The sequence below is a fragment of the Clostridium sp. genome, assembly GCF_034179595.1.
Classification (GTDB): Bacteria; Bacillota; Clostridia; order Clostridiales; family Clostridiaceae; genus Clostridium.
The window spans coordinates 1-54,831 of the sequence record NZ_JAXFPT010000068.1; the positions used below are offsets into that span (position 1 = coordinate 1).

At 28.6% G+C, this 54,831-nt stretch carries 46 protein-coding genes, 3 tRNA genes, 2 rRNA genes and 2 pseudogenes; 4 read left to right on the plus strand and 49 right to left on the minus strand.

Going from position 1 to position 54,831, the window contains the following annotated elements; genetic code table 11:
* From SPJ33_RS08575 to SPJ33_RS08760, 38 genes and pseudogenes are all read right to left on the minus strand, one after another.
* Positions 1 to 216 (minus strand): C-GCAxxG-C-C family protein (locus SPJ33_RS08575; RefSeq protein WP_321117554.1); only part of this gene is annotated, 216 nt, incomplete at its 3' end.
* The gene (locus SPJ33_RS08580; RefSeq protein WP_321117555.1) at positions 216 to 803 is read right to left on the minus strand and encodes a 4Fe-4S binding protein; all 588 of its coding nucleotides are present in this window, start codon (positions 801 to 803) and stop codon (positions 216 to 218) included. The genes SPJ33_RS08575 and SPJ33_RS08580, both read right to left, overlap by 1 nt.
* Positions 781 to 999: an ATP-binding protein gene (locus SPJ33_RS08585; protein ID WP_321117556.1), complete on the minus strand. Its 219-nt coding sequence runs from the start codon at positions 997 to 999 to the stop codon at positions 781 to 783. The genes SPJ33_RS08580 and SPJ33_RS08585 overlap by 23 nt, the downstream gene beginning before the upstream one ends.
* A 97-nt stretch (positions 1,000 to 1,096) precedes the next feature.
* Complete coding sequence (locus tag SPJ33_RS08590) at positions 1,097 to 1,753, minus strand: Crp/Fnr family transcriptional regulator (protein WP_321117557.1); 657 nt, start codon at positions 1,751 to 1,753, stop codon at positions 1,097 to 1,099.
* Positions 1,754 to 1,915: 162 nt separating this feature from the next.
* On the minus strand, positions 1,916 to 3,283 hold the full coding sequence (gene rlmD, locus SPJ33_RS08595; RefSeq protein ID WP_321117558.1) for a 23S rRNA (uracil(1939)-C(5))-methyltransferase RlmD: 1,368 nt from the start codon (positions 3,281 to 3,283) through the stop codon (positions 1,916 to 1,918).
* A gap of 149 nt (positions 3,284 to 3,432) precedes the next feature.
* Positions 3,433 to 3,561, minus strand: a complete 129-nt coding sequence (locus SPJ33_RS08600) for a hypothetical protein (RefSeq protein ID WP_321117559.1) — start codon at positions 3,559 to 3,561, stop codon at positions 3,433 to 3,435.
* Positions 3,562 to 3,658: 97 nt separating this feature from the next.
* The gene (locus SPJ33_RS08605) at positions 3,659 to 4,024 is read right to left on the minus strand and encodes a DUF1540 domain-containing protein (protein ID WP_321117594.1); all 366 of its coding nucleotides are present in this window, start codon (positions 4,022 to 4,024) and stop codon (positions 3,659 to 3,661) included.
* A gap of 330 nt (positions 4,025 to 4,354) precedes the next feature.
* Positions 4,355 to 5,773, minus strand: coding sequence for a pyruvate kinase (gene pyk, locus SPJ33_RS08610; RefSeq protein ID WP_321117560.1), 1,419 nt, complete (start codon positions 5,771 to 5,773; stop codon positions 4,355 to 4,357).
* A gap of 70 nt (positions 5,774 to 5,843) precedes the next feature.
* Positions 5,844 to 6,803 carry a 6-phosphofructokinase gene (pfkA, locus tag SPJ33_RS08615; protein WP_321117561.1) on the minus strand — a complete coding sequence of 320 codons (960 nt, stop codon included), beginning with the start codon at positions 6,801 to 6,803 and terminating at the stop codon, positions 5,844 to 5,846.
* 413 nt (positions 6,804 to 7,216) lie between these two features.
* A pseudogene (locus SPJ33_RS08620) lies at positions 7,217 to 8,710 on the minus strand (OB-fold nucleic acid binding domain-containing protein); the annotation flags it as partial.
* A 223-nt stretch (positions 8,711 to 8,933) separates the two neighbouring features.
* Positions 8,934 to 10,805, minus strand: coding sequence for a group II intron reverse transcriptase/maturase (ltrA, locus tag SPJ33_RS08625; protein WP_321117562.1), 1,872 nt, complete (start codon positions 10,803 to 10,805; stop codon positions 8,934 to 8,936).
* A gap of 738 nt (positions 10,806 to 11,543) precedes the next feature.
* A pseudogene (locus tag SPJ33_RS08630) lies at positions 11,544 to 13,652 on the minus strand (DNA polymerase III subunit alpha); the annotation flags it as partial.
* Positions 13,653 to 13,687: 35 nt separating this feature from the next.
* Positions 13,688 to 14,638: a DNA-binding protein WhiA gene (gene whiA, locus SPJ33_RS08635; RefSeq protein WP_321117563.1), complete on the minus strand. Its 951-nt coding sequence runs from the start codon at positions 14,636 to 14,638 to the stop codon at positions 13,688 to 13,690.
* Between the two features lie 213 nt (positions 14,639 to 14,851).
* Positions 14,852 to 16,228 carry a gluconeogenesis factor YvcK family protein gene (locus SPJ33_RS08640; protein WP_321117564.1) on the minus strand — a complete coding sequence of 459 codons (1,377 nt, stop codon included), beginning with the start codon at positions 16,226 to 16,228 and terminating at the stop codon, positions 14,852 to 14,854.
* A complete protein-coding gene (gene rapZ, locus SPJ33_RS08645) occupies positions 16,225 to 17,103 on the minus strand; it encodes an RNase adapter RapZ (RefSeq protein WP_321117565.1) in 879 nt (292 codons plus the stop codon). Before rapZ ends, SPJ33_RS08640 begins: the two co-directional genes overlap by 4 nt.
* 128 nt (positions 17,104 to 17,231) lie before the next feature.
* Positions 17,232 to 18,335, minus strand: a complete 1,104-nt coding sequence (gene hisC / locus SPJ33_RS08650) for a histidinol-phosphate transaminase (protein ID WP_321117566.1) — start codon at positions 18,333 to 18,335, stop codon at positions 17,232 to 17,234.
* 168 nt (positions 18,336 to 18,503) lie between these two features.
* The gene (gene murB / locus SPJ33_RS08655; RefSeq protein WP_321117567.1) at positions 18,504 to 19,412 is read right to left on the minus strand and encodes a UDP-N-acetylmuramate dehydrogenase; all 909 of its coding nucleotides are present in this window, start codon (positions 19,410 to 19,412) and stop codon (positions 18,504 to 18,506) included.
* 100 nt (positions 19,413 to 19,512) lie between these two features.
* Positions 19,513 to 21,381, minus strand: coding sequence for an excinuclease ABC subunit UvrC (uvrC, locus tag SPJ33_RS08660; RefSeq protein ID WP_321117596.1), 1,869 nt, complete (start codon positions 21,379 to 21,381; stop codon positions 19,513 to 19,515).
* A 108-nt stretch (positions 21,382 to 21,489) separates the two neighbouring features.
* Positions 21,490 to 22,968: a peptidoglycan D,D-transpeptidase FtsI family protein gene (locus SPJ33_RS08665; protein WP_321117568.1), complete on the minus strand. Its 1,479-nt coding sequence runs from the start codon at positions 22,966 to 22,968 to the stop codon at positions 21,490 to 21,492.
* Positions 22,969 to 22,970: 2 nt separating this feature from the next.
* A complete protein-coding gene (locus SPJ33_RS08670; protein ID WP_321117569.1) occupies positions 22,971 to 24,191 on the minus strand; it encodes an FtsW/RodA/SpoVE family cell cycle protein in 1,221 nt (406 codons plus the stop codon).
* A gap of 18 nt (positions 24,192 to 24,209) precedes the next feature.
* Positions 24,210 to 24,689, minus strand: coding sequence for an FHA domain-containing protein (locus tag SPJ33_RS08675; protein WP_321117570.1), 480 nt, complete (start codon positions 24,687 to 24,689; stop codon positions 24,210 to 24,212).
* 167 nt (positions 24,690 to 24,856) lie between these two features.
* Entirely contained in the window at positions 24,857 to 27,682 is a 2,826-nt protein-coding gene (gene uvrA, locus SPJ33_RS08680; RefSeq protein ID WP_321117571.1) for an excinuclease ABC subunit UvrA, read from the minus strand.
* Between the two features lie 291 nt (positions 27,683 to 27,973).
* A complete protein-coding gene (gene aspT / locus SPJ33_RS08685; RefSeq protein ID WP_321117572.1) occupies positions 27,974 to 29,635 on the minus strand; it encodes an aspartate-alanine antiporter in 1,662 nt (553 codons plus the stop codon).
* A 31-nt stretch (positions 29,636 to 29,666) separates the two neighbouring features.
* Positions 29,667 to 31,259, minus strand: coding sequence for a bifunctional aspartate transaminase/aspartate 4-decarboxylase (locus tag SPJ33_RS08690; protein WP_321117573.1), 1,593 nt, complete (start codon positions 31,257 to 31,259; stop codon positions 29,667 to 29,669).
* 325 nt (positions 31,260 to 31,584) lie between these two features.
* On the minus strand, positions 31,585 to 33,558 hold the full coding sequence (gene uvrB / locus SPJ33_RS08695; RefSeq protein ID WP_321117574.1) for an excinuclease ABC subunit UvrB: 1,974 nt from the start codon (positions 33,556 to 33,558) through the stop codon (positions 31,585 to 31,587).
* 144 nt (positions 33,559 to 33,702) lie between these two features.
* Positions 33,703 to 34,944 carry a S41 family peptidase gene (locus tag SPJ33_RS08700; protein ID WP_414627221.1) on the minus strand — a complete coding sequence of 414 codons (1,242 nt, stop codon included), beginning with the start codon at positions 34,942 to 34,944 and terminating at the stop codon, positions 33,703 to 33,705.
* Positions 34,945 to 35,090: 146 nt separating this feature from the next.
* Complete coding sequence (gene ftsX / locus SPJ33_RS08705) at positions 35,091 to 35,981, minus strand: permease-like cell division protein FtsX (protein ID WP_321117598.1); 891 nt, start codon at positions 35,979 to 35,981, stop codon at positions 35,091 to 35,093.
* On the minus strand, positions 35,971 to 36,657 hold the full coding sequence (gene ftsE / locus SPJ33_RS08710; protein WP_321117575.1) for a cell division ATP-binding protein FtsE: 687 nt from the start codon (positions 36,655 to 36,657) through the stop codon (positions 35,971 to 35,973). The genes ftsX and ftsE overlap by 11 nt, the downstream gene beginning before the upstream one ends.
* A gap of 156 nt (positions 36,658 to 36,813) precedes the next feature.
* Positions 36,814 to 37,668, minus strand: coding sequence for a YitT family protein (locus SPJ33_RS08715; protein WP_321117576.1), 855 nt, complete (start codon positions 37,666 to 37,668; stop codon positions 36,814 to 36,816).
* 169 nt (positions 37,669 to 37,837) lie between these two features.
* Positions 37,838 to 38,782, minus strand: coding sequence for a transketolase family protein (locus SPJ33_RS08720; protein ID WP_321117577.1), 945 nt, complete (start codon positions 38,780 to 38,782; stop codon positions 37,838 to 37,840).
* 1 nt (position 38,783) lies between these two features.
* Positions 38,784 to 39,608: a transketolase gene (locus tag SPJ33_RS08725; protein ID WP_321117578.1), complete on the minus strand. Its 825-nt coding sequence runs from the start codon at positions 39,606 to 39,608 to the stop codon at positions 38,784 to 38,786.
* Positions 39,609 to 39,852: 244 nt separating this feature from the next.
* Complete coding sequence (locus SPJ33_RS08730; RefSeq protein WP_321117599.1) at positions 39,853 to 40,206, minus strand: type II toxin-antitoxin system PemK/MazF family toxin; 354 nt, start codon at positions 40,204 to 40,206, stop codon at positions 39,853 to 39,855.
* An 8-nt stretch (positions 40,207 to 40,214) separates the two neighbouring features.
* Positions 40,215 to 40,442: a hypothetical protein gene (locus SPJ33_RS08735; RefSeq protein ID WP_321117579.1), complete on the minus strand. Its 228-nt coding sequence runs from the start codon at positions 40,440 to 40,442 to the stop codon at positions 40,215 to 40,217.
* 485 nt (positions 40,443 to 40,927) lie between these two features.
* Positions 40,928 to 41,611: a germination lipoprotein GerS-related protein gene (locus SPJ33_RS08740; protein WP_321117580.1), complete on the minus strand. Its 684-nt coding sequence runs from the start codon at positions 41,609 to 41,611 to the stop codon at positions 40,928 to 40,930.
* 59 nt (positions 41,612 to 41,670) lie between these two features.
* Entirely contained in the window at positions 41,671 to 43,167 is a 1,497-nt protein-coding gene (locus tag SPJ33_RS08745) for an NAD(P)H-hydrate dehydratase (protein WP_321117581.1), read from the minus strand.
* A gap of 5 nt (positions 43,168 to 43,172) precedes the next feature.
* The gene (acpS, locus tag SPJ33_RS08750; RefSeq protein WP_321117582.1) at positions 43,173 to 43,544 is read right to left on the minus strand and encodes a holo-ACP synthase; all 372 of its coding nucleotides are present in this window, start codon (positions 43,542 to 43,544) and stop codon (positions 43,173 to 43,175) included.
* A gap of 69 nt (positions 43,545 to 43,613) precedes the next feature.
* Complete coding sequence (locus SPJ33_RS08755) at positions 43,614 to 43,949, minus strand: DUF6514 family protein (protein ID WP_321117583.1); 336 nt, start codon at positions 43,947 to 43,949, stop codon at positions 43,614 to 43,616.
* A 426-nt stretch (positions 43,950 to 44,375) separates the two neighbouring features.
* A complete protein-coding gene (locus tag SPJ33_RS08760; protein ID WP_321117584.1) occupies positions 44,376 to 44,726 on the minus strand; it encodes a single-stranded DNA-binding protein in 351 nt (116 codons plus the stop codon).
* Positions 44,727 to 44,946: 220 nt separating this feature from the next.
* Between SPJ33_RS08760 and galE the strand changes: the two genes are divergently transcribed.
* Entirely contained in the window at positions 44,947 to 45,933 is a 987-nt protein-coding gene (gene galE, locus SPJ33_RS08765; protein WP_321117585.1) for a UDP-glucose 4-epimerase GalE, read from the plus strand.
* Between the two features lie 35 nt (positions 45,934 to 45,968).
* On the opposite strand, the gene SPJ33_RS08770 is transcribed toward galE, so the two are convergent.
* Both SPJ33_RS08770 and SPJ33_RS08775 read right to left on the minus strand, forming a co-directional pair.
* Positions 45,969 to 46,814 carry a YihY/virulence factor BrkB family protein gene (locus SPJ33_RS08770; RefSeq protein ID WP_321117600.1) on the minus strand — a complete coding sequence of 282 codons (846 nt, stop codon included), beginning with the start codon at positions 46,812 to 46,814 and terminating at the stop codon, positions 45,969 to 45,971.
* Positions 46,815 to 47,024: 210 nt separating this feature from the next.
* Positions 47,025 to 47,615, minus strand: coding sequence for a DUF1836 domain-containing protein (locus tag SPJ33_RS08775; protein ID WP_321117586.1), 591 nt, complete (start codon positions 47,613 to 47,615; stop codon positions 47,025 to 47,027).
* A 526-nt stretch (positions 47,616 to 48,141) separates the two neighbouring features.
* On the opposite strand from SPJ33_RS08775, the gene SPJ33_RS08780 reads away from it, so the two are divergent.
* A complete protein-coding gene (locus tag SPJ33_RS08780) occupies positions 48,142 to 48,381 on the plus strand; it encodes an AbrB/MazE/SpoVT family DNA-binding domain-containing protein (RefSeq protein ID WP_039311870.1) in 240 nt (79 codons plus the stop codon).
* Between the two features lie 85 nt (positions 48,382 to 48,466).
* Here the strand turns inward: SPJ33_RS08780 and rsmI are convergent, their stop codons facing one another.
* From rsmI to SPJ33_RS08795, 3 genes are all read right to left on the minus strand, one after another.
* Positions 48,467 to 49,312 (minus strand): 16S rRNA (cytidine(1402)-2'-O)-methyltransferase, encoded by an 846-nt coding sequence (rsmI, locus tag SPJ33_RS08785; protein WP_321117587.1) that lies wholly within the window; start codon positions 49,310 to 49,312, stop codon positions 48,467 to 48,469.
* Positions 49,312 to 50,073, minus strand: a complete 762-nt coding sequence (locus SPJ33_RS08790) for a tRNA1(Val) (adenine(37)-N6)-methyltransferase (RefSeq protein WP_321117589.1) — start codon at positions 50,071 to 50,073, stop codon at positions 49,312 to 49,314. The genes rsmI and SPJ33_RS08790 overlap by 1 nt, the downstream gene beginning before the upstream one ends.
* A gap of 145 nt (positions 50,074 to 50,218) precedes the next feature.
* Positions 50,219 to 51,673 (minus strand): NlpC/P60 family protein, encoded by a 1,455-nt coding sequence (locus SPJ33_RS08795; protein WP_321117590.1) that lies wholly within the window; start codon positions 51,671 to 51,673, stop codon positions 50,219 to 50,221.
* A 424-nt stretch (positions 51,674 to 52,097) separates the two neighbouring features.
* On the opposite strand from SPJ33_RS08795, the gene SPJ33_RS08800 reads away from it, so the two are divergent.
* Positions 52,098 to 52,173: transfer RNA gene (locus SPJ33_RS08800), tRNA-Pro, on the plus strand.
* A gap of 40 nt (positions 52,174 to 52,213) precedes the next feature.
* Here the strand turns inward: SPJ33_RS08800 and SPJ33_RS08805 are convergent.
* Complete coding sequence (locus SPJ33_RS08805) at positions 52,214 to 52,366, minus strand: hypothetical protein (RefSeq protein WP_321117591.1); 153 nt, start codon at positions 52,364 to 52,366, stop codon at positions 52,214 to 52,216.
* A gap of 255 nt (positions 52,367 to 52,621) precedes the next feature.
* Here SPJ33_RS08805 and SPJ33_RS08810 point away from each other — a divergent pair, with 255 nt between their 5' ends.
* Complete coding sequence (locus SPJ33_RS08810) at positions 52,622 to 53,284, plus strand: HAD family phosphatase (RefSeq protein ID WP_321117592.1); 663 nt, start codon at positions 52,622 to 52,624, stop codon at positions 53,282 to 53,284.
* A 101-nt stretch (positions 53,285 to 53,385) separates the two neighbouring features.
* Here the strand turns inward: SPJ33_RS08810 and SPJ33_RS08815 are convergent, their stop codons facing one another.
* The 5 genes from SPJ33_RS08815 to SPJ33_RS08835 all read right to left on the minus strand — a co-directional run.
* The gene (locus SPJ33_RS08815) at positions 53,386 to 54,129 is read right to left on the minus strand and encodes a peptidyl-prolyl cis-trans isomerase (protein ID WP_321117593.1); all 744 of its coding nucleotides are present in this window, start codon (positions 54,127 to 54,129) and stop codon (positions 53,386 to 53,388) included.
* Between the two features lie 182 nt (positions 54,130 to 54,311).
* Positions 54,312 to 54,387 (minus strand) — tRNA-Ala (locus tag SPJ33_RS08820).
* Between the two features lie 5 nt (positions 54,388 to 54,392).
* Positions 54,393 to 54,468 (minus strand) — tRNA-Phe (locus SPJ33_RS08825).
* 6 nt (positions 54,469 to 54,474) lie between these two features.
* Positions 54,475 to 54,591 (minus strand): 5S ribosomal RNA (rrf, locus tag SPJ33_RS08830).
* Between the two features lie 57 nt (positions 54,592 to 54,648).
* Positions 54,649 to 54,831: ribosomal RNA gene (locus tag SPJ33_RS08835) — 23S ribosomal RNA — on the minus strand; the annotation flags it as partial.

The following is a 54,831-nucleotide window of genomic DNA, read 5'->3' on the forward strand; positions in this document are numbered from 1 at the left end:
ATTTTTGCTATTTACCATACCAATAACTGCACATGCTCCAGAAATAGCACCACAAGTACCTTCCATAGTTGCCATTCCAGCACCAAAAGCTTGTGTTATATTTGCCATAGTTTCTTCATCTATACCTGCATAATCACAATAAGTACAAGCTACTGCCTGTGCACAATTAAGCCCACTTCTCTTTTTTCTTGCTGCTTCTTCTTTTCTAGTTTCCATTATAATTCCTCACTTTTTCTACTTTTTATTTTACAAATACTCTGTGTTAAAGTTCCCATAGGACAAAATACACACCAAGTCCTTGGTTTATATAAAATCATAACAATAAGTCCAATTAGTGTTGATGTAAGCATTAAACTATATAACCCAAAGCTATATTGTGCAATCCAATCACTTACAATTCCATTTGAATATGCCCAACCCCATGGAAGTTTAAATGTCCAAAATAGTTTAACCACTTCTCTTAAAGATTCTGCACCCGAAAATACTAGGTAAGTTTGAAAAATCATATTACCAAACATACCAAAAAAGAATACTAAAAATGCATAGCGAAACCACTTTGATGAAATCCATCTAGGTGATTGTTTTTTTCTAGATAATCCACATTTATTTCCAAGTTGCAAAAATAATTGTCCTCTTCCACACATATTATTACAAAACCATTTATCTCCACGAAATATTGCTATAATAATTGGGATAAGGAAATCTATCATACCTAACCATGCAAAAAGGATATTGAAAAATCCTAATATAAAATAAATTATTGACCATATCCATAAATAATTATACCATTTTTTCTTTTTCATCTTGTCTCCTTTTTACAATTGTAATAGATCCTGCAGGACAATTTTTTGCACATAACCCACATCCTACACATAATTCACTATCTATTATTGCATAACTTCCTTTGTAAATATTAACTGCATTACGAGGACACCAGTTAGTACATTCTCCACATGCAACACATCTACTTTTATCTGCTTCTGCTTTATTTTTTAGCATTACATACACTCCTCAAATTATGATTTATAAAAGAAACTACCCTCTTTCTGATAGTAGTCTATCAAAAAAATAGTATCCTGTATGTAATTAAATCACATTACAAATATTTTTTTAGCTTTTCTTTATCCTTTACCGTTATTTTTCCCCTACCAAGTACAACAAGTCCTTCATCTGAAAAATACTTTAATACCTTTGTTACTACTTCTCTAGCACTGCCAATTAAGCGTGCTATTTCATCATGTGTAAAATAGATGCTATTACTTTTTATCATTTGTGTTTCATCAAATATAAAACGTGCTACTCGTTTATCAACTCCAAGAAATAAAATTTGTTGCACCATCCATATTATATCTGAAAAATGTTCTGTTGAAGTTTTATAAAGATATAATTCAATCTCCATATGTTTCTCAATAACTTTAGCTAAAATTTCTGAAGGAATCATTAGAACACTAGTATCTTCTATAGCATCAATCATTACATTAAAAACAAGAGATTCCATAAGACATGATGCTGATAATACACATACATCATTTGTCCTAACTCTAAATAATGTAACTTCTCTGCCTTCTTCAGAAACAATAAATGTGCGAAGTTGCCCCTTTTTGATGAACATAAGCCCTTTACAAGCTTGCTCATTATTATAGATAATACTTCCTTTTTTATATTCCATATTCACAATATTTTCTGCAAGAAATATTTTTTCTTCTTCTTTTAAGTTATCCCAAAAAGGAAAAAACTTTTGTAAATATTCCATATTTTCATTATTCAACATGATTATCTTCACTTTCTTTCATATTTAACTTTTATTCCATATATATTTCACTTAATTCTAAAAATAATACACCTTAGTTTTTTTGTAAATACATAAAACAAAAAGGAATACTATAAATTTAGTATTCCTTTAAAGTATAATTTATTATTTTCTAACAAGTTTCGCTACATTTTCTATATGAGCTGTTTGAGGGAACATATCTACTGGTTGAACTTTTTCAGTTTTATATCCAAGTTCATCTAATATTTTTAAATCTCTAGCTAAAGTACTTGGATCACAAGATACATATACAACTCTTTCTGGCTTAGTTTCTCCTATAGCTTTTAATAATTTAATATCACAGCCTTTTCTTGGAGGGTCAACAACTATTACGTCAGCCTTAACCCCTTCTTTTATAAGCTTTGGAATAACTTCTTCTGACTTACCTACAAAAAATTCTGTATTAGATACATTATTCATTTTTGCATTTTCTCTTGCATTAATTATTGCAGGCTCTACAATTTCTACTCCATAAACCTTTTTAGCTTTTTGTGATAAAAATAATGTTATTGAACCTGTTCCACAATAAGCATCAAATACAGTTTCTTTACCTGTAAGTTTTGCATATTCTAAAGCCTTATTATATAAAACTTCAGTCTGCATAGGATTTACTTGGAAAAATGAAAGTGGTGATATATTAAATTTAAAGTCACCAATATAATCTTGTATATAATCTTCTCCCCATAATGTATAACATTCTGGTGTAAGTATTACATTAGTATCTTTAGCATTAACACATAAAACTACGCTCTTTAAACCCTCTACATGAAATTCTAATTTTTTTATAAGCTCATCTATGTGTTTTAAATCTTTTCTAGTTGCAACTATAACAACCATAACTTCGCCAGTTTTAAAGCCTTTTCTTATCATTACATGTCTAAGAAAGCCTTTTTTATTAAATTTCCCATCAACAAAAGCTGGCATTATGTTAAATTCCTCAATCCACTCTCTTGTTATCTTACTTATCTTATTTGCATCTTCTTCTTGAATTAAGCATTCTTCTATATCTATAATATCATGACTTCTTGGTGCATAAAAACCTAATACTGGTTTGCTTTTATCCATTCCAATAGGTAATTGAACCTTATTTCTATATTTATAAGGATTTTCTTCCATTCCAATTGGATATTCAACTAAATCTTCAGAAAGTCCACCTATTTTTTTAATACAATCTTTTACTCTTTCCCACTTAAAGTCTAATTGAGTTTCATAATTCATGTGTTGTAACTTACAACCACCACACTTTTTAAAATACTTACATTTCGGCTCAACTCTACCTTCTGATTTTTCTATAACTTCTAAAAGTTTTCCATAGGCAAAATTCTTATTTACTTTAACTATTTTAACCTTTACTTTTTCTCCTTTTAAAGCACCTTCTATAAATATTGGATAACTATCTATTTTTGCTACGCCTTCTCCTTCATAACCTTGCGATACTATATCTAAAATATATTCTTCATTCTTTATAACCATTAAAATTCACCTTTTTCTTACGAACTAATATTGATTAATTATATCATAATTTCAATTAATATTGTAAATTGCATTTACTATTACTTCCTTTTTAATTGATTATAAAAAACTACTGAAATAAATTCAGTAGTTAGAATATAATATAAATATTATTTTTTAACCTTTGTAGAGAGGAATATTAATCCTCCAATACTCATAAGTACTGCTGCTGTGCCAGCCCCTAATATTGTTGCAGTTTTTTTCTTATCAGAACATATCAAAGTTTTTATGTCTTTCATACTTTACACCTCATATCATAAACTTATTTATAAGCATTTTTAATATATACTATGCTTTTTTATCTTTTATTGTTTTTCTAATTTGATATTTTATGTGCTAATATGATTCTATAAAAGTTTCGCATTGAGTTTCAGAACTCTTTGTTGGCAAGTTTCCAACTATTATTAAGTTTCTAGCTTCGCATTTTCCATCACCATTATAAAAGCATTTTTTAGCACTACATGATACAGTTGGTGTAAATTTAATCTCATCTGGACCGCTCATCATTTGCATTATTTCTCCCAAAAAATTTGTATTAGAAACTACTTTTATTTCATTAACTAAATTATCTTCTTTAAAATTACTACAATATGTTTGAGATGATGTATAAGCATCTTCACCTTCTATTAAAATATATCCTGCCCCACATAATCCACCTTCATTATTAACACAATTATGTGCTGTACATCCTAATGTAGTCATCAATAATCACGCTCCCTTTTATAATATATTATTGACAGTATATACGTGATTATTCATTTATATGATATTTTAGACTTAATATCCAAAATTTATAATTAACTTATTTTATTAAAAAAGCATAAAAAAATAGCACCACAAAGGGTGCAATAGAATCAGTTGCCAATACTAATCTTTTTTAAAATGTATTAAACATATATCTTATAATTTTAACATATACAACAAATAATATACAATATTTTTTTTACTTTTTAAAGATATTTTTGACAATTAATTATAAAAAATAACTCTTAGAGAAAATCTCTAAGAGTTATTTATAGTTGAGTGTTTAAACTATTTTACAACACTTACTTTCATTAAGTTAGTTGCTCCAACTTCTGCAACTGGTACTCCAGCAGCTATAACTACAGTGTCTCCGCTCTTAACGAATCCATTTTCTTTAGCTATTTCTACTGAGTTGTTCATCATTTCATCAGTTGATTCTACTCTTTCTGCAACTATTGGATATACACCCCATGAGAATGCTAATTGTCTAGCAACTGTTTGATCTGGAGTTACAGCTATAATTGGGCATTCTGGTCTGCATTGTGATAATCTCTTAGCAGTTGCTCCACTTTGAGTTGATGAAACTATAGCTGATGCGTGTAATTCGCTAGCAGCGTTACAAGCAGCTCTGCTTATTACTCCTGAGATTGCAGGAATGTGGTTTGTTGCTTTTGATACAGCAACTTCATATTTTAATTGCTTTTCAGCTTCTTCAGCGATTTTAGCCATTGTTCTAACAGCTTCTACTGGGTAGCTTCCGTTAGCACTTTCACCTGATAACATGATTGCATCTGTTCCGTCTAAAATAGCGTTAGCTACGTCTGAAACTTCTGCTCTTGTTGGTCTTGGGTTTCTGATCATTGAATCTAACATTTGAGTTGCAGTGATAACTGGGATTCCAGCTTCATTACACTTCTTGATTATCATCTTTTGAACAGCAGGTACGTTTTCTATTGGAATTTCAACACCAAGGTCTCCTCTAGCTACCATTATAGCATCTGATTCAGCTATGATTGCATCTATGTTATCAACACCTTCTTGGTTTTCTATCTTAGGACAGATAAGGATGTTTTCTCCACCATTTTCGTTTAGAACTTTTCTGATAGCTCTTACGTCTTCAACTTTTCTTACGAATGATGCAGCTATCATGTTTACTTTCATTTCACAACCGAACTTTAAGTCTGCTTCATCTTTTTCAGTTAAAGCTGGTAAGTTTATTGATACACCTGGAACGTTAACTCCCTTGTGGCTTCCAACTAATCCTGTGTTCATAACTTCACAGATTACTTTATTTCCTTCTACTGATTTAACTTCTAATCCAACTAAACCATCATCTATTAAGATAGTGTTTCCTGGTTTAACATCATTAGCTAATCCATCGTAGCTAACTGAACATTTAGTTGCATCTCCAACTATTTCTTCACCAACATAGATAGTGAATTCTGAACCTTTTTGTAATTCAAGCTTGCTTGGTTCAAAGTTTCCAGTTCTTATTTCTGGTCCTTTTGTATCTAAAACTATAGCAACTTCTTTATTAAGTTCCTTTGCTAGCTTTCTAACTTTTTCGATTCTTCCTCTATGTTCTTCATGGTCACCATGTGAAAAATTGTGTCTTGATGCATTCATTCCTGCTTCTATAATTTTTGATAAAATTTCTTCATTTTCACTTGCTGGTCCAATTGTGCAAACCATTTTAGTCTTCTTCATATGAAATAACACTCCTTTATTTTGTTTTGGAATTAATCCAAATCTATATATAAAAAATTATTTATAGCTATTATTTTGATAAGATTTCTGCTATTTTATAAGTTTCTTCATCGAATTTTCTTTCGATTGATAAAGCTTCATCTATATCCATATCAACTATTTTGTTGTCTACTATACCTATAACTCTTGAAGTTTTTCCTTCTTGTAAAACTTCTACAGCCTTAGCTCCCATTTTTGAAGCTAATATTGTATCAAATGCACTTGGGCTTCCACCTCTTTGAATATGACCTAATACAGTAGCTCTAGTTTCTATACCAGTAGTTTCTTCTACTTCTTTAGCAAGTTCAAATGCTCCACCTACACCTTCAGCTAAAAGCACTAAGTTATGCATTTTTCCAGCTTGCTTACCTTCTAATATAGTCTTGCATAATTCGTCTTTATCAAAGCCTTTTTCTGGTATTATTATTGCTTCTGCTCCACCTGCTAAACCTGCATATAAAGCTATATCTCCACAATTTCTTCCCATAACTTCAACAATTGATACTCTTTCGTGTGATGTTGAAGTATCTCTTATCTTGTTGATTGCATCTAATACTGTATTTAATGCTGTATCAAATCCTATAGTGTAATCTGTATAAGCTAAGTCGTTATCGATAGTTCCTGGTAATCCTACAGTCTTAACTCCTAATTTTGAAAGAAGTTTAGCTCCTGTAAATGATCCATCTCCTCCGATTACTACTAAAGCATCTACACCATAAGCTTTTAATATTTTAACAGCCTTTTTTCTTACTTCTTCTTGTTTAAACTCTGGACATCTAGCTGTTCTTAAAATTGTTCCACCTCTTTGAATTATATCTGAAACAGAACTTCTATCCATTGAGAATAATTCTCCATTTATTAAACCACTATATCCTCTTTGAACTCCCATTACTTCTATTCCAGCTGCTATAGCAGTTCTAGTTACTGCTCTAAGTGCAGCATTCATTCCTGGTGCATCTCCACCACTAGTTAAAATAGCTATCTTTTTCATGCTTACTCCTCCTTCTACCACTAGGACACAACTAGTCCCACTGGTAACAAAACTTCCCATGTTTATATAACCGTTTATATTGTACATAAATTGATTAAATTTATCAATGTAATTCGCTTAACTTTTTAAATATATACAAATTTTCTGTATCTATATAAATATTTTTAAATTAGTAATAAGATAACATTACAATTATTATTATAACCTATAAGAAGCAAAATTATATAAAAAATAAAATGCTTTTTTTATCAGTTTTATTTTTACAATATTTATATAGTTCTCATTAATTATTCTAATACAATTATCTAACTATTTTAATAAAATATCAATACTTAAATCATAAATTTTCAGTATTTTTAGATTATTTGTAAAAAATAAGTATGATGTATCAAATACACCATACTTTTAACCTATTAAGAATTAACTACTTTAACGTTATCTTCACCATATTTTTCCTTAAGAATTGTAGTTATATCAGTATTAAGATTTAACCATGCTTCTCTTGCTAATCTATAACTTTTATTATTAGAAGCATTAAATACATAAACAGCTGATTCTCCTCTATATTCACTTAAGTTTCTTCTTAATTCATAATTGACTTTTCTAGCTGATTCTTCATCATTTACTCTTATATAAACTTTATTAGAATCAACCTTTTCTAAGCCTTCAATTTTTTCACATATAAGTTTTGGTGGTTCATCTTCTTTTAAGCTAATCCTTCCCTTTATAGTAACTAATGCATCTTCTGAAATACTTTCTCTTACCCTATCTAATGTTCTTGGGAATACTATAACTTCTATTTCGCCACTTAAATCTTCAAGCTTTAAAAATGCCATAATAGTATTGTTTCTAGTAACTTTTTGCTTTACTTCTGTAAGTATTCCTCCAAGTATTACTGTTTGATTATCTTTAATAGGCATTTCATCTGACATCTCTTCTATATTTATTCCTTTTGAAATATTTTCTTCCATAGCCTTATAAACTTCAAAAATATTGTTTATAGATGTCGTTGTTTGCATTTTTAAGCTTTTTTCATACTCATCTAATGGATGCCCTGACAAATACATACCTGTCATTTCTTTTTCCATAGACAAAAGATGTTTTTTATTAAATTCTTTTATATCCGGATAATTAACTTCTGGTATATCTATATCTTCCTCTATTGAAAATAGGCTTATTTGTCCGTCAATATTTCTCTTTTTATCACCTGCAACTCCATCCATTAACTTTTCATATACAGCAAGAAGCTTAGATCTAAATACCCCAAATGAGTTAAATGCTCCTGCTTTTATTAAGCTTTCAACAGCTCTCTTATTTATTGTTGCAAAATCTAGTTTATTTATAAAGTCAATTATTGAAGTAAATTGTCCCTTCTCTTCTCTTGCCTTAACTATGCCTTCAACTACATTTACTCCAACATTTCTTATTGCAGCTAATCCAAAGATTATCTTATCACCTTCAACAGTAAATTTTGAAAAACTTCTATTTATATCAGGCGGAATTACTTGTATACCAAGACTTTCTGCAAATTTTATGTATCCTGCAACTTTTTCATTTATTCCCATAACAGAATTAAGCATGGCTGCAATCATTTCAACTGGATAGTATCTCATTAAATATGCTGTTTGGTATCCAACTACAGCATAAGCTGCAGCATGTGATTTATTAAATGCATAAGATGCAAAATCCATCATCATATCGTATATTTTATTAGCCACATCTTCTGATATACCATTTCTTAAACATCCTGGAACCTCAATATTTCCATCACTATCTTCTATTCCATATATGAAATTCTTTCTTTCTTCTTCCATAACCTTGTGCTTTTTCTTAGACATCGCCCTTCTAACAAGGTCACTTCTTCCCATCGAATATCCTGCTAGTTTTCTAACTATTTCCATAACCTGTTATATAGTGCAACCTCTATCTTCAGCATTACCTGTTAAGAGTTGAGATTTGCACTTGCCCGTTTCGGGTGTGATAGGTAACTCCACCTTCAACATTACTTGGTAAGGCTTTGTTTTCCCCCACTTCATACCGTACATGAAGCTTTCACTTCATACGGCATTCCATCGACTTTTAAATATTCTCGAACTACTTAATTTCTCCAGCTTTTAATTACTTTAATTCTTAGCTATTTATAATTTTCCAGTATTTATTAATCTTAATAGCCGTTTTATCGGATTTATTTATTATTACTATAGGTGTTTTCATATGAATTTTCTTATGACAATCGTAGCAAAGTGTAGCAAGGTTATTAACCTTATTTATTTTGTTTATAGGAAGAGTTTTATCAATGTGGTGTGTATTTGCTTGTGTATATAGGTCTAATCCACAACACTTGCATTTTCCTTTATCTCTGTTATAGGCATATGCTCTATTTAGTTGATATTCCACATTATATACAGGGTTGTTAAGTCCTAACTCATTGTATTGCAGTATACTGTTGTTAAACAATTCATCTGCTCTGACCTTTACAGGTTTCTTTTTGAGTTTTTTATTTCTTATCTCTCTTCCTTCTGGTGTATATGGAGTTTCTTTTGGGTCTTTTTGAGTTGCTTTTTCAAATTGACAAAAGCATAAGCTCGTCATACCTATTAGTTTATCTTGATATTTGATTGCATTTATTTTCTGTTCATAATTTTCATGTACTGATTTCAAATTATCAACTTGTTTAGCAGGTACAAATACACCTCCATATTTCTTTGCTACATTTCCCCAAGCGAATAATATTTTCCTATCATATTCCTTGAGATATTTACTTACATCAGTTGCTACTTGATAGTAGTTAATAATTCCTCTGATTTGACTATTTACTTTATTAATCTCATATATGACCTCTTGTTTATTTCTTGCAAATTTCTTTATTTGCTTGATATTCTGATTGATTTCTTTGACTTGTTTCTCAAGATTTTCAATATTGGGTTTAGTTTTTACACTTAGTCTCCCTTTATTGTTTTTATGAGCCTTATAGTCAATTCCTAAATAGCTTACTTTTCTTTTTGTGATATCTGTTATTAATGTCTTTTCTTCGGAAAGTTCTAATTTAAGATTTTCTTTCAGATATCTTTTAGCCATTAGTTTTAGCTTTATAGCATTTGCTTTGCTATTAGTTATTATTATCCAGTCGTCTGCATATCTGGTATAGTATATTGGGATTAAGTTAGATGAATTTTTCAATGCATGGATTTTAACATCTTCTCTTGAATATTCATTCTTTGTTTTCTTATTTCTCCATTGATTGTATAGCCATAAGTCGAAATCATGTAGATATATATTTGCCAATAGTGGACTTAATATGCCACCCTGTGGAGTTCCTAATTCATTTCTACTAATCTCGTTCATTATCCCTGCTTTAAGAGTGGATTTGATTATCATTAGTAGCTTTCTATCTTTAATACCCATTTTCTTAATCTTTTTAATTAATATACTATGGTCGATATTATCAAAGTATCCTTTTATATCTCCTTCGACAACGTATTTATATTGAGTAGTTAGCATTATTTGTCTTGCATAACTTATTGAGTTATGAGTTGTTCTTTGAGGTCTGAACCCGAAGCTATATCGGTAGAATTGTGCTTCCATTATTGGTTCTATTATTGACCTTATAATTTCCTGCATAATTCTATCTTGAAGAGTTGGTATTCCCAATGGTCTTAATTTACCATTTTTCTTAGGAATATATTTTCTTTTTATTTCTATTGGCTCATAATGGCTTATTAAATCTTGAAATGTTTTGATTGCCATTTCTGGCTTCATATTCAGATAATAATTTATATCCTTATTATCTATTCCAACTGTATAAGCTCCTCTATTTTTACTAACTTTCCTAATAGCACTAAGTATAACAGCTTCTTGTGTCATATATTTAATTAGATTATTATATTTAACTGGTTGATTGTTTTCGATACATTTTATTGTATCTTTGTATAACTTATCTTGTAACTTTCTAAATTGTTTTTCCGTTTTAAGTTGTTGAACCATTTTATTATCACTTCCCAACTATGAGAATGGTTTACTCATTTACGCCTACGGCTACCTTAATATCGGTAAGTTGGTTAAGTATCCTTAAATATTTATTTCTAAGCCGACTATGGACCTTCGCTCCGATTAGTTTGTATCCTCCTTCGTATGTTACCATACATAGTGACTAACGGCTAATCATCAACACTACTACGTCCTGCTGTCCTCATTCTTCATAGGTCATTTCCTACCTATTAGCAACATCTGGACTCTAATCCATTAACATTTACTGAATGAGTTCTTACGTTCCTATTATTCTATCTTTAACATATTCAACTTAGGCTTCCTCTATAAGCCGATAAGCACTTTTTCACCCGTCTGGAAGGATGGACTTAAAGCAAATATCCTTTATTGGATAAATGTAGTTTCAGCAACCAAGAATACTGTCACTACGCTTATAATGTGTTGCCACACCTATATAAGTATCTATCACCCTTATATATATCGTTCACGACTCGTACCCAACCGAGGATTCCTTTCGTAGCCATATTGAATTTATAGACCCCCGATTACTTCTCCAATCATTGTGATAGGATTGAATTTTTACCGACTTCTACGAGCTTAGTACAGTAGTAATTAGAGTTACTAAAGCACTTCGTAGTCTTAGGGAAGAATTACCTTCCTTTAATTCTTAGTGAGAATTTCACTCACCTACTCGAATAATAAGTTAGATAAATTTTTAAATTTATCCCTTCGGTTTTAGCCCACATTTCTGTGTTTTTTAGCCGAAGAACGCAACGCACCTTGGTAGACCATAACCCCATAAGTAACATTTAATATATCTTCAAGCTCAGGAGTTAAATATTCAACTTTTTCAGGATTTCTCTTTCTTTCAATATATCTTGGTATTTCTGCCATTGGACCTGGTCTATATAATGAAATACCGGCAATAATATCTTCTAATGAATCTGGCTTAAGTTCTTTCATGAAAGATACCATACCAGCTGATTCTAATTGAAAGACACCAGCTGTTTTTCCTTCACCAATCATCTTATAAACTTCTTTATCATCAAAGTCTATTTTATCTAAATCAATATCTACGCCTCTATTATATTTAATCATCTTAATAGCATCATTCATAACTGTAAGAGTACGAAGACCTAAAAAGTCCATCTTTAATAAGCCAAGTTCTTCTAAAGTATTCATGCCAAATTGAGTTACTATCATTTCTTCATTTTTCTGAAGTGGTACATACTCAACTAATGGCTTTGATGCAATAACTACACCAGCTGCGTGAGTTGATGAATGTCTTGGTAAACCCTCTAAATCTTTACTAACATCTATAAGATTTTTCACTCTAACATCTGTATCATAAGCTAGTTTAAGTTCCGGATTTAACTCAAGTGCTTTTTCTATAGTTATTCCAAGCATTGTAGGTATCATCTTGGCTATTCTATCAAACTCAGCATATGAATAATTCATAGCTCTACCAACATCTCTTATACAAGCTCTTGCAGCCATTGTACCAAAAGTTATGATTTGAGATACATTCTTTTCTCCATACTTTTCAACAACATAATCTATTACTTCTTGTCTTCTTTCATAACAAAAATCCGAATCTATATCCGGCATGCTTACTCTCTCTGGATTTAAGAATCTTTCAAAAAGCAGGCTATATTTTATAGGATCTATCTTTGTTATTCCAAGAGTAAATGCAACTATTGAACCTGCAGCTGATCCTCTTCCAGGGCCCGTTGGGATACCATGTTCATTTGAATATCTTATAAAATCCCAAACTATAAGAAAGTAATCAACATATCCCATTTGATTTATTACACCAAGCTCATAATCTAATCTATCAATAAGTTTTTTAGCTTCCTCATTTTCTTCTCTCATTTTGAATATCTTGTCGTAATCATATTCTTCATTCTTTATTTCATCAAATACACTATATCTTTCTAAAAGCCCTTTAAAGCATGTATCTCTTAAATAAATATATGGGTCATATTCCCCTTCTGGAAGTGGAAATTTTGGAAGCTTAGATACATGAAACTCGTAATCAAAATTACATTGATCTGCAATCTCTATTGTATTTTCTAAAGCCTCTTCAACGTATGAAAACATATCATACATTTCATCTGCTGATTTTAAGTAAAATTGGTCTGATGGATATCTTCTTCTATCTTGATCCTCAACCGTTTTACCTGTTTGAATACACATTAATATATCATGAGATTTTGAATCTTTCTGCTCTATATAATGCACATCATTTGTAGCAACTAGAGGAATTCCTGTTTCCTTAGATAATCTTATGTTAAGTTCATTTACCTTTCTTTGCTCCTCCATACCATGATTTTGAAGCTCTAAATAAAAACCTTCTTTAAATATATCTTTATATAATAATGCAACTTCCTTTGCCTTTTCATAATTATCATTAAGAAGTGCCTTTTGTACTTCTCCTCCAAGGCATGCACTTAATGCTATAATTCCTTCGCTATGTTCTCTTAAAAAATCATGATCAACTCTAGGCTTATAATAAAAACCTTCAATAGATGCTGTTGATACTATTTTCATAAGATTATCGTATCCAGTTTCATTCTTAACTAAGAGAACTAAGTGATTTGTAGCATTATCCTTATCCACATTTTTTATATGCATAGATTTACTAGCAACATAAATTTCACATCCAAGAATAGGCTTTATTCCTGCTTCTTTAGCCTCTTTATAAAAATCTACACAACCATACATAACTCCATGGTCAGTAATAGCCATGCTTTCCATACCTAACTCTTTTGCTTTTTTTACAAGCTTTTTAATCTTACCTGATGCGTCTAAAAGACTATATTCTGTATGAAGATGTAAATGGCAAAATTTCTTATCTCCCACTCAATCACACTCCTTTATATATAAGAGAAAGGCCATTAGTATGAACCTGACCTTATCTCTTCTGCTATTTTTTCAATTTTTCTTAATCTATGATTAACTCCTGACTTTCCAACTGGTGGTTCTAACATTTCACCTAATTCTTTTAATGATTCTTCTTGATATTTAAGTCTAAGCTCAGCGATTTCTTGAAGATTTTTAGGAAGTCTTTGAAGTCCTATACTATTTTGAATAAGTTTAATGCTTTCAACTTGTCTAACTGCTGCATTAACTGTTTTTGAAAGATTTGCTGTCTCGCAGTTAACTAGTCTATTTACATTATTTCTCATTTCTTTTTTTATTCTTATATTTTCTAATTCAAGTAAACAAGTATGAGCTCCAAGTATATTAAGTAAATCTACTATTTGCTCTCCTTCTTTTATATAGATAATAAAGCTATTTTTTCTTTGAATAACTTTAGAATTAAGTCCACAACTATTTATAAGTGCACATAAATCATTTGCATATTCTTCACTATGAGTAACAAATTCTAAATGATAAGTTTTTTCTGGATTACTTATACTTCCCCCACCTAAGAAAGCCCCTCTTATATATGCCCTCTTAGTTTCATCAGTGTTTACCATATTAGGATCTATAGTATAATCTAAACTCATTACACCATCCACTTCTTTAAGTATTCCAGTTTGTTCTAATAAACCTCTAACCCCCATCTCTTCATCTATAACAACCATATATATGTTATTCTTCTTAAGAGAATTGCTTTTCTTAACCATTAATTTAGAGTGAATATTAAAATGTTCTTTTAATAAAGTAAATATAAGTCTTGCACTTGCAGGGTTCTCAGTAGTAATCCTAAATGACAATCCTTTTCCAGTAAATGCAATCGTTCCACTTACTTTCATTATTGCTGAAATTTCTGCTAGAGTTTCCTCTCTATTTATATCACTATATCTACAGATTTCTCCTTTAACTTTTGATGAAAACGACATTTATTGCTCTCCTTCTATATATATTAATTAAAATATATCTAACTATACACAGTAGTTAATTATAACACAAAATCTCACAAATAATTATTGTATTATATTTATATAATATATATTAATATTATAAATTTAGGAAATATATTCTTTATTGTTTTATATATCCTTAAAGCTATTATATTTAGTAAAATAAAAACCAACAAAATACTTTGTTGGCTTCTATTTAAGCTTTTCTTTTTTTGAACTAATTCTTTTGAATTTCTTTTCGTTTTTGTCCCTCTCTTTTATACGTTGAGAAAGATACATATATTCAATTATTTTCTTTCTATCATAAAGAAGTTTTTTCTCCATAATAGTTTCAACTAAAACTTGTGCTAAATAATCAGAGTCATGCTTAATAGTTCCTTTATTAATCTTTACAAGATTTTTTTCAACTATATCTATATCAAGATCTTTAAGCTCTTCTCTATCAATACTAACGATTTCTGATCCTTTAGATTTATATTTTTCTTTCATGTCATCACTTATATTTCCAACATTTGCGATAACACAATTAACTATATCTTTCCCGCCATATTTTCTCAATACTTTTATATGGTCAGATACATTAAAATCATCCGTTTCTCCAGGTTGAGTCATAACATTTGATATATATATTTTAAATGCATCACTCTTTCTTATCTCACTCGCAATTCCCTTAACTAAAAGATTTGGAAGTACGCTAGTATATAGGCTACCTGGTCCCATTACTATCGCATCTGCATCTCTTATAGCTTGTAGTGCTTCTTCTAATGGCTTTGCATTGCTAGGTTTAATTGATAATCTTTTTATCCTAGACTTCTGATTTAATGCTTCCTTTGGAATATCAGATTCACCCTCGATAATACTACCATTTTCTAATTCAGCAACTAACTTCATATCATCTAAAGTAACTGGAAGTACTTTCCCTGTAACTGCAAGAACAGAGCTCATATACTTTACAGCATCAACAAAGTTATCAGAAACTCCATCCATAGCTGCTAAAAATAAATTCCCAAAACTTTGTCCTTTAAGCCTTCCATCTGTAAATCTATATTGAAGCAAATCTTCCATTAAAGGCTCTGTATCAGCTAATGCTAAAATACAGTTTCTTATATCACCAGGTGGAAGGATCCCAAGATCTTCTCTTAAATCTCCAGAACCTCCCCCATCATCTCCAACTGTAACTATGGCAGTTATATTTGATGTATAATACTTAAGCCCTCTAAGCATAGTAGATAATCCTGTTCCACCACCTATAACAACTATTTTAGGCCCCTTAACAAGAAGTCTCTTCTCTGTTATAAGTGTTTCGATTTTTTTACTATCTAAAGACATTCTTATATAACCTTTATTCATAAGTGCTATTACTGATTTAATTCCCTCTGTAATTGATATATATAATACGAATACACCTGTTACATTAAGACATATATAAAATAATTTATAATAAATATCATAAACTCTATGAATAACAAGCTCATTAAACCCAAAAGCAATTAACAAAATCCCAAAAAGTCCAAATGCAATCCATCTCTTAATTTTAACACCTGGTTTAAGCCACTCAGAAAGCCTCATAGCTTCTTTTCTCCCTTATTAACATCTTCAGATATATCTCTGTGTTCTATGCCTGTCTTATATCCTTCTGATTCTAAAATTTCATGTATTCTATTTGCTATAGCAACTGATCTATGTCTACCGCCTGTACATCCTATTGATATTATAAGTTGTCTTTTTCCTTCCTTAATATAATTTGGAATTAAAAACTTAAGCATATCTTTAAGCTTATCTACAAACTCTACTGTTTCTTTTTGCTCTAGAACATATTTTTTAACAGGTTCATCATTTCCTGAGAACTTTTTAAGTTCTGGAATATAGAATGGATTTGGAATAAATCTTACGTCAAATACTAAATCTGAATCAACTGGTATTCCATATTTAAATCCAAAACTTAATACAGTTACTGATAATTCCTTATCAGGTTCTTCACTTGAACCATAATAACTATTCATCTTTTCTCTTAAATCTCTAATTGTATATTTTGATGTATCTATTATTAAATCCGCTCTATCTTTAACTTCTCTTAATTTATTTCTCTCTTCTATTATACCTGTAAGAACACGAGATTTTGGTGAAAGAGGATGCGTTCTTCTAGCTTCTTTAAATCTCTTAACTAATACTTCATTTGATGCTTCTAAGAATAGTATTTCATACTTAAAATCATTGTTTTTTAAGTAAACTAAACTTTCAAATAAATCATCAAAGAATACCCCACCTCTTATATCTGTGACAATTGCCACTTTTTCAATACTTCCGTTATTACATGCTTCAGCAAACTTAGGTATTAATTGTGGTGGTAAATTATCTACACAAAAGTAACCTAAATCCTCTAAACTTCTAGTTGCTTGTGTCTTACCAGCCCCTGATAATCCTGTTACTATTACAAATCTCATAACGAATCCTCCTTTTTAAATAATTTATCTAAATTATATCATATATATATGCTTCATTATACAATCTAAAATTTATAAATACATAATTTTTATAACAAAAAGAGTTATGAATAACATAACTCTTAATATTAACTATTAACTTTATTCTTTATCGCTTCTCCTAAAAGCTTTATAAACTCCTTATTATCATCCTCTAATCCTATAGATACTCTAATCCATCCTGGCATCCCAAGTAAAAAACCTGGTCTTATTATGAAGCCTTTTTTCAATAAATACTCATATATCTTTTTGTCATTGCCTTTTATGTTTATCATAATAAAATTAGCATGTGTATCTAAATACTCAAGTCCTAATTTTTTAAGCTCTTTTTTTAGATATTCTCTTTGCAGACTATTATTTTTAGTTGCATATTCTAAAAAGTCCTTATCCTTTAATGCCTCTACCGCAGCCTTTTGTCCATATAAAGTTAAATCAAATGCATTTATAACTCTATTTATATATTGAACAAACTCAATATCTCCTATACCATATCCAACTCTTAATGATGCTAATCCATAAGCCTTAGAAAAAGTTTTAAGTAAAATTATATTTTTATGAGATTTTATAAGATTTAAAGTATCTGGGAATTGATTAGTTTCTACAAACTCTCCATAAGCTTCATCCATAACAATCAATACATATTTAGGTATTTTATTTACTATGCTAATAAATTCTTTTTCTGTAAATATTGTGCCTGTAGGATTATTAGGATTACAAAACCAAATCACTTTTGTTTTATCAGTTATAGCCTCCACCATTTTCTCTATATCTAATTTATTATTTTTCATAGGTATTTTAACTGGAATTGCTCCAACAAGTAATGTATTTGATTCATATCTTGGAAATGTAACTTCCCCCATTATACTTTCATCATATTTATTTAATACAGTCAAACATATATCTTTAATCAATGAATCAGATCCAGCTCCACAAAAAATCATATTTTTATCTATATTAAATGTCTTTGCAATCTCAGCTTTAAGATCACATGAAGCTGAATCTGGATAAAGATTAGAGCTATTAATTAATTTGGAAATTATATTTTTAACTTTATTAGAACATCCATATGGATTTTCATTAGATGCAAGCTTAACCACTCTATTAATCTTATATTTATTTTTAACCTCATCTATGGGTTTTCCAGCTATATAAGGTGCAAGACTTTTTATTTCATCTTTTATTAAATCTTTCATATATTTCTTCCCAATTAGGAAGCCCCCTCCTTTATATGATTTAATATATATTTCTATTATTTTATTATTTAAACTCAAAGTTAATTAATAAATATATTAATTTTCTTATATATAAAAAAAGAAACCTAATATATTAGGTTTCTTTTTTAGTTCAAAAAATTTTAATATTTATTTTTCTTCTCCGATTATTCTAACTTCTGTATAAAGGTCAACACCGAATTGCTTTTTAACTTCTTTTTGTATGTGTGCTATAAGATCAAGTACATCTTTTGCAGTTGCATTACCTTTATTTATAACAAAACCTGAATGCTTTTCTGAAACTGCAGCATCACCTATTGAGTAACCTTTAAGTCCAGCATCTTGAATAAGTTTTCCAGCAAAGTAACCTTCTGGTCTTTTAAATGTACTTCCTGCTGAAGGATATTCAAGAGGTTGTTTTGATTCTCTCTTTTCCGTTAAATCATCAACTCTAGCTTTTATATCTTCATGATTTCCATTTTCAAGTGCAAATACTGCTTCTAATACTATTGCATTTTCTTGCATTACTCTTGATGTTCTATATCCTAAATTTAATTCTTCTTTATTATAAGTTACAATCTCTCCATCTTGTGTTAAGACTTCAGCACTTTCAATTACATCTTTTATTTCTCCATTGTAAGCCCCAGCATTCATAAATACAGCTCCTCCAATAGATCCAGGAATACCACAAGCAAACTCTAATCCAGTAAGATTGTTATCTAGTGCTTCTTTAGAAACATCTTTTAATAATGCTCCTGTTTCAGCTGTTATTTTACCATTTGCTGAACTTATCTTATTAATTTCAGTAAGCTTTATAACAACGCCTCTCATACCACCATCTTTAACAAGTAAGTTTGAACCATTTCCTATAACATAGTAAGGTATGTTATTTTCTTTACAAACTTTTATAGTTTTAACAACTTGTTCTTTTGTGTTTGGTACAAGTAATACGTCAGCTGGGCCCCCAACCTTAAAATATATATGTTCGCTCATATTAGCGTCAAATTCTATTTGATTTTCTGAATATATGTCTTTGAATAATTCTCTGTATTTATTCATTCATAAAAACTCCTTGAAATATATTTTTTACAATTATTTAGTATATTCTAAATTGGAAATTAAAACAAGTCCCCAAAGTTTACAATTAATTCACTTTCTTTCATTTTTTATAACCTTTAAAATATTCTATTATACTTTCAGCAGCTTTATTGTTAATACTTGGGACTTCTAATAATTCTTCTATAGTTGCATCCTTCACTCTTTCTACACTTCCAAATTTCATAAGAAGTTCCTTTCTTCTTTTTGCTCCAATATTAGGTATATCATCTAATATTGAATGAAGTGTCCTCTTATCTCTAAGAGATCTGTGATATGTGATTGCAAATCTATGAACTTCATCCTGAATTCGTCTTATAAGTTGCATAAGGTTTGAACTTCTATTTATTATTAACTCTTCATTGTTATATATGATTCCTCTAGTTTGATGTTTATCATCTTTTACAAGACCACAGACTGGAATATCTATATCAAGCTTTTTTAACACCTCTAAAGCAATATTAACCTGTCCTTTTCCTCCATCCATCATTATAAGGTCTGGGAAATTCGAAAATTTACCATTTGAAAATACTAATTCTCTCTCTTGTATTTCTTTTATTTCTTTTAATCCATGAGTAAATCTTCTTTCTAATATTTCTCTCATACTATCATAATCATTAGCACCTTTTACGGTTTTTATTCTAAACCTTCTATAGTCGCTATTTTTTGCTTTCCCATTTTCAAAAACTATCATACTTCCAACAGAATCTACACCTTGTATATTAGATATATCATACGCTTCTATTCTATGTGGCATTTCATCTAATGAAAGCATTGTAGCAAGTTCACCTAAAGATACTCTATTTATTTCCTTTTCTTTTAATATTTTATCTTTGAATTGATCTAAAGTTATCTTAGCATTTTCTTTAACCATCTCTAGCATGCTCTTTTTATCTCCCTTTTGAGGAGTTTTAATTAAGACTTTAGAACCTCTCTTTACACTTAGTAATTCTTCTAATATATCTTTGTCTGAAACTTCTGGACAATATATATTTTTTGCAACGGTAGATGAACCACTATAAAAATTAACTATAAACTTAGATAATACGTCTTTTGAATCTTCACCTACAGTATTTTCTATCATATAATGTTCTCTTCCTGTAACTTTACCATCTCTTGAGAAAAATACCTGTATGCAACTATCTTTTTCATCACTATATATATTTATGAAATCTTCATCCTCATCTGTTACTTTAAACATTTTTTGTTTTTGAACTAATTCATTTATAGCTGCAATTTTATCTCTATAAGAAGCTGCCTTTTCAAACTCAAAATTTTCTGCACACTTTTCCATATTCTTTTTAAGTTCACCTATTATTTCTTTATCCTTGCCATTTAATATATCTATAACAGAATTAATCATCTTTCCATACTCTTCTTTTGATACATGCCCACCACAAGGTCCATTGCATTTATTAATATGAAAATTTAAACATGTCCTTGTAGGTTCTTCCCCTTCTTTTATAGACTTTTTGCAAGTTCTAATAGGAAATACCTTTCTTATTAGATTTATTGTTTCATAAACAGCCGCGCCATTTGTATATGGTCCAAAATATTTATTCCCATCCTTTGCAAAATTTCTAGTTACAAAAACTCTAGGAAAATCCTCATTTGTAGTAACTTTAATAAAAGGATAAAACTTATCATCTTTTAATGAGATATTATATTTAGGACTATATTTTTTTATTAAATTACATTCTAAGATTAGAGCTTCCATCTCAGAATCTGTTACTATATATTCAAATTCAGCAATATTTTTAACCATTGCTTTTACTTTTTCAGAATGATTTTTAGAAGTTCTAAAATATTGTCTAACCCTATTTTTTAAAATTTTTGCTTTACCAACATATATAACTTCTCCCAATGAATTTTTCATCAAATAAACTCCAGGTTTATCTGGTAAAATTTTTAATTGATATTCAAAATCAAAAATTTTAATCCCCTCCTATTCCTTTGTTTAAATTTATATAACAATTATAGCACTTATAAAAAATAGGATACCCTGTAAGATATCCTATTTCTTTATAATTTATTTTATATTTTAATTATTTCCTAATTTTGCGTTTATAACCGCTCCTCCAACTTGAGCTGCTTTTATTGCTCCAAATCCTCCATTTTCAACAATTACGGCAACTGCTATTTTAGGATTATCAGCTGGCGCAAAACTTACAAACCATGAATGTGGTGTTGCTGGGGTACCATCACTATTATTATAGTCTGCTGTACCTGTTTTTGCAGCGGCATCAGTTCCAGCTAGATAGCTCCAAGTTCCACTATCTATATTTTTTTGAACTAAGCCTTTCATATATCCTTTTATAGTTTCAGCATCGCTTTTATCCATAACTTTGCTAAACTCTTTAGTCTTAATTGTTTCTACAACATTTCCTTCTTGGTCTAAAACTTTACCTACAAGATTTGGCTCCATTATAACACCATTATTAGCAACTGCACTAGCTACTAATGCCATTTGCATTGGAGTTGCAAGTATTGAACTTTGACCTATACCTGTTTGAGCCAATTGTCCTGGATTAGATTCTTCTGGGAATGAGCTTTTTGTTATAGTAAAGCCATTAGCTGGTATATCTTTATTAAATCCAAACTTCTCTGCAGTCTTCATAAGTTTTTGATTTCCAAGTTCCATTCCAAGTGTTCCAAATACAACGTTACTTGATGCAATAAATGCACTTCTTAAGTTTATGCTACCATTTGCTATACCTTTTACATTACTTAAGCTTCTTCCATCTCCAAATGTAATACTTCCATTATCATTAAATATTCTATTTTGAATTCCTGGTATATTTTGAAGAGCACTTGTAGTTGTAACAATCTTAAATGTTGATCCTGGTGGATATAATCCATTTATAGCTCTATTTATTAAAGGACTGTTTTCAGCTGTTCCTTTATTAGCTTTTTTCATTTCCTCTTCTAAATTATTAGGATTAAAACTTGGTTTAGATACCATTGCTAAAACTGCTCCTGTTTTAGGATCAAGTGCAACTACTGCTCCTTTATTACTTCCTAAAGCTTCAGATGCTGTCTTTTGAAGCTTAGTATCTAGAGTTGTAACAACAGTATTTCCAATCTTATTTTTATGATTTCTAGTAAAAAATGCATCTTTTAAGTTTTCTAAACTTGGATTACTTAAAAGCTTCTTAAATCTTACTGATGCATTATCACTTGTAGTTAATTCTTTATCATAAGCTGCTTCAAGCCCTGATTCTCCATATATACTACTAATATATCCTATAGGATGAGCATATAAAGCACCATATTCATATTCTCTTTTTTGAGTATTATTTTTTTCTCTAATACTTTTTGCAATTACTTTTCCAGAACTATCTAGAATTTCACCTCTTAAAACTTGGTTCTTTCTAGCCCAAGCTCTTTGATTTCCAGGCATCTCTGCAATTTTTGGTGCTTTGAAAACCTGAAAATAAGCTATATAAGAAATAAGAGCTACAAGGAAAAATAAAAATACAATCATTACTTTTTTTACACTATCTTTAATATCACCTTTCATTGTTAGCCCTCCTCTGAAATCTTCTGCAATATACCTAGTGCAAAGAACATTGTAAGCATTGATGAACCACCATAGCTTAAAAGTGGTAACGCTATACCTGTTAAAGGAATTATTGCAAATATTCCTCCTATTATAACTAGTATCTGACAAGCTATCATAGCACTAAATCCAACTGCATTAAGTTGAAGGAATTCATCATCTGTAACAAATGCAGTTCTTATACATCTATAGAACAATAAAAAATATACAATCATTATACCTATTCCAAATACCATACCAAACTCTTCACATATTATTGCAAAAATATAGTCTGTTGTATTAACTGGTACAAATCCTGGATATCCTTGACCAAGTCCTGATCCAAACATTCCGCCTGATGAAATTGAGTAAAGCCCTTGAACTATTTGATATCCTTGATCTTGTGCATATGCCCAAGGATTTCTCCATATTTCAACTCTTTGTCTTACATGTCCAAATATATTGTATGATACAAATGAACCTATAGCTGAAAGTATCAAACAAGTAATTATGTATAATTTATTACCCGTTGCAATATATAACATAGTTATTGATATACCAAAGAATATTAAAGCTGATCCTAAATCTCTTTGAAGTACCATACATCCTAAACTAAACATAACTATTAGTGCAGGCTGAATAAGATGCTTTATATTACTTTTTGAATTATTTCCTGCTTTATATTCTTTAAGAGCTGCTGATAAATATAATACTAATGCTATCTTACCAAATTCTGATGGTTGAAAACTTACAGGACCAATTATTACCCAGTTTTTAGCTCCAAATACCTCTGTACCAATTATAAGGGCCATTGGCATAAATATTAGTATAAATATCATATAAACATTTTTATATTTTGAGAATTTTCTAAAGTCTGGAAATAATTTTAAGATTATTATATAAATAACTATACTTAACAAGAACCACATAAGTTGCTTTTCTGCAACTTTTGGATTTATTCTATATAGCATAGCTATTCCTATAACAACTAATAGACATGAAAACGTAAGAATAAATTTGTCTCCATTTGGATAAAATTTTCTTACGATAAAATGTGCAATAAAAATAACAACACATAATATTCCACCAAAATATAGTGCATTTTTATCTATAGGATCTTTTATTATAGCTAAATTTGTAAAAAGTGCTATACACAGTATATATATCAAGCTTAGCATTATGGTTTCTTTTTTATCTTTAAACATTAAATCACCTCACGCTATTTAAGACAGTACTTTAAATACTGATGTTCCTATAGTTATTTGATCTTGTGCAAACAATTTAACTTTTCCCTTTATCTTTTCGCCATTTAAAAAAGTTCCATTTGTACTTCCTAAATCTTCTAATACTAAAGCATTATCTTGCACCATTATCTTGGCATGAGCTCCAGATACATATTGGTCTGATAATACAATTGTATTATTACTTCGTCTTCCTATTGTAGCTACATCTCTAATCGGTATTACCGATCCTACTTTTAGTGTCGCATTATCCCCTATTTCTATTACTTCTATTCCATGATGCCTCTTTGAAGGTGCTGGTTTTTTATTAATTGCACGCTTATTTTTTTTAATGTTTTTTGGTGCGCTTGCCCCACTTTTGACATCTTTAGCCATTATCTTTAAGGCATAAATTATTATAAAGTATAATAGTACGATAAAAATTATTCCAAATACGACTGCAATAAATTTTGAAAAATCCATCTTTTCACCTCGAAAAATTACTTTATCTTTTTGATTATACACCAAAATAATATTAATTTCCTACATTTATATTACAATTATTTGTTATTCCAATAATTAACTAGCTTTTAATAAGTAAACTTTTCTAAAAGCTAGTTAACTATTTTATAATATTTTATTTTCTCTGTTTACTTTAATATCTTATTTAGATAATATCCAGTATATGAATTTTCTATATCACATATTTCTTCTGGTGTTCCAACTCCAACAATCGTACCACCTTTATCTCCACCTTCTGGACCTAAATCTATAATATAATCAGCACATTTTATCATATCTAAATTATGTTCTATTACAACAACTGAATTTCCTGCATTCACTAATCTTTGTAGTATTTGAACAAGTCTATTAACATCATCAATATGAAGCCCTGTTGTTGGTTCATCTAAAATATATAAAGTTTTACCTGTACTTCTCTTTGAAAGCTCATATGCAAGTTTTATTCTTTGTGCTTCTCCACCAGATAATTGAGTTGAAGGTTGACCTAATCTTATATATCCAAGACCTACATCATAAAGTGTTTGAAGTTTATTTTTTATTCTTGGTATATTTTCAAAGAATTCTAAAGCTTCTTCTACAGTCATGTTTAATACATCATCTATATTCTTACCCTTATACTTAACTTCTAATGTTTCTCTATTATATCTTTTACCCTTACAAACTTCACATGGAACATATACATCTGATAAAAATTGCATTTCTATTTTTATTATTCCATCACCAGAACATGCTTCGCATCTTCCACCTTTAACATTAAAGCTAAATCTTCCTGGCTTATATCCTCTCATCTTAGCTTCTTGAGTTTGAGAGAATAATTCTCTTATTATATCAAATGTTCCTGTATATGTTGCTGGATTTGATCTTGGAGTTCTTCCTATTGGACTTTGATCTATATCTATTATCTTATCTATATTTTCATATCCTTTTATTTCTTTATGAGCTCCAACTGGATTTTTGCTTTTATTTATAAGCTTATTTAAGCCTTTATAAAGAATTTCGTTTACTAATGTACTCTTTCCAGAACCTGATACTCCTGTAACCATAGTTAGTACGCCTAATGGAAAATCTACAGTTACATTTTTAAGATTATTTTCTTTAGCTTTTGAGACAGTTATCTTATTACCATTTCCTTTTCTTCGTTCTTTTGGTATTTCTATCTTCTTTTCTCCTGTTAAATATTGAGCTGTTATTGAATCTTTGCATTTTTTAATCTCTTCAACTGAACCTGCTGCAACAATATTTCCACCATGTTCGCCAGCTCCTGGTCCAATATCAACGATATAATCTGCCTCTCTCATTGTATCTTCATCATGTTCAACAACTATAACAGTATTACCTACATCTCTTAAATGCTTTAATGTTTTAATTAATCTATCATTATCTCTTTGATGAAGTCCAATACTTGGTTCATCTAATATGTATAAAACCCCCATAAGTGCAGAACCTATTTGAGTTGCAAGCCTTATTCTTTGAGATTCTCCACCTGATAAAGTTCCTGAACTTCTTGAAAGATTTAGATATTCTAATCCTACATTAACTAAAAACTCTAATCTACTAACTATTTCTTTTACTATTTGCTCACTTATTATTTTATTTTTCTCAGAGAACTCAATGTTTTTTATAAAATCTAATTCATCTTGTATTGAAAGTTCTGTAAATTCATATATATTTTTTTCTCCGACAGTTACAGCAAGAGCCTCTTTATTAAGTCTAGCTCCCTTACACTTAGGGCAGTGTTTATCACTCATATACTGTTCTATTTCGCCTTTTATAATATCTGAATTAGTTTCTCTATATCTTCTTTGAAGACTATTAATTTCTCCTTCCCATGCAGAATTATAAGTAGCCTTTACTCCATCTTTTACATAGTCTACCTTAACTCTTTTCCCTTCTGTTCCATATAAAAGCATATTAACTATTTCTTTTGGCAAATCTTTTATAGGTGTATTTAAATCAAATTTATATTCTTTACTCAATGACTTTAAAAACGCAAATGTCCATGAATCTTCTTTTAATCTACCTTCACCCCAATGAGCAAATGCTCCTTGCATAATGCTTAAATCTTTGTTTGGTATTACTAAATCTTCATCTATTTCAATTAATGTTCCAAGACCATCACAGTAATCACATTTACCAAATGGTGAGTTAAATGAAAACATTCTTGGTGATAATTCCTCTATACTAATTCCACAATTAGGACATGCAAACTTTTCGCTATATAATGTATCACTTCCACCTATTTCATTTATTATAATTAATCCTTCTCCTAATTTTAATCCTGTTTCTATAGAATCTGTAAGTCTTCCTTCTATACCTTCTTTAATAACTAGTCTATCTATTACTGCTTCTATGTTATGTTTTTTATTTTTTTCAAGTTTTATATCTTCTTCTGTAAGGTCATATATTTCACCATCTATTCTTGCTCTAACAAAACCACTCTTTTTTATGTTTTCTAATATTTTTTCATGAGCTCCTTTTCTTCCTCTTACAACTGGAGCTAATATTTGTATTTTTGCTCTCTCTTCAAGTTCCATAACCTTATCTATGATTTGGTCTACTGATTGTTGACTTATAACTCTTCCACATTTAGGACAATGTGGTGTACCTACTCTAGCATAAAGAAGTCTTAAGTAATCATATATTTCTGTTATTGTACCTACAGTTGATCTTGGATTTTTACTTGTTGTTTTTTGATCTATTGAAATTGCAGGTGATAAACCTTCTATGTTTTCAACATCAGGCTTATTCATTTGTCCCAAAAATTGCCTTGCATAAGCTGATAATGATTCGACATATCTTCTTTGCCCTTCAGCATAAAGAGTATCAAAAGCTAATGACGATTTACCTGACCCTGAAAGCCCAGTAAATACTACTAATTTATCTCTTGGTATTTCTAAACTAACATTTTTTAAATTATGTACTTTAGCCCCTTTTATTATAATTTTGTCCTTCATATAATAGTACCTCTCTTCTTCAACTATGATTTTATCCTAAGCATATAGATGTAATATTTAAAAAATAATCGAACAAACGTTCCTATAAAATAATTCTAAAGATATCTAATTATATTGTCAATTATATCACTTGTAATTTCTATAATTAAGTTACAAATGCTCTTACTCATTAAATTTTATTAATTATTAAAATTTTAATAAATTTGCTCATATTTAAATTTTATTATGCCCAATAAATAAAATAAAAAAAAGTGATTGCTAAAACGTTGCAACCACTTTTTTTTAATAACATCAAGATAAGAATGCAATAACAAGAGGTCCTAATACAGTAATCAATATATTACCTACTGCATAAGCAGGTGTATAACTTAAAGCAAATATACTGCTTCCATTTTCTTCAGTAATAGCATTTAATGCAGCTGTTATTGTACCTGCACCACAAAGTGAACCAATTATATCTACTGCTTCTAATTTTAATACATACTTTCCAAAGTATACTGAAAGTATATGTGGAATTAAAGATACTAATGCACCTATTAATACAATTGAAAATCCCATTGATTTTAATGCTGGAATAAATGCATTTCCGGATTGTAATCCAACCACAGCAATAAATAGGTTTAATCCCACACTCTTTAAGAACCATCGTGTTGATGATGGTATTTGTCCAATACGTTGATGCTTATTTTGATACCATCCAAAGAATAATCCTGCAAATAATGCTCCACCACCACTTCCAAGAGTTATTGGTATATTATGAATTGTTAATGTTAATGCACCTATTAAAATTCCAACTATAATACCAAATGTCAAATAAGTAACATCTGTTTCTGTACCATTAGTTTTAATATATCCAAACTCTTTTACTATTTTTGATATAGCATGTTTAGGACCAATAAGTTCTAATACATCTCCATTTTTCATTTCTGTTTCGTCTTCTAATTTCTTACCATTTCTTTTAACTGATTTTATCATTATATTATTGCTATATAAATCTTTTAAATTTTTTATATTAAATTCTTTAGTTAGCATTATTTCTGATTTTTGTAATGGTATGTTCATATATTTTTCATCAGCTATTTCTGATAACCCATTATTAGAAGCTTCTACAATGTCTGTTAAATCTCCTATTAAAGTAATATAATCACCTGAATTTATAAGTGTATTTTGATCAAAATCAGTATCTTGTCCATTTTTAAATATCTTTTCAAAAGTAATTTTATTTTTAAAGTCTTTTTCTATGTTAGCTACTGATTTTCCTACATATGTTGAATTTTCATTAACTAAAAAAGAACGCATTTTTATATTACTTATTATGCTTGAACCATCTGCATTATCCCCTGTAAAGTGTAGTTTTTCAATCATTTTCTTTGTTTCTTCTTTTAAATTTACACGTAAAAGCACTGGTGCAATGTTCTTTAAAAATATAAGTACTCCTACTGTCCCAAATACATATGTTATTGCATATGCAATTGCAACCTTAGATTGCATAACTGATTTTGCAGCACTTGAAATATTAAGTGAATTTATAGCTGATGATGATGTTCCTATTACTGCTGATTGAGTTAAAGAACCTGCAATTATACCAGCACCTTCTCCTGCATCTACATGGAATAATTTAAAACAAATCATAGCTGCTATAAATGCAAATACACTAAAAAATACTGCATGAATAATAACCTTTATACCTGATTTTTTTAAACTATTTACAAAAGCTGGTCCAACTTCATATCCTATTGTAAAAATGAAAAAACTAAAAAATATGTTTTTTACTACTGGTGATATATTAAATATCCCAAAATGTCCTACTATTAATCCAATTATAAGCGTCCCAACAGTTGATCCTAAGCTAAATGATTTAACCTTAAATTTTCCTATCAGATAACCAAGTGCTAAGCAAAAGAATATTGCTACACTTGGATTCTTTTCTAAAAAACTAATAATCACCCTCATATAAAATCACCTTCTGTATTTACTAACATTTTTATAGATTGTATTTTTCCTTATAGTCGCTATAATATTCAGAAATTAATTCTAATACTTGTTCTCCTATCTTTTTATACGCTTCATTTGGAAGATTAGCTTCTGATACTCTTAAAGTTCCTGGTTTTGCTCCAAATCCTACACCTTCCATTAGTACAACACCATTTTTTTCTGCTAATTTTAATAAGAAATCAATTGGTTCAAATTCCTTTTGTAGATATTCTTTAAACTTAGTATCATAATGCTTTTCTGCTAAACTATATACATCTATTATTGAATAGTATTTTGCATTTTCTCTACTATTATCTTCATCAATACCTATTGTTGAGAATAAATCATGATATCTTGCTCCTACTAATTTTTTAGAAGCTTCGATGTATGGATCTTTTTCTTTTGTAAGTATTGCTGTTGATGCAAATAAAGCCATCATAACTTGTTGTGGTGTAGATAAACCTGATGTATGATAAAGTCCTATTGAACGACTATCTGCAACTAAACGATCAATGAACTTTAATTCACGTGGGTTTAAAGTTACAAGTCCATATCTTTTATCAAGCATTTCTCGTTCTTCTTCTTTAAGATTTCCTATCAGTCTATCAAACACATTATCTTCATTTACAGCTATTAATCCAATTCTCCAACCAGTTGATCCATATAATTTTGAGAATGAATAAACAAGTAAAGTATTATGTGGTGCAACACTATAAACTGTTTGGAATTCATTTACGAATGTACCATAAACATCATCTGTTATGATGATTAAATCCTTACGCTTTTCAACAATCTTAGCTATCGCATCTAAAGTTTGCTTATCTAATGCTTTAGAACCTGGATTTGAAGGATTTACAAGAAATAAAGCTTTTACGCTCTTATCTTCTAATTTTGATAATTCATCTACAGACATGCTCCATTTATTTTCTTCTTTAGATCTTAAATCTACTTCTACCATTTCATAATCATTGAGTTCTGGAATTTGTAAGTATGGTGTAAATATTGGTGTATTAATTGCAATTTTATCTCCTTCTTTTATTAACTTATTTTCTTTAAGTGAATTAAAGATATAGCAAATTGCTGCTGTACCACCTTCTGTTGGAAATACTTTTGTTTGATCTTTAAGATTTACACCATTATATAATTCCTTTTGTAGATACACATTTAAAATCTTTTCAACATTAACTAAGCAACGACTTGGAACAGGATAATTATTACCAATTGCACCATCAACTAATTCTTTAACTAATTCATCGCCATCTATTTTTAAATTATTTATATGATATTTAATCATATCTTTTAAGAACCTATCTGTATCATTATTATCATTTAAGAATGATTCAAATCTTTCCTTAATCCCTTTTAATGTTGTATAACCAGCTAAATCCCCATTATGCATTGTTCTTTCAGATTCTAAAACTCCAAATTCAACAATTCTCCCAAAAGCTAATCTAGCCTTAGTATTAATCCAATTAGGATTCCCTCTACCTGCATTTAAAAATACATTATGCTTCTCATTATTTTGAGCAAGCTTTAACATATCATTGCTAATTTCAAAAGCTCCTAACCCTTCTAATTTTTTTTCATATTCTTTTGTGATCATTTTCCTCACTCCTTTAATATTTAGTTCCCTTTGACTTAAATATTAGTTTTATACAAAAATAATCACCTAAATTAAATATATGCTTAAAATTTACCCGTGTTTTTATATTACCATTTATAGTAATTTTTTTAAATCTATAAATATTTAATTCTCTAAAATTTTACGCATCAATATTAATAAAATTTAATCTTATCACTTATAATTCTACTAATTTATCTCATATTTCCAAATATTTTTCTACTTATTATAATTATTACATTATTTTGTTTAAACTTTGTGAATTATTAAAAATAATTTAAATAAAAAAGACTAAAGGAGGTCTCCTTTAATCTTTTAAAGCCTTTATCATATCCCTAAGTTCAGCTGCTCTTTCAAATTGAAGATTCTTTGAAGCATACATCATTTCATCTGTATATTTCTTAATTAGTTTTTCTTTTTCTTTCTTAGTAAGCTTCTTAGGTTGATTTTCTATTTCATGTTTAGTTTCTTCCTCAGCAGCCTTTGTTGCCTCAATTACTTCCCTTACATCTTTTATAATTGTCTTAGGAATAATATTATGTTCTTCATTATATTGTTTTTGAATTTCTCTTCTTCTCTCTGTTTCTTTAATTGCTCTATCCATTGAACCAGTTATATTATCTGCATACATTATAACTTTACTTTCAGAGTTTCTTGCAGCTCTTCCTATCGTTTGTATAAGCGAAGTCTCAGATCTTAAAAAACCTTCTTTATCTGCATCTAATATTGCAACCAAAGCAACTTCAGGGATATCAAGTCCTTCTCTTAGAAGATTTATTCCAACTAAAACATCATATTTACCTAGTCTTAAATCCCTTATTATTCTCATTCTTTCAATTGTATCTATATCAGAATGCATATATGTAGTTTTAACGCCAAGCTCTGTCAAATACTTTGTTAAATCCTCTGCCATTTTCTTAGTTAAAGTCGTAATAAGAGTTCTAAATCCTTTTTCTGTTGTCTTCCTTATTTCTCCATATAAATCATCTATTTGACCAGTAACTGGCTTTATGACTATTTCAGGATCTAATAATCCAGTAGGTCTTATTATTTGTTCTGCAACCACTTTTGCATGTTCTTCTTCATACTTAGATGGTGTTGCACTTACAAATACAACTTGATTTATTTTTTCTTCAAATTCCTTAAACTTTAATGGTCTATTATCATATGCACATGGAAGCCTAAATCCATATTCAACTAAAGAATCTTTTCTTGATTTATCTCCTGCATACATAGCTCTAACTTGCGGAAGTGTTACATGACTTTCATCTATAAACATTAAATAATCATCTTTTGGGAAGTAATCAAGTAATGTCTTAGGTGGAGTTCCTGGCGCTCTTCCATCTAATATTCTAGAATAGTTTTCTATCCCACTACAATATCCCATTTCTCTTATCATTTCTATATCAAAATTAGTTCTTTGTCTTAATCTTTGAGCTTCTAATAATTTATCCTCAGCATTTAAAACTCTTAATCTTTCTTCAAGTTCTTCTTCAATTATGTTAATAGATCTTTCTAATACTTCTTTTGAAGCAGCAAAGTGAGATGCTGGATATATTTGAGCATGATTTCTTTCCCCTAATATTTTTCCTGTCAATACATCAAATTCTCTTATCCTATCAATTTCATCTCCAAAAAATTCAACTCTTATCCCTTTATTTGAAGATGAGGCTGGAATAATATCTAAAGAATCTCCTCTAACTCTAAATGTTCCTCTTGAAAAATCAATATCATTTCTTTCATATTGAATTTCTATAAGTTTTCTTATTATCTCATCTCTATCTTTTTGCATTCCAGTTCTAAGACTTATTGTAAGCTTTTTATATTCTTCTGGGTTACCAAGACCATATATGCAGGATACTGATGCTACTATGATAACATCCTTTCTTTCAAAAAGAGCTGATGTAGCAGAGTGGCGAAGTTTATCTATTTCATCATTTATAGAAGCATCCTTTTCTATGAATGTATCTGTTTGTGGCACATATGCTTCTGGTTGATAATAATCATAATATGACACAAAGTATTCTACTATACTGTCTGGAAAAAATTCTTTAAATTCAGAACAAAGCTGTGCCGCTAATGTTTTATTATGAGCTAATACAATAGTTGGCTTTTGAACTCTTTCTATTATATTTGCCATAGTAAATGTTTTTCCAGATCCCGTAACTCCTAAAAGAGTTTGAAATTCATTTCCTGAATTTATTGATTCAACTAATTTATCTATAGCCTTTGGTTGATCTCCCATAGGCTTAAATTTAGATTTTATCTTAAATTCTCCCATTTTCTCACCTCAATTTAACGCAAAATATATATACTTAATTTTTTAGTAAATTTAATCTTATTTATACATTAGCCCAAAAATTATTCTTTTGCAATATACATTAAATTATAAAAGAGAGTGCTAAATCAGCACTCTCTTAAAATATTATTTATTCACTTTTTTATTTATAATTTCTAAAGCTTTTTTAAGTTGATTATCTTTATCCTTGCTATAATTTGAACTTGAAACCTCTTTAGAAAATTCAACAACTTCATCTGGTTTTATTCCTTTATGATGAATATTTTCTCCATTTGGAGTATAGTACTTTGATATTGTAACCTTTAATGCACTTCCATCATTAAATTGAACTGGTGCTTGAACTATACCTTTACCGAAAGTATTAGTACCAACTATAGTTGCAACCTTATAATCTCTTAATGCCCCTGTAACAACTTCTGATGCACTTGCACTTCCTCCATCAACAAGAACAACCAATGGCATACCTTCAGCTATTCCACCTTTTGAAACTTCTTCAGTTTTATTGTCATATTTATCTACTGTATATGTTATAAGCTTTCCCTTAGGAATAAATTGTGATGCAACTCCAACTGCTTCTGATAAGTAACCCCCTGGGTTTCCTCTTAAATCTAGTATCATCCCTTTCATTCCCTTAGCTTTTAAAGCTTCTATTTCCTTTTTAAAGTCATTTGTTACATTAGCATTAAATGATGTAATTTGTATATATCCAATATTTTTTTCAATCATTTCACCTTTTACTGAGTCTGTTTTTACAGTATCTCTCATAACTTTAATATCAAAGGGAGCATCTTTTCCTCTTTGAATAGTTAATGTTATTTCTTCTTTTTTCTTACCAGTTATTAAAGAAGTCGCTTTCTCTACATCAGATTCAACCTTTTGACCATTTACAGCTACAATAATGTCATCACTTTTAATTCCAGCCTTTTCAGCAGGAGAACCTTCTATAGGAGATATTACTGTTACTTTTCCATTTTTAACACCAACATAAACTCCTATCCCCATATATTCACCTGAATTTTGCTCATTGAATTTTTTAAACTCATCTTTATTCATATATACTGTATATGGATCACCTAAGGAATTTACCATTCCTTTAATAGCACCTTCTAATGCTACTTTATCATCAATTTTGCCATCATAATTTTTAATTAATGCATCTCTAACTTCAAATAATTCTTTATATTTATCTATGTTTCCAAATTCATTAAATGTATTACTTACCTTAGAATTAGTTGATGCAAGTACTAATCCTTTTGTTGCAAAGATATTACCTATATAAAAACTTCCAAAACATAAACAAATAACAAGTATTGCTCCTACTATTATATAGATTAGCCTGTTATTGTTTTTATTACTTCCTTGCCTCATTAAAAACAACATCCTTTCTAAAATTTAAACACTATGTTCGTTTTAAAGTATAACTTAAAATCCCTAATTTTTCCACATTAAAATAAACTCAGTAAGTTTATTCTTACTGAGTTTATTTTAATACAATTTATTCAATTTTATGCATTTTATACTATTAAGAATTTTCTTAATGAAGCATAACTTGAAACTCCACCAATTACTAATCCACCTAATGCAAATTGCCATAATAATGTTGTTCCAACATAGCTTACAGGTACTAATGAAATATATAACATTTTTCCTGCTATCCAACTAACTGCACCCTTATATAATAAGAATACTAATCCAGTTGATAATAATGAACCTATAAGTCCTATTATCATACCTTCAATTATAAATGGCCATCTTATAAACCAGTCTGTTGCACCTACAAATTTCATTATACCAACTTCTCTTCTTCTTGAGTAAACTGTTAACTTTGTAGTGTTCATTATTAAGAATACTGCAACACCAACTAATATAATAAATAATACTGCTCCTAATACCTTAACAGCATTTACAACCTTAGTTATTGTATTTATAAGATCTTGTTGGTTACCTATACTTTCAACTCCAGCTAAATCTTTAACTGCATCAGATACTGATTTTGCATAACTTGCATCATCTAACTTAACTACAAATGACGCTGGGAATGGATTTTTTTGTAGACTATATCCTTCTAATAATCCTTTATTATCCTTTGTATTTTCTTCAAAGTTTTTAAAAGCTTCATCTTTTGATTCATAATGAACTTCTTTAACTCCTGGAAGCTCATTTAACTTAATTTCTACTTCTCTTTGTTCAACTAATTTAATATCATCTTTTAGGAATACCTTAAGCTCAACTTTTGATTGAACATCATCAAGAGCTAATCCTACATTTTTAGTTACAAGTACAAATACACCTAATACAAAGAATGTTATAAGTACTGTAATAATTGAAGCAAAACAAATTGTTTTATTTCTTTTTAAGCTCTTAAAGGCAGTCGAAATAAAATGATTAACCGTATTAATTTTCATCATTATACCTACCTTTCTTCTCATCTCTTACAATATGTCCATTTTCAATAGCTATAACTCTTTTTTTCATGTCATTAACTATTTCTTGAGCATGTGTTGCCATAAGAACTGTTGTACCAGCCTTATTTATATCATCTAAAAGTCCCATTATTTCATTTGATGTATCTGGGTCTAAGTTACCTGTAGGTTCATCCGCAATTAAGACTGTTGGATTATTAACTATTGCTCTAGCTAATGATACTCTTTGCTGTTCCCCCCCTGATAGTTCATGTGGGAACATCTTGTACTTATGTGATAATCCAACTAATGATAATACCATAGGTACTCTTCTTCTTATTTCTTTTGGTGTAGCTTCAACTACTTTCATAGCAAATGCTACATTTTCATAAACATTTAAATTTGGTATTAATCTAAAATCTTGGAATACCATTCCTATCTTTCTTCTATAGTAAGGTGTTTGTTTTCTTTTTATTTCTGCTAAGTCTTTTCCAGCTACTATTAGTTGTCCTGAAGTAGGCTCAACCTCTTTTAATATCATCTTTATGAATGTTGATTTACCAGCTCCAGATGGTCCAACTAAAAATACAAATTCCCCTGATGCTATTTCTACGTTAACATCTGTTAGAGCTTTTACATTATTATCATAAACTTTAGATACATTCTTAAATTCTATCATCTCTAAACACTCCTTATATATTTGGACTTACTATATAAACCCCTTGTCCATTATATAAACTCATTATATCATATGTCATATGACATATAATATAAAATTTTATTAAGTTTTTTTATATTAGTGGCAAATTCAACAAAATTAATGAATTTTTTAAGTTTATACATTGTCTAATTCAGTAAATCCTTCTCCTAAAACTTCATGTACTTCTCCAACAGTAATAAATGCTTTATCATCTACTTCTCTTATGTGATTTTTTAATTTTATAAACTCATTTCTATTCAATATTGTGTATATAACAAAATTTTCTTTCTTAGAAAAACCTCCAACACCTTTTAAACATGTACATCCTCTTTCAAGTTCATTTAAAATAAAGTCACTTATCTTATCTGAATGTTGACTTATTATAATTACTTGCTTACAAGTATTAAATCCTTCAATAAATTTATCAACTGCAATTCCTAATATAATTACACTTAGTATTGAATAAAATCCTAAATCTAATCCAAATACATAAGCCCCTAAAAGTGTAATTATAAGATCTACCAATAAAAGTGCTTTACCAATATCCATGTGGAAAAATTTATTAAGTAACTTTGCTAATATATCAGTTCCGCCTGTTGACGCATTTTTATTAAATACTAATGCCATTCCAAATGCAGAAATTAAAGTTCCAAAAATAGTTGCTATCATTAAGTCTTTTGATATTGCAAAAGGATTTAAAAATTTTTCTATAATCCACATTATAAGTGATAAAACTAAACTTGAATATATTGTCCTACCTCCAAAATTTCCATCAATAAATAAAAATGCAACTCCGAATAATATTATATTTATTATTAATGTAATTATTCCAACTCCAATTCTAGGGAAAAAATTATTTATAACAATTGCTAAACCTGTAACTCCACCAGCTGCTAAATTATTTGGTGCAAAGAAATATTCTACAGAAATAGCAACAAGAATAATTCCAAAAGTCATTATTCCATATTCTTTTATTATATTTTTCTTCATATTAACACCCCAAATTATGTATTTTAAATTATGATATTATTTTTCCTAATTAAAAAAATACTATTCTATTTACCTAAAACTTTACTCTTTAATTATAAGTTTTATTATAGTCAAAATGGCAACATAGTATAACTGCTATGTTGCCACTTAAAATTTAATTTGTATTATACTATTTTTTTAAACTAATTGCCTTCTTAGCTTTTTTAGCTATATCTTTTGCTGTTAATCCATATGCTTCTAATAATTCATCTGGCTTTCCGCTTTCACCAAACTTATCTTGAACACCAACTTTTAATACTGGTACTGGATATTCTTCGCTTAAAACCTCAGATACTGCTGATCCTAAACCGCCTATAACACTATGTTCTTCAGCAGTTACTAAAGCACCTGTTTCCTTTGCTGCTTTAACTAATAAATCTTTGTCTATTGGCTTAATTGTGTGTATGTTTATAACTCTAGCTTCTATTCCGTCTTTAGCTAACATATCTGCTGCTTCTATAGCCGCATCAACCATTATACCTGTAGCAACTATTGTTACATCATTTCCTTCTTTTAATGAAACGCCTTTTCCAAGTTCAAATTTATAAGTATCCTTATCATTTACTACATTTACAGCAGCTCTACCAAGTCTTACATAGCAAGGTCCATTAAACTCTGCAATAGCTTTTATTACTGCTTCAGCTTCAACAGCATCAGCTGGATTTATAACTGTCATGTTTGGAATACTTCTCATTAAAGATATATCTTCAATTGCTTGGTGAGATGCACCATCTTCACCAACTGTTAATCCTGCATGAGTTGCACAAATCTTTACATTTAAATTTGGATAACATATTGAGTTTCTTATTTGTTCAAAAGCTCTTCCTGCTGCAAACATTGCAAAAGTACTTACATAAGGAATTTTGCCACAAGTTGACATACCTGCTGCAACACCCATCATATTAGCTTCAGCTATTCCCATATTAAAGAATCTTTCTTTTGCAACTGATTTAAATTCTGCAGTTTTTGTTGATTTTGAAAGGTCAGCATCTAATACAACTACATTTTCATTTATTGATGCTAATTCTTTTAATGCTTTTCCGTAAGCTTCTCTTGTTGCTATTTTATTACTCATATTATTGTTCCCCTCCAATTTCTTCTAAAGCTTTTTCACATTGTTCTCTGTTAGGAGCAGTTCCATGCCATGCTGCTTCATTTTCCATAAATGAAACACCTTTTCCTTTTACAGTTTTACAAACTATTGCTGTTGGTTGTCCTTTATGATTCTTAGCTTTTTCAATCGCATCTAAAATTTCATCATAATTATGTCCATCTATAACTAATACATTCCATCCGAATGCTTCAAACTTCTTATCTATTGGAGAAGGATTCATTACTTCTGTAATATCTCCATCAATTTGTAGACCATTAAAATCTATAAATATTGTTAAATTATCTAAATTATAATGTGCTCCTGACATAGCAGCTTCCCATACTTGACCTTCTTCTAATTCTCCATCTCCAAGTAATGAGTAAACTCTATAATTCTTATTATCAAGTTTTCCAGCTAACGCCATTCCTACAGCTGCTGATATTCCTTGACCTAATGAACCTGTTGACATATCAATTCCAGGAAGATCATTCATATTAGGATGACCTTGAAGATTAGATCCTATCTTTCTTAATGTATTTAATTCTTTAGGATCAAAGAAACCTCTTCTTGCTAAAGCACTATATAATGCTGGTGCTGCATGACCTTTTGATAAAACAAATCTATCTCTATCTTCCATTTTAGGATTTTTAGGATCTATGTTCATTTCATTAAAGAACAATGTAGTTATAATATCAGTTGCAGATAATGATCCACCTGGATGTCCTGAAGCTGATTCTGTTAGCATTGATACTATATCTTTTCTTATAATTTTAGCTATATTAATTAGCTCTTCTTTATTCTTTTTCATTTTATGTCCTCCTAGTTTAATTTAACATTTATAGATTTAGTTTTCCGTTTTTTACATGAATTATTTTACCATATATTTAACTGCTTGTATACACTATAATACATAATACTTTTTAAATAGTATCGTATATTTAATTATTTAGTATATACTAATAATCTATAATGTATATTATTTTTTTAATAAACATCACAAAATAACAAAAGCTACACAGATGTAATCATCTGCGTAGCTCTTTTTTAATTATCTAAATTAAATTTAAACTTATAAGTAAAGCTTTATTAACTTTTTTCATATCCTCTTCAGTCATATGACCAATCTTCTCTTTCAATCTTCTCTTGTCTAAAGTTCTAACTTGTTCTAATAATACAACTGAATCTCTATTTAACCCATATTCCTCTGAAGATATTTCAACATGTGTAGGTAATTTAGCTTTATTAATTTGAGATGTTATAGCCGCAATAATAACAGTTGGACTATATCTATTACCTATATCATTTTGAATAATTATCACAGGCCTTATGCCACCTTGTTCCGACCCTATAACCGGACTTAAATCAGCATAAAATATATCGCCTCTTTTTACTACCATAGTCGTCATAAGAATTATCACTCTCCGCAAAGCCATGCCTCATAATCATCAATATCAACTAGTTCACGTTCTGTCATCGAAGCTAATTGTAAATTTATAAAAGCCATTTCTTGGTATCCCTTTTTCATAACCTTTTCCATATCTTTATTAAATTTATCATCTATATATAATATTACGTTATCAGTATTATATTTACAATTATTTCTCTCTAAATACAATTTTTTTAATTCCTTTTGACATGACATGATAATCCCTCCTATTTATCAAAGAGTTTTTATGTATATTTAATTATATATAAAAATATGTCATTGTGTCAAAGGATTTGTAATATTTGTTCTACTTTGTTCTAATTTGTAATAATATGCAAATATTTTTTAATAATCGCATTAATTTTCCTACAATTTATAATATGCTTGTCTATAAATTGCATAAATTTATCTTTAATATTATCAAAATCTAAAATATATTAATAATATAATCTCACTTAAATTTAAATGTGGTCTCCATCACTTATGTACATTACTTTTTTGCTTCATTTAAGATGAACTATATTGTTTTTTAATGTTACTTAATTGGCTTATTTTATTTTTATTGATTAAATAATATATAAATATCATTCTTTATTTTTTTACTTCTCAATATTACAATATCCAAAAATTTTTATAATTGTCCCTTATCTTTTGTAATTTTTTATTTATTCTTACTGTTACCTAATAAATATTAATTTTATTTAATACTTAATCTCAAAATTTTCTTCCTCATATGTAATATCTTTATTAAATTCTCTATATTCTATTTTAACTCTTTCTGAGCCTTTATTGTCATAAATTTTTATTAACAATGGTTGTTTTTTAGATTTATCTATATATAAAGTAGCTTTATCTAAATGATTATTGTTTGTTATTAAATCAAAATCTACTTTTAAATATTGTAAATCTCCCCATTCTTGTTGTCCTTCAGATACTTCCAAAACAGGATTTTTAAATATTTCACTCATTACACCTAATGGATATAAACTATCTAAATCTCTTTTTACTTCATATTTTTCATTTTTCTTATTATATGCCATTACTATTTTATCTTCATAATAAAGTTTTGTAAGTTCTTCTCCAAAATCTATTCTAAATCCATGATCATCAAAAAATAAAATTTTAGTTTTTTCATTATATGTTGCTCTATTATTACTTATTGTGTATTCAGCAATAGTATCATATTTTTTCATGTTTTTTACATGTTCTATTATTTCTTCATTTGTTGGAGCTACAGCATGCCTAAATAAAATTGCTAAAATTATAGATATAAAAGGTATTATCATTAACAATGTAATTAGTATGTTTCTCTTTATATGACTTTTCTTTTTTATATCTTTTTCTTTGTTATTAATTGATTTTTTAGATTTCTTAAAAAATTTCATAATTCCTCCGCCATTTAATTATTCATTAATACTAATATTAAACTTTGAAGGATTTTATTCTAATTTTCACATAATTTTTCTATTGTTTTGGGTAAGTAATCTATTATATCTCTTGCATTTACTATATAATTTGATTTTGATAATTCATCACCTATATACCCATGTACATAAGCACCTAGAAGAGTTGCTTCTATAATATTATTCTTTTGACCTATAAAAGAAGCTATAATTCCAGTTAAGCAATCGCCCATTCCACCAGATGCCATTTTACTGTTTCCTGTTCTATTAATAAATACATTTTCACCATCTGTAATAACTGTATTGTATCCTTTTAATAAAACTATAATATCATTCTCTTTTGCAAATTTTTTAGCAATACAAATTCTATCCTCTTCAACTTCAGCAACACTTTTTCCAACTAATCTAGCCATTTCTCCTGGGTGAGGTGTTATTACAGTTCTTCCCTTTAGTCCACTAATTAAATCTTTATTTTCACTAATTATATTAAGAGCATCGGCATCTAAAACTAAATTGCAATTTGTCTCTTCTATAATTTTCTTTAATATAGCTTTGCTATTTTCACTTTTATCTAGTCCTGGTCCACATGCTATAACATCAAAATTTTCTAAGGTTTTTATATCCTCATAACTTGAATATTCCTGTATCATTGCTTCAATTAATCTGCTTTTTAATGCACTAGCAGCTTCTTTATGTGTCAATAAAGTCACTAATCCACTTCCAGTTCTAACACAAGCTTCTGTTGTTATAAATGCTGCCCCATAATATTTTTCACTGCCTGCAACTATTAATACCTTACCGTAATTTCCTTTATGACCTGTCTTACCTCTTATAGGTATTATTCTTTTATATTTTTCTTTTGATAATATGTAAATTTTTTCACTGTTTTGTTCTTTTATATAATTCGGTATACCTATATTAATTATTTTTATATCTCCAGTTAAATCTATAGCTTTAGTTGCCATAAAACCCTTTTTCATAACTTCAACTGTGCATGTAATATTTGCTTTTACTGCTACATTAAGCTTTTTTCCAGTATTAGCATCCATTCCAGATGGTATATCTACTGCTACTATAAACTTAGAAAATTCATTTATTATTTCTATTATATCTTTATAAATCCCTGAAACATCCCTATTTAATCCAATTCCAAATATAGAATCTACTATATAATCAGAACTTATAATCTTTTCTATTATATATGTTTTAGAAAACTCATCATTTATATTAGTTACAGGTATATTTAAATTTCTAACTATTTGAAGATTTAAATTACAGTCATTAGTTAACTTATTTATATCTCCAATTAAAATCACTTCTACATCTTTACCTAATAAATATAATTTTCTTGCTATTGCTAATCCATCTCCACCATTATTTCCTACACCACAAAAAACAATTATTTTATTTCCAATATTCTTTATAATATTAACTATTTCATTTGCTGCATTTTCCATTAAAACAATTGATGGAATTCCTACCTTATTAATTGTTTCATAATCTATTTTCCTACAATTATCTCTACTTAAAATTTCCATAGAAATTACGCCTCCTCAATTACAACAAATGCAACGGCAGTATCTAAATTATGAGATATAGTAGCATGTATTCTAACTTCCTTGATATTTAAATAATTTAGTATCTTTTCACTTAAAAATACTAAAGGTTTACCTAAATCGTTTCTTAATACTTCAATATCATTAAAAGCAAATCCTCTTATCCCAGTCCCTAAAGCTTTGCTTACTGCTTCTTTTACTGCAAAAGATCCTGCTATAGTTTCTGCTTTTAATTTTCTACTTTTAAAAAATTCAATTTCTTGTTTAGTAAACATTTTTTCTAAGAATCTAGGATTTCTATCAACCGCTTTTTTAACCCTATCTATCTCAATAATATCAGTTCCTATACCAATTATCATCTTAATTTATCCTCCTATGTAATACACTATATATACTACATTTTACTACAAATAAAGATGTTTGTTTTTCTATACTCTAACTATATTTACATCTTCTGAATATATTTTATTAAAATCACTAACATACTCATCAACATAAGGTCCTATTATATCAACTAAATGAATTGGTGATACTTGATTTTCATAAAGCATATTTAATAGTTTGATAACCTTTTCTTTTATGGGTGAAATTAACTCTACTGAATCTTTAAATGAATTTATAATTACATCTCCTTTAACTTCAATCCTTTCTACCTCTATACCAAACACTTCATCTTGTCCCATTAAGCTTTTTACAAGCTTATATTTATATTTTCTTTCAATGCCATTTGTAACTCTAGAAAACATAAATTCTTCTTTTACCATGATAATCCCCCTTTATATCCCATAAATATTTCTTCTAGTACAATATAACATATATATATTGTGAAATATGTCAAAGGGTGTTAATAAAAATACTTTTTTATTGACATGTTTCGTATTTTTACTGATACTATTTTCCATTTATAAGCCAATTTGAGTAATAATTAACTAAAATACACTATATTCTATATTAATATTTAATTTGATTTATAATTATATATTTAATGATAAACTATTATTATTTTTTTATATTTATATATAAAATTTTATAAAAAGTATAAAAAAAAGAGCTATTAAGCTCTTTTTCCTCTCATCTTCCCTAACAACCATAATTGAAACGTGAATACGTTACCACTAATTATAATTTCATTATACCATACAATTTTGTAAAGCTACAATATATTCTAATAATTTTTTGTAAATTTTATATCAATCTGCTAATTTATTTTCTTGATGATTATTTCTTCTACCAACGAATTTAAAATCTTCTAAAGAAACTTCAGCTATATATTTCTTATTTCCTTCTTTATCTTCATAACTTCCTGTTCTTAATCTTCCACTTAAACTTATATAATCACCTTTTTTAAGATATTTACATATAACCTCAGCTTTCTTTCCCCATACAGTTATAGGAATCAAATCAGATTTTCTTGTTCCATCTAAGGACTTAAAACTTCTTTCAACTGCAATAATAAATTTTGAATTGACTTTATCACTATCTTCTAGATATCTAAGTTCAGGGTCCTTTATTAATCTTCCTAGTAATACTATTTTATTCATTTTTCTACCTCCTGAGCAATTATATTTAAAAGTATTACCCTAATAATGGATATTATTCAAACTATACTTAAATTTAGATATTTTTAATTATATTATTATTGCTATAAAAAATTTTAATGATATAATTATTTTGATGGATAATTTTTAATGATATAATTATTTTGGTAGATAATTATTTTATGATGGTAAATAAAGTTATATACAAATAGGAGGACATTATATGGCAATACTAGTTTGCGGAGGTGCTGGCTACATAGGAAGCCACATGGTTGCTGAATTATTAGAAAATGGAAAAGAAGTAGTTGTATTAGACAACTTTGAGAAAGGACATAAAGACGCACTTCTTGGTGGAAAATTATATAAAGGTGATTTAAGAGATAGATCAGTATTAGATAAGATCTTTAATGAAAACGATATAGAAGCTGTAATCGATTTTGCTGCTTATTCTTTAGTTGGAGAAAGTATGACAGAACCACTAAAGTACTTTAATAATAATGTTTATGGAACTATAAGTCTTCTTGAAGCTATGAGAGATCACAATGTAAAATATATTGTTTTCTCATCAACTGCAGCTACTTATGGAGAACCAGATTCAATTCCAATATTAGAAGAAAGTAAAACTGTTCCAACAAATGCTTATGGTGAATCAAAGCTTCTTGTTGAAAAAATATTAAATTGGTGCGATAAAGCTTATGGTATAAAATATACTACACTTAGATATTTTAATGCAGCTGGTGCTCATATAAATGGAAAAATAGGTGAAGATCATTCTCCTGAAACTCATTTAATTCCACTTATATTAGATGTTGCTTTAGGAAAACGTGAAAAAATAATGATATTCGGTGATGATTATGATACTAAAGATGGAAGCTGTATAAGAGATTATATACATGTATCTGATTTAGCTTCAGCTCACTCTCTTGCACTTGAAAGATTAATGAATGGTGGAGAAAGTAGAATTTACAACCTAGGAAACGGAACTGGTTTCTCAGTTAAAGAAATGATTGAAATCGCTAGAAAAGTTACTGGACATCCTATCCCTGCTGAGGTTGCTCCTCGTAGAGCTGGAGACCCTGCAGTTCTTATAGCTTCAAGTGAAAAAGCTATAGAAGAACTTCACTGGAAACCTAAATTTAATAGTGTTGAAACAATAATAGAAACAGCTTGGAAATGGCATCAAAATAATCCTAATGGATATGAAAAATAATTTTTAAATAAAAGAAAGGATATATAAATTATAATTTATATATCCTTTCTTTGTGACTTTTCTAAAATAGAATTCAATTCAACTCCAAATATAAAAACTATTGATGTTATAAAAAGCCAAATCATTAAAACAAATACTGTCCAAATGCTACCATAAAACCTAGAATAATGACTAAAATTATTCACATAAAATGAAAAACCTAATGAAACTACTAACCAACCAATAGTTGATACTATTGCTCCTGGTAATACATTTTTAAATTTAATTCTTTTAGCTGGAGTTAATTTATAGATCATAGCAAATATTATAATCATCATAACAATTACAATTACATATCTTAATATATTCCAAATAAAATCTATAACATATGCAAATGGTAAATATTTATTTAAAATTTCTCCTATAAGTCCACCAAATACAAGCATTAAAAGCGTACTAATTATTGCCAACGCTAAGGCTACAACACTTATCATCCCTATCATAGCCCTTTTTATAAATGATCTATTTTCTTGTATATTGTAAGCTTTATTAACACCTTTTGTTACACCTCTAAAAGCTGAAGAAGCAGACCAAATTGTTAAGATTACTGATACTCCTAATAATCCAGTATGTTGAGAATTTATGACCTCTTCTATCGTGGTACTAGTTAATTCAAATACCGCTGTTGGAAGTATTCTTTGAAGTCCATCTAAAACTTCATTAGAATTTAATTTAATAAAACCTATTAAAGTAACTAAAAAAATTAAAAAAGGAAAAAAAGACAACATTAAATGATATGCTAACTGTGAAGCTAAAGCAAATATATCATCTCTTTTAACCTTAATTATCAGATATAAACATATATCTATCACCGACTTGTTATTAGAGTTCTTTTTCATCATATCACCAATACTATTTTTAATTTTTACTTTCATAATATATCATTTATTTTTATTTATAGCAAAATTATATGCATAAATAACTAGTAATCCATTTTAATTTAAATTCATTTAATCATTAAGGCTTTTTATTATAATATGGTTTTAAACTTTAATATTATACATTAATAAATTATGCAAATAAAAAGATGATGCTAAAGCATCATCTATAAACTATTCTTCATGATATTCACTTACTATCTTCTGAATTATCTTCTTTATTATACTTGCTTGAACTATTAATGATAATACTAATAAAAATGTTCTAACCTTTTCCTGCTCTTTATCATTTAAATTTAATTCTTTAACTATTTTCTCTAATTTTTCTTCCTCATGTATGTATGTTGATAAAAATGAATCTAAAGTTTCTTTTTGATTTTTTGAAAATATCTTATATGCCGCTTCCCATGATATAATATCATCAGATCTATCATTAATTTGATTAAAAGCTAAACTAAATACTTTTTTTATTTCCTCAGTAGTAAGTATAGGTCTCATATAGCTAAGCAATACTAACTGAACTAAATGTATTTTAGTATAACCTCTTTTTTTTCCGTCTTCAGGTTTAGTTATAACTTCACTTTTAATATAATTTTGAACTATATTATTTGTATATTTATCATCTACAAATTTATCATTTAAATAATCAATAACTTGAGATAAAAACAAATCATACTTTGGTAAATCATCATAAGAAATCATATTTCTTTTAGACATCTCTTCAGCAATCTCATTAATATACTCTGCATTAATTTCGTTAATCATTTACTTTCACCTTTACCTCCACATAAGTCTTACTTTTATTATATAGTATGCATAAACTTATTACAAGTTAATTTTAGCATTATTATATTTTTATTCTTTCCTTATTTAATATATTTAATCATATTTTTTATACCTTTATAATTTAATTAAAACCCTTCCCCTTTAAGTTATTGATTTATATTTTATTATTTTAAGTTTTTAATTGATATTCCTTTCATTCTAATTTGATTTTTTATAATTTTTTATTCTCTTTATAGTTTTTTGAATTTTAACTCTTGTAAGCAAGCTATTTTTACCTTTATAATAGTTAGGTGTCAAAATTTAATTTGTAAAGTATTGACATTTCAAAAAATTGGTAGTATATTGTTTGGTATAGTATTTAACAGCAAATTTTGTAATTTAATAAAAGTACTTATTTTTAATGTTGACTTTAAATTACAATTTTGGTAAGATAAATATAGAAATTGTCGAAAAATGAAGTATTTTGCAATTTATAAATAGATGATAATTTTAGGAGGAAACTTTTATGAAATCAACAGGTGTAGTTAGAAGAGTAGACGAATTAGGAAGAATAGTTATTCCAATAGAATTAAGAAGAACTTTAGATATAGCAGAAAAAGATGCTTTAGAAATATATGTAGACGGTGAACAAATCATACTTAAGAAATATGAACCAGCTTGTATCTTCTGTGGTGACGCTAGAGATGTTGTTAACTACAAAGGAAAGAATATCTGCAAGAACTGCTTAGCTGAATTAAAGAGATAATAAAATATTAATATAAATATATTTCCCCTAAAGTATATTTATATTATTATAAAAGCCATCAATTTTAAATTGATGGCTTTTTTAACTATATATTAGTTGAATATTTGTATATTTCGCTTTTAGGTAATTTTCTATCCTTTGCAACTTTCTTAATAGCATCTTTTTTACTTAAACCTTCATTTATATATTTAACTATATGCTCTTCTATAGAAAGTTCTTCAAATTCTGCTCTTTTCTCTTTTTCTATCTCTTCCTCACTTAATCCATCAAGAACAAGAACAAATTCTCCTCTTGGAGAATTATCTATAAAATGCTCCATTACTTCTGATAATTTCCCTCTAACAATTTCTTCATGTAGCTTAGTTAACTCTCTGCAAACTGCAATGTTTCTATCTCCAAAGTTTTTAAATAAGAAATCTAAGGTACTTAGTAATCTATGTGGAGCTTCATAAAATATTAAAGTTTCTTTTCTATCCTTTAATTCTTCCACTAAAATATTTCTTGATTTATTATCTCTTGGAATAAATCCTTTAAACATAAACGCTGAACTATCTAATCCTGAATATATTAAAGCTGTTGCAAATGCTGTTGCTCCAGGCAGAACTTCAAAATCTAGTCCTTCTTCAATGCATTTTTTAACTATAACACTTCCTGGATCTGAAATCCCAGGCATTCCTGCATCACTTACTAGTGCAATATTTTCACCGCTTTTTAATCTTTCTAGAATTTCGTTACTTTTTCCTTGTTCATTATGCATATGATAACTTATTAAGGTTTTTTTTAGATTAAAATGATTTAACAATTTTATAGTTTGACGTGTATCTTCAGCAGCTACTACATCAGCATTTTCAAGAACTTCTAAAGCTCTTAATGTTATATCTTTTAAATTTCCTATCGGAGTAGGAACTAAATATAATTTTCCTTGACTCATTACTTATTTTGCTCCCCTCTACCATAAATTTCATTTATTTGATCTGAATAGCTTCCATCTTCATTATAAACATAAATTGGATTATCCCATTTTAAAAATGCTCCTCCGTCTCTTTGTCCTTCAACTAGCACTATATTTGGAGCTTTATTTTTATTTGGATGAACCATTCTTATTCTCTTAGGCTCTATCTTATACTTTCTCATTAAAGTAATTATGTCTGCTAATCTTTCTGGTCTATGAACCATAAATAATCTTCCATTATCTTTTAATAAAACTCTTGATGCTTCTATGACATTTTCTAAATTGCATAATATTTCATGTCTTGCAATAGATAATTTATCTGAAGGATTTACTATTCCAGCATTACTTAATTTATATGGTGGATTAACTGTAACAACATCTGCTTTTTCTAACGTTTTTAAAAACTTTATATCTTTTAAATCACTATGTATAAATTCAATGTTATTGATTTTATTTAATTCCACACTTCTATTTGCCATTTCTACCATATCTTCTTGTATCTCTATTCCCTTTATGCTACTTGGATTATACTTTCCATATAATAAAAAAGGTATTATTCCTGTTCCAGTGCAAAGATCAATAACTTTATGCTTTTTCTTAACATTTGCAAAATCTGATAATAATACTGCATCTACTCCGAACTTAAATCCATCTTTCTTTTGTATAAGCATTAACCCATTTAATTGTAAATCATCAATATTCTCATCATTTTTTATTTCAACATTATTATTTATTGACATATTTATTCATCCTTCTAAATTAAAATTTCTTTTCTAATTATACCTTATAAAAAATCACTTCACAACTTAGACAAGATCATTAATCTTAATTAATATAACAATAAAGACCCTAGATTTTCTAGGGTCTTTTTCATGTATTAAAATTCTAATTTAATATTCTTCTTGCTCCATAGAAGCTCCATATTGGTGATACCTTAATAACATCACCTGTACGAGGTGCATGTATAATATTACCGTTACCTACATATATTCCAACGTGTCCTGCATGTGGGAATACTAAATCTCCTGGCTTAAGGTTATCTCTTGATACAGATACTCCTGCTCCAATTTGGTCATATGTCGTTCTACCAATATATATTCCTGTTGCCTTGCTATATGCATAGCTTGTAAATCCTGAACAGTCAAATGAATCTGGACCTGTTGCACCCCAAACATATGGTTTTCCTAATTGAGCATAAGCTACATTTAATACAGCTTGTACGCTTCCTGATTGAGTTCCACTATTTGATGATGAAGCATTATTTGATGATCCACTGTTTGATGAACTGTTATTATTTGAGCTGTTATTATTTGAAGAACTATTGTTTGATGAAGAGTTATTCACTGAACTGCTATGTGATGAACTACTATTTGATGAATTAGTAGAGTTGTTTGATGAATAACTACTTACTGATCCGCCTCTATTTTGAGAAGCTTGTTGAGCTCTTCTAGCTGCTTCAGCTGCTTCTCTTTGTTCTCTCTCTCTTCTTTCTCTTGCTTCTTTTTCCTCTTTTTCTTTCTTTACTACAGCTTTTTGAGCTTTATCTAAAGCATCATTAATTTCCTTAATTACAGTTGGACTCTTTATTTGATTATCTCTTATGTCCTTTAATTGTTGTATTGCACTCTTTAAATCGCTACTTGAGCTATTTGAATTGTTTATAGTATCTAATTGTGTTGAAATTACTTGTCTTTCAGCCTTTGAAAGATACTTAGCATCAAATTCTTTTTGTGCAGACTTAGCTTCTTCTGCTAACTTTTCTTGTTCACTCTTTAATTTCTTAAAGTTATCTAATTCTTTTTCAGTCTCATTATTTAATTCTTCAAGCTTTTTGTTCTTATTTTGAAGTGATGTCATCTTTTCATCTAAGCTATTTTTGTTTGCAAGTAATTCATTTGCAACATTTTTATCAAGTTCTACTAATCTGTTAGCAGAATCTAATCTACTTATTAAGTCTGAAAAACTATCTGCTCCAAATATTAATGAAAGGTAACTAGTTTGTCCACCTGACTTATATAATTCTCTAAGTCTACCATTAAGAACTTCTTCTTGTTGTTTCATCTTTTCTTTAGTTTGATCAATTTCTTTATTAGTAGTTTCAATTTCTTTTTTAGTATTTGAAATCTCTTTTTTGTTCTCTTGTACTTTTTGTACTAATGGTTCTATCTTAACATTTAAATCACTTATTTTATTTTGTATATCTGATATCTTTTGACCTAATTCAGCGTATTCATCTCTTACTTGATTTACTTGTGAATTAGTTGGCGTAGCATATGCTGGTACAGCAGATCCTACTACTAACATTCCTGCTATAATTGCAGTAACTATCTTTCTTTTCATGAGTACTTCGGTTCTTTATGAACCTACCCCCCTTCCAAATTCTGCATTTCTAAACTAGAAATACAATTATTATTATAACATTACCTTTTTAGTGGTACAAGCATAATTTATTACATATTCCTTAAAGTCAACTACTTTTTTAAAACAATTTTGTAAATATATATAATTTTTTTATAGTTTTCAGGCCTTAAATAAAATATATACTTTCCTATAAATTATTATTTTTGACTATATGCACCATACTGTATATAAATTTTACTAATCCAATTAAATTTTAGTTTATTAAAAACACTAAAATTATCCTCATCCTATACTTAACTCTTTCAAAAATTCCCTTACAGCTTTATTGAAAACAATAAAATTATCTTCATAGCAATATTAGTTGACAAGCTTATTATTTTTTAATATAATATATATGTTGTTACGGGGTGTGGCGCAGATGGTAGCGCGCATGGTTTGGGACCATGAGGTCGCAGGTTCGAGACCTGTCACCCCGACCAAAAAAGACTATGGTATTTATCATAGTCTTTTTTATTATATTTAATTATTTTTATTCTCATATTTATCTAAATTTATTCTATCAGAATTTTCTGCTTTCTCTAAATGCATTCTATCAGAACTTGCTGCTTTACATAAAGCTAAAGTTACAATAACAATTAAAACATATCCTATTCCCAATCCAAACCATAACATATATTATATTCCCTCTCCTTACAATATTTAATATATTTATATCAATTAGTATTTCCAGGATATATGTAATATAAACAATCAAATATTATTATGTCAACTATATTTTAAATTATTAATCGCAAATATTTTCATTAATTTAAAAATATTTGTTATATAACACTCCTAAAATGATGACATATATATAAATATACTTGTATAATTATTGCATGATAAGATTTATTATAAATTTATTTTAGCTTTAAAAGGAGGCATAATATGTTCAATAATATTAAAGGCGTAATATTTGATTTAGATGGAACTTTAATTGATTCTATGTGGGTTTGGGATCAAATAGATATAGAATATCTTAGTGAAAAAAATTTAGAGGTACCTAAAAACTTAAATGATGAAATCGGTCATTTAAGCTTTAATCAAGTTGCAGTATATTTTAAAGAAAGATTTAAATTAAAAGACTCTCTAGATGAAATAAAACAACGTTGGAATGATATGGCTTATTATCATTACTCAACTGACATAAAGTTAAAAGAAGGTGTAGTAGAATTCTTAAAGTTTCTAAAAGAATCAAACATAAAAATAGGACTAGCTACTAGTAATTCTCGTGATCTTCTTGAAGTTGTTTTGAAAAATAATAATATATATGATTATTTTGATGCGATAACTATAACAGATGAAGTATCAGTTGGAAAACATGAACCTGACGTATATCTTTTAGCAGCGAAGAAATTAAATGTATCTCCTAGCGAATGTTTAGTATTTGAAGATATTGTACAAGCTATTAAAGGTGCAAAAAAAGCCGAAATGAAGGTTATAGGTGTAGCTGATAGTAGAAATCTTGATGATAGAGATGAAATTATTTCATTAACAGATAAGTTTATTACTAATTTCAACGAAATGATTCCTGAAAAGATTTTAAATTAATTTCGACTTAAGATATTATTTAATTTATAATATTATCTAATTTAAAACATTATTTAACATAATAAAAGGTAATTTTCTTATGAAAATTACCTTTTATTTTACTAATTTCTAGTAACACCATATTTAGCTTCTAATTCTTTTAATACATCTAAATATTTTCTTTGTTGTCTTTCTTGAATTAATTGTTGAACAACAGAATCTTTTACTTCTTCAAATGGTCTTACCTTTGATTCATTTTTTTCATTAACTAAGATTATATGATATCCAAATTGAGTTTTAACTGGTGATGTAACTTTTCCGATTTCTGCTCCAAAAGCTGCTTCTTCAAATTCTGGTACCATCATTCCTCTGCTAAATGCACCAAGATTTCCACCTTGTTCTTTTGATGGGCAAGTTGAATACTTAGTAGCTGCTTCTTCAAAGCTCATTCCATTTTCTATTTCTTCTTTTATCTTAATTGCATCATCTTCATTTTCAACTAATATGTGCTTAGCTGAAACTGTTTCTTTTTCCTCAAATAAATCTTTGTGGGCTTCATAATATTCTTTAGCTTCTTCATCAGTAACTGTTATATCTGATAATATCTTGCTTATAGTCATTTGAGTTAATATTTCTTTAGCTAAACGCTTAACTGTTTCCTTATATTCATCAGTTTCATCTAACTTTAATTCTTCACCTAATTTGCTCATTAATTCAAATGATATCATTTGTTCTAATAATTGTTTCTTTCCTTGTTCAGTTTCAAACATCATTCTTCTATCTTGTGGATATTTTGATATTATGTCATTTAATTCATTTTCAGTTATTTCTACTGAAGCAACTGTTGCTAATACTTTATTTTCCATATTAAATCTCCTCTTTCATTTAAACTTTTACTCTTTAATTTTATCAATATATATAATATTTAACAATGTAAATAATATAAATTAAATATTTATTATAATAATTCTATTAATTTATCCACAAATATTAATTTTTTTGTGGATAAATATACAAAAAAAGATGTTCCTAAGAACATCTTTAAAATTGGTGGAGATAAAGAGATTCGAACTCTTGACCCCTTGCGTGCAAGGCAAGTGCTCTCCCAACTGAGCTATACCCCCATATATGGTGGCTCGAGTAGGAATCGAACCTACGACACGCGGATCTTCAATCCGCTGCTCTACCAACTGAGCTATCGAGCCGTATGTACCTGGCAACGTCTTACTCTCCCGCACGGTCACCCATGAAGTACCATCAGCGCTAGAGAGCTTAACTTTCCTGTTCGGAATGGGAAGGAGTGTTTCCTCTATGCCATCATCACCAGATATTCAGATTGTTCTCTGAAAATTGCATATGAATTTTTGTTGATCATCTGTTTTTTATTGGTCAAGCCCTCGACCTATTAGTATCAGTCAGCTGAACATGTTACCATGCTTACACCTCTGACCTATCAACCTTGTGTTCTTCAAGGGGTCTTACTAGCTTATGCTATGGGAAATCTCATCTTGAGGTGGGCTTCACGCTTAGATGCTTTCAGCGTTTATCCCTTACCGACTTAGCTACCC

What these genes read in the sequence shown, in the direction of transcription:
- SPJ33_RS08580 (WP_321117555.1), bottom strand. Translation starts at nt 803, where the DNA reads ATGAAAAAGAAAAAATGGTATAATTATTTATGGATATGGTCAATAATT.
- SPJ33_RS08585 (WP_321117556.1), bottom strand. Translation starts at nt 999, where the DNA reads ATGCTAAAAAATAAAGCAGAAGCAGATAAAAGTAGATGTGTTGCATGT.
- SPJ33_RS08590 (WP_321117557.1), bottom strand. Translation starts at nt 1,753, where the DNA reads ATGGAATATTTACAAAAGTTTTTTCCTTTTTGGGATAACTTAAAAGAA.
- rlmD (WP_321117558.1), bottom strand. Translation starts at nt 3,283, where the DNA reads ATGGTTATAAAGAATGAAGAATATATTTTAGATATAGTATCGCAAGGT.
- SPJ33_RS08600 (WP_321117559.1), bottom strand. Translation starts at nt 3,561, where the DNA reads ATGAAAGACATAAAAACTTTGATATGTTCTGATAAGAAAAAAACTGCA.
- SPJ33_RS08605 (WP_321117594.1), bottom strand. Translation starts at nt 4,024, where the DNA reads ATGACTACATTAGGATGTACAGCACATAATTGTGTTAATAATGAAGGT.
- pyk (WP_321117560.1), bottom strand. Translation starts at nt 5,773, where the DNA reads ATGAAGAAGACTAAAATGGTTTGCACAATTGGACCAGCAAGTGAAAAT.
- pfkA (WP_321117561.1), bottom strand. Translation starts at nt 6,803, where the DNA reads ATGAAAAAGATAGCTATTTTAACTAGTGGTGGAGATGCACCAGGAATG.
- whiA (WP_321117563.1), bottom strand. Translation starts at nt 14,638, where the DNA reads ATGTCGTTTTCATCAAAAGTTAAAGGAGAAATCTGTAGATATAGTGAT.
- SPJ33_RS08640 (WP_321117564.1), bottom strand. Translation starts at nt 16,228, where the DNA reads ATGAGGCTTTCTGAGTGGCTTAAACCAGGTGTTAAAATTAAGAGATGG.
- rapZ (WP_321117565.1), bottom strand. Translation starts at nt 17,103, where the DNA reads ATGAGATTTGTAATAGTAACAGGATTATCAGGGGCTGGTAAGACACAA.
- hisC (WP_321117566.1), bottom strand. Translation starts at nt 18,335, where the DNA reads ATGAAAGATTTAATAAAAGATGAAATAAAAAGTCTTGCACCTTATATA.
- murB (WP_321117567.1), bottom strand. Translation starts at nt 19,412, where the DNA reads ATGAATAAATACAGAGAATTATTCAAAGACATATATTCAGAAAATCAA.
- SPJ33_RS08665 (WP_321117568.1), bottom strand. Translation starts at nt 22,968, where the DNA reads ATGAAAGGTGATATTAAAGATAGTGTAAAAAAAGTAATGATTGTATTT.
- SPJ33_RS08670 (WP_321117569.1), bottom strand. Translation starts at nt 24,191, where the DNA reads ATGTTTAAAGATAAAAAAGAAACCATAATGCTAAGCTTGATATATATA.
- SPJ33_RS08675 (WP_321117570.1), bottom strand. Translation starts at nt 24,689, where the DNA reads ATGGATTTTTCAAAATTTATTGCAGTCGTATTTGGAATAATTTTTATC.
- uvrA (WP_321117571.1), bottom strand. Translation starts at nt 27,682, where the DNA reads ATGAAGGACAAAATTATAATAAAAGGGGCTAAAGTACATAATTTAAAA.
- aspT (WP_321117572.1), bottom strand. Translation starts at nt 29,635, where the DNA reads ATGAGGGTGATTATTAGTTTTTTAGAAAAGAATCCAAGTGTAGCAATA.
- SPJ33_RS08690 (WP_321117573.1), bottom strand. Translation starts at nt 31,259, where the DNA reads ATGATCACAAAAGAATATGAAAAAAAATTAGAAGGGTTAGGAGCTTTT.
- uvrB (WP_321117574.1), bottom strand. Translation starts at nt 33,558, where the DNA reads ATGGGAGAATTTAAGATAAAATCTAAATTTAAGCCTATGGGAGATCAA.
- SPJ33_RS08700 (WP_414627221.1), bottom strand. Translation starts at nt 34,944, where the DNA reads ATGAGGCAAGGAAGTAATAAAAACAATAACAGGCTAATCTATATAATA.
- ftsX (WP_321117598.1), bottom strand. Translation starts at nt 35,981, where the DNA reads ATGAAAATTAATACGGTTAATCATTTTATTTCGACTGCCTTTAAGAGC.
- ftsE (WP_321117575.1), bottom strand. Translation starts at nt 36,657, where the DNA reads ATGATAGAATTTAAGAATGTATCTAAAGTTTATGATAATAATGTAAAA.
- SPJ33_RS08715 (WP_321117576.1), bottom strand. Translation starts at nt 37,668, where the DNA reads ATGAAGAAAAATATAATAAAAGAATATGGAATAATGACTTTTGGAATT.
- SPJ33_RS08720 (WP_321117577.1), bottom strand. Translation starts at nt 38,782, where the DNA reads ATGAGTAATAAAATAGCAACAAGAGAAGCTTACGGAAAAGCATTAAAA.
- SPJ33_RS08725 (WP_321117578.1), bottom strand. Translation starts at nt 39,608, where the DNA reads ATGAAAAAGAATAAAGAAGAGCTAATTAATATAGCTAAAATTATAAGA.
- SPJ33_RS08730 (WP_321117599.1), bottom strand. Translation starts at nt 40,206, where the DNA reads ATGACGACTATGGTAGTAAAAAGAGGCGATATATTTTATGCTGATTTA.
- SPJ33_RS08735 (WP_321117579.1), bottom strand. Translation starts at nt 40,442, where the DNA reads ATGTCATGTCAAAAGGAATTAAAAAAATTGTATTTAGAGAGAAATAAT.
- SPJ33_RS08740 (WP_321117580.1), bottom strand. Translation starts at nt 41,611, where the DNA reads ATGAAATTTTTTAAGAAATCTAAAAAATCAATTAATAACAAAGAAAAA.
- SPJ33_RS08745 (WP_321117581.1), bottom strand. Translation starts at nt 43,167, where the DNA reads ATGGAAATTTTAAGTAGAGATAATTGTAGGAAAATAGATTATGAAACA.
- acpS (WP_321117582.1), bottom strand. Translation starts at nt 43,544, where the DNA reads ATGATAATTGGTATAGGAACTGATATTATTGAGATAGATAGGGTTAAA.
- SPJ33_RS08755 (WP_321117583.1), bottom strand. Translation starts at nt 43,949, where the DNA reads ATGGTAAAAGAAGAATTTATGTTTTCTAGAGTTACAAATGGCATTGAA.
- SPJ33_RS08760 (WP_321117584.1), bottom strand. Translation starts at nt 44,726, where the DNA reads ATGAATAAAATAGTATTACTAGGAAGATTAATAAAGGACCCTGAACTT.
- galE (WP_321117585.1), top strand. Translation starts at nt 44,947, where the DNA reads ATGGCAATACTAGTTTGCGGAGGTGCTGGCTACATAGGAAGCCACATG.
- SPJ33_RS08770 (WP_321117600.1), bottom strand. Translation starts at nt 46,814, where the DNA reads ATGATGAAAAAGAACTCTAATAACAAGTCGGTGATAGATATATGTTTA.
- SPJ33_RS08775 (WP_321117586.1), bottom strand. Translation starts at nt 47,615, where the DNA reads ATGATTAACGAAATTAATGCAGAGTATATTAATGAGATTGCTGAAGAG.
- SPJ33_RS08780 (WP_039311870.1), top strand. Translation starts at nt 48,142, where the DNA reads ATGAAATCAACAGGTGTAGTTAGAAGAGTAGACGAATTAGGAAGAATA.
- rsmI (WP_321117587.1), bottom strand. Translation starts at nt 49,312, where the DNA reads ATGAGTCAAGGAAAATTATATTTAGTTCCTACTCCGATAGGAAATTTA.
- SPJ33_RS08790 (WP_321117589.1), bottom strand. Translation starts at nt 50,073, where the DNA reads ATGTCAATAAATAATAATGTTGAAATAAAAAATGATGAGAATATTGAT.
- SPJ33_RS08795 (WP_321117590.1), bottom strand. Translation starts at nt 51,673, where the DNA reads ATGAAAAGAAAGATAGTTACTGCAATTATAGCAGGAATGTTAGTAGTA.
- SPJ33_RS08805 (WP_321117591.1), bottom strand. Translation starts at nt 52,366, where the DNA reads ATGTTATGGTTTGGATTGGGAATAGGATATGTTTTAATTGTTATTGTA.
- SPJ33_RS08810 (WP_321117592.1), top strand. Translation starts at nt 52,622, where the DNA reads ATGTTCAATAATATTAAAGGCGTAATATTTGATTTAGATGGAACTTTA.
- SPJ33_RS08815 (WP_321117593.1), bottom strand. Translation starts at nt 54,129, where the DNA reads ATGGAAAATAAAGTATTAGCAACAGTTGCTTCAGTAGAAATAACTGAA.